Origin of the sequence: Lysinibacillus sphaericus (assembly GCF_005217585.1) — a bacterium.
Taxonomy (GTDB): Bacteria; Bacillota; Bacilli; order Bacillales_A; family Planococcaceae; genus Lysinibacillus; species Lysinibacillus sphaericus.
Map to the genome: position 1 here is coordinate 691,912 of NZ_SZPT01000002.1, position 57,671 is coordinate 749,582.

54 protein-coding genes and 1 other RNA gene (2 of these 55 only partly in view) are annotated in these 57,671 nt (G+C 38.0%); 15 read left to right on the forward strand and 40 right to left on the reverse strand.

The genetic code is table 11. From position 1 onward, the window contains the following. A protein-coding gene (locus FC748_RS09020; protein WP_238600186.1) for a squalene/phytoene synthase family protein crosses the window boundary here: on the forward strand, positions 1 to 139 show its final stretch. The gene continues 683 nt to the left of window position 1, outside the view; the window shows 139 of its 822 coding nt (coding positions 684-822); its start codon lies beyond the left edge, outside the window; its stop codon occupies positions 137 to 139. Between the two features lie 96 nt (positions 140 to 235). Here FC748_RS09020 and FC748_RS09025 read toward each other — a convergent pair whose 3' ends face one another. Continuing rightward, complete coding sequence (locus FC748_RS09025) at positions 236 to 724, reverse strand: metal-dependent hydrolase (protein ID WP_024363418.1); 489 nt, start codon at positions 722 to 724, stop codon at positions 236 to 238. Positions 725 to 941: 217 nt separating this feature from the next. On the opposite strand from FC748_RS09025, the gene FC748_RS09030 reads away from it, so the two are divergent. After that, positions 942 to 2,189, forward strand: coding sequence for a ferredoxin reductase family protein (locus FC748_RS09030; protein ID WP_108030496.1), 1,248 nt, complete (start codon positions 942 to 944; stop codon positions 2,187 to 2,189). A 59-nt stretch (positions 2,190 to 2,248) separates the two neighbouring features. Here the strand turns inward: FC748_RS09030 and FC748_RS09035 are convergent, their stop codons facing one another. Then, positions 2,249 to 3,454, reverse strand: a complete 1,206-nt coding sequence (locus FC748_RS09035) for an MFS transporter (RefSeq protein WP_108030495.1) — start codon at positions 3,452 to 3,454, stop codon at positions 2,249 to 2,251. A 449-nt stretch (positions 3,455 to 3,903) separates the two neighbouring features. Between FC748_RS09035 and FC748_RS09040 the strand changes: the two genes are divergently transcribed. Both FC748_RS09040 and FC748_RS09045 read left to right on the forward strand, forming a co-directional pair. Then, the gene (locus FC748_RS09040) at positions 3,904 to 4,392 is read left to right on the forward strand and encodes a hypothetical protein (RefSeq protein ID WP_108030494.1); all 489 of its coding nucleotides are present in this window, start codon (positions 3,904 to 3,906) and stop codon (positions 4,390 to 4,392) included. A gap of 206 nt (positions 4,393 to 4,598) precedes the next feature. Next, positions 4,599 to 5,771 carry a pyridoxal-phosphate-dependent aminotransferase family protein gene (locus FC748_RS09045; RefSeq protein ID WP_024363414.1) on the forward strand — a complete coding sequence of 391 codons (1,173 nt, stop codon included), beginning with the start codon at positions 4,599 to 4,601 and terminating at the stop codon, positions 5,769 to 5,771. Positions 5,772 to 5,859: 88 nt separating this feature from the next. On the opposite strand, the gene FC748_RS09050 is transcribed toward FC748_RS09045, so the two are convergent. The 3 genes from FC748_RS09050 to FC748_RS09060 form a co-directional block, all read right to left on the reverse strand. Further along, positions 5,860 to 6,561 carry a YwqG family protein gene (locus FC748_RS09050; protein ID WP_108030493.1) on the reverse strand — a complete coding sequence of 234 codons (702 nt, stop codon included), beginning with the start codon at positions 6,559 to 6,561 and terminating at the stop codon, positions 5,860 to 5,862. Positions 6,562 to 6,714: 153 nt separating this feature from the next. Further along, positions 6,715 to 8,037, reverse strand: a complete 1,323-nt coding sequence (locus tag FC748_RS09055; RefSeq protein ID WP_108030492.1) for a D-serine ammonia-lyase — start codon at positions 8,035 to 8,037, stop codon at positions 6,715 to 6,717. After that, positions 8,027 to 8,500, reverse strand: a complete 474-nt coding sequence (locus tag FC748_RS09060) for a YaiI/YqxD family protein (RefSeq protein WP_024363411.1) — start codon at positions 8,498 to 8,500, stop codon at positions 8,027 to 8,029. The genes FC748_RS09055 and FC748_RS09060 overlap by 11 nt, the downstream gene beginning before the upstream one ends. A gap of 187 nt (positions 8,501 to 8,687) precedes the next feature. On the opposite strand from FC748_RS09060, the gene gdhA reads away from it, so the two are divergent. The 3 genes from gdhA to FC748_RS09075 all read left to right on the forward strand — a co-directional run bounded on the left by gdhA (position 8,688) and on the right by FC748_RS09075 (position 11,810). After that, positions 8,688 to 10,061, forward strand: a complete 1,374-nt coding sequence (gene gdhA, locus FC748_RS09065) for an NADP-specific glutamate dehydrogenase (protein ID WP_024363410.1) — start codon at positions 8,688 to 8,690, stop codon at positions 10,059 to 10,061. 235 nt (positions 10,062 to 10,296) lie between these two features. Further along, a complete protein-coding gene (locus FC748_RS09070; protein WP_025219181.1) occupies positions 10,297 to 10,983 on the forward strand; it encodes a phosphoribosylaminoimidazolesuccinocarboxamide synthase in 687 nt (228 codons plus the stop codon). Positions 10,984 to 11,156: 173 nt separating this feature from the next. After that, complete coding sequence (locus FC748_RS09075; RefSeq protein WP_108030491.1) at positions 11,157 to 11,810, forward strand: Yip1 family protein; 654 nt, start codon at positions 11,157 to 11,159, stop codon at positions 11,808 to 11,810. A 60-nt stretch (positions 11,811 to 11,870) separates the two neighbouring features. Here FC748_RS09075 and FC748_RS09080 read toward each other — a convergent pair whose 3' ends face one another. The 4 genes from FC748_RS09080 to FC748_RS09095 all read right to left on the reverse strand — a co-directional run bounded on the left by FC748_RS09080 (position 11,871) and on the right by FC748_RS09095 (position 19,033). Then, positions 11,871 to 13,073, reverse strand: coding sequence for an NAD(P)-dependent malic enzyme (locus tag FC748_RS09080; RefSeq protein ID WP_024363407.1), 1,203 nt, complete (start codon positions 13,071 to 13,073; stop codon positions 11,871 to 11,873). Positions 13,074 to 13,615: 542 nt separating this feature from the next. Continuing rightward, positions 13,616 to 14,440: an MBL fold metallo-hydrolase gene (locus tag FC748_RS09085; protein WP_024363406.1), complete on the reverse strand. Its 825-nt coding sequence runs from the start codon at positions 14,438 to 14,440 to the stop codon at positions 13,616 to 13,618. Positions 14,441 to 14,601: 161 nt separating this feature from the next. Continuing rightward, positions 14,602 to 15,411, reverse strand: coding sequence for a sulfurtransferase (locus FC748_RS09090; protein WP_108030490.1), 810 nt, complete (start codon positions 15,409 to 15,411; stop codon positions 14,602 to 14,604). 10 nt (positions 15,412 to 15,421) lie between these two features. Next, positions 15,422 to 19,033: a dynamin family protein gene (locus FC748_RS09095; RefSeq protein ID WP_108030489.1), complete on the reverse strand. Its 3,612-nt coding sequence runs from the start codon at positions 19,031 to 19,033 to the stop codon at positions 15,422 to 15,424. Between the two features lie 354 nt (positions 19,034 to 19,387). On the opposite strand from FC748_RS09095, the gene FC748_RS09100 reads away from it, so the two are divergent. Both FC748_RS09100 and FC748_RS09105 read left to right on the forward strand, forming a co-directional pair. Then, on the forward strand, positions 19,388 to 19,813 hold the full coding sequence (locus FC748_RS09100; protein ID WP_108030488.1) for a DUF4183 domain-containing protein: 426 nt from the start codon (positions 19,388 to 19,390) through the stop codon (positions 19,811 to 19,813). 19 nt (positions 19,814 to 19,832) lie between these two features. Further along, entirely contained in the window at positions 19,833 to 20,159 is a 327-nt protein-coding gene (locus FC748_RS09105) for a DUF4183 domain-containing protein (RefSeq protein ID WP_233433801.1), read from the forward strand. A gap of 94 nt (positions 20,160 to 20,253) precedes the next feature. Here the strand turns inward: FC748_RS09105 and FC748_RS09110 are convergent, their stop codons facing one another. The 6 genes from FC748_RS09110 to FC748_RS09135 all read right to left on the reverse strand — a co-directional run bounded on the left by FC748_RS09110 (position 20,254) and on the right by FC748_RS09135 (position 24,351). Next, on the reverse strand, positions 20,254 to 20,988 hold the full coding sequence (locus FC748_RS09110; protein ID WP_024363401.1) for a 5-oxoprolinase subunit PxpA: 735 nt from the start codon (positions 20,986 to 20,988) through the stop codon (positions 20,254 to 20,256). After that, positions 20,978 to 21,850, reverse strand: coding sequence for a 5-oxoprolinase subunit C family protein (locus FC748_RS09115; RefSeq protein ID WP_108030487.1), 873 nt, complete (start codon positions 21,848 to 21,850; stop codon positions 20,978 to 20,980). The genes FC748_RS09110 and FC748_RS09115 overlap by 11 nt, the downstream gene beginning before the upstream one ends. Then, the gene (gene pxpB / locus FC748_RS09120) at positions 21,847 to 22,548 is read right to left on the reverse strand and encodes a 5-oxoprolinase subunit PxpB (protein WP_108030486.1); all 702 of its coding nucleotides are present in this window, start codon (positions 22,546 to 22,548) and stop codon (positions 21,847 to 21,849) included. Before pxpB ends, FC748_RS09115 begins: the two co-directional genes overlap by 4 nt. Continuing rightward, positions 22,532 to 23,146, reverse strand: a complete 615-nt coding sequence (locus FC748_RS09125) for a pyroglutamyl-peptidase I (RefSeq protein WP_025219172.1) — start codon at positions 23,144 to 23,146, stop codon at positions 22,532 to 22,534. The genes pxpB and FC748_RS09125 overlap by 17 nt, the downstream gene beginning before the upstream one ends. A gap of 328 nt (positions 23,147 to 23,474) precedes the next feature. Then, positions 23,475 to 24,002: a hypothetical protein gene (locus FC748_RS09130; RefSeq protein ID WP_025219171.1), complete on the reverse strand. Its 528-nt coding sequence runs from the start codon at positions 24,000 to 24,002 to the stop codon at positions 23,475 to 23,477. Between the two features lie 19 nt (positions 24,003 to 24,021). Further along, positions 24,022 to 24,351: an immunity protein CdiI family protein gene (locus tag FC748_RS09135; protein WP_108030485.1), complete on the reverse strand. Its 330-nt coding sequence runs from the start codon at positions 24,349 to 24,351 to the stop codon at positions 24,022 to 24,024. A gap of 399 nt (positions 24,352 to 24,750) precedes the next feature. On the opposite strand from FC748_RS09135, the gene FC748_RS09140 reads away from it, so the two are divergent. The 4 genes from FC748_RS09140 to FC748_RS09150 all read left to right on the forward strand — a co-directional run bounded on the left by FC748_RS09140 (position 24,751) and on the right by FC748_RS09150 (position 27,782). Further along, a complete protein-coding gene (locus FC748_RS09140; RefSeq protein ID WP_024363397.1) occupies positions 24,751 to 25,218 on the forward strand; it encodes a chemotaxis protein CheX in 468 nt (155 codons plus the stop codon). Positions 25,219 to 25,456: 238 nt separating this feature from the next. Next, the gene (locus tag FC748_RS22415) at positions 25,457 to 25,579 is read left to right on the forward strand and encodes a hypothetical protein (protein ID WP_255313800.1); all 123 of its coding nucleotides are present in this window, start codon (positions 25,457 to 25,459) and stop codon (positions 25,577 to 25,579) included. 69 nt (positions 25,580 to 25,648) lie between these two features. Next, positions 25,649 to 26,140 carry a cupredoxin domain-containing protein gene (locus FC748_RS09145; protein ID WP_024363396.1) on the forward strand — a complete coding sequence of 164 codons (492 nt, stop codon included), beginning with the start codon at positions 25,649 to 25,651 and terminating at the stop codon, positions 26,138 to 26,140. Next, entirely contained in the window at positions 26,127 to 27,782 is a 1,656-nt protein-coding gene (locus tag FC748_RS09150) for a b(o/a)3-type cytochrome-c oxidase subunit 1 (protein ID WP_108030484.1), read from the forward strand. The genes FC748_RS09145 and FC748_RS09150 overlap by 14 nt, the downstream gene beginning before the upstream one ends. 49 nt (positions 27,783 to 27,831) lie before the next feature. On the opposite strand, the gene FC748_RS09155 is transcribed toward FC748_RS09150, so the two are convergent. The 25 genes from FC748_RS09155 to FC748_RS09275 all read right to left on the reverse strand — a co-directional run bounded on the left by FC748_RS09155 (position 27,832) and on the right by FC748_RS09275 (position 56,443). Next, positions 27,832 to 29,328 carry a carboxypeptidase M32 gene (locus FC748_RS09155; RefSeq protein WP_108030483.1) on the reverse strand — a complete coding sequence of 499 codons (1,497 nt, stop codon included), beginning with the start codon at positions 29,326 to 29,328 and terminating at the stop codon, positions 27,832 to 27,834. 339 nt (positions 29,329 to 29,667) lie between these two features. Then, positions 29,668 to 30,612 carry a malate dehydrogenase gene (gene mdh, locus FC748_RS09160; protein ID WP_024363392.1) on the reverse strand — a complete coding sequence of 315 codons (945 nt, stop codon included), beginning with the start codon at positions 30,610 to 30,612 and terminating at the stop codon, positions 29,668 to 29,670. 11 nt (positions 30,613 to 30,623) lie between these two features. Further along, positions 30,624 to 30,971 carry a BMC domain-containing protein gene (locus FC748_RS09165; protein ID WP_108030482.1) on the reverse strand — a complete coding sequence of 116 codons (348 nt, stop codon included), beginning with the start codon at positions 30,969 to 30,971 and terminating at the stop codon, positions 30,624 to 30,626. Next, positions 30,964 to 31,248 (reverse strand): EutN/CcmL family microcompartment protein, encoded by a 285-nt coding sequence (locus FC748_RS09170; RefSeq protein WP_108030481.1) that lies wholly within the window; start codon positions 31,246 to 31,248, stop codon positions 30,964 to 30,966. Before FC748_RS09170 ends, FC748_RS09165 begins: the two co-directional genes overlap by 8 nt. Positions 31,249 to 31,284: 36 nt before the next feature. Then, the gene (locus FC748_RS09175) at positions 31,285 to 32,154 is read right to left on the reverse strand and encodes a phosphate propanoyltransferase (protein ID WP_025219166.1); all 870 of its coding nucleotides are present in this window, start codon (positions 32,152 to 32,154) and stop codon (positions 31,285 to 31,287) included. A 12-nt stretch (positions 32,155 to 32,166) separates the two neighbouring features. Further along, positions 32,167 to 32,757 (reverse strand): phosphate propanoyltransferase, encoded by a 591-nt coding sequence (locus FC748_RS09180; protein ID WP_036205335.1) that lies wholly within the window; start codon positions 32,755 to 32,757, stop codon positions 32,167 to 32,169. Positions 32,758 to 32,857: 100 nt separating this feature from the next. Further along, entirely contained in the window at positions 32,858 to 33,136 is a 279-nt protein-coding gene (locus FC748_RS09185; protein WP_024363388.1) for a BMC domain-containing protein, read from the reverse strand. A gap of 15 nt (positions 33,137 to 33,151) precedes the next feature. Continuing rightward, entirely contained in the window at positions 33,152 to 34,642 is a 1,491-nt protein-coding gene (locus FC748_RS09190) for an aldehyde dehydrogenase family protein (RefSeq protein WP_024363387.1), read from the reverse strand. Positions 34,643 to 34,657: 15 nt separating this feature from the next. Beyond that, entirely contained in the window at positions 34,658 to 35,308 is a 651-nt protein-coding gene (gene eutL / locus FC748_RS09195) for an ethanolamine utilization microcompartment protein EutL (RefSeq protein ID WP_024363386.1), read from the reverse strand. 12 nt (positions 35,309 to 35,320) lie between these two features. Next, entirely contained in the window at positions 35,321 to 36,328 is a 1,008-nt protein-coding gene (gene eutC, locus FC748_RS09200; RefSeq protein WP_025219165.1) for an ethanolamine ammonia-lyase subunit EutC, read from the reverse strand. A 9-nt stretch (positions 36,329 to 36,337) separates the two neighbouring features. After that, positions 36,338 to 37,708, reverse strand: coding sequence for an ethanolamine ammonia-lyase subunit EutB (locus tag FC748_RS09205; protein ID WP_029747306.1), 1,371 nt, complete (start codon positions 37,706 to 37,708; stop codon positions 36,338 to 36,340). A 5-nt stretch (positions 37,709 to 37,713) separates the two neighbouring features. Continuing rightward, positions 37,714 to 39,135 (reverse strand): ethanolamine ammonia-lyase reactivating factor EutA, encoded by a 1,422-nt coding sequence (locus FC748_RS09210; protein WP_024363383.1) that lies wholly within the window; start codon positions 39,133 to 39,135, stop codon positions 37,714 to 37,716. Positions 39,136 to 39,155: 20 nt separating this feature from the next. Then, on the reverse strand, positions 39,156 to 39,653 hold the full coding sequence (locus FC748_RS09215; RefSeq protein ID WP_024363382.1) for a EutP/PduV family microcompartment system protein: 498 nt from the start codon (positions 39,651 to 39,653) through the stop codon (positions 39,156 to 39,158). Positions 39,654 to 39,663: 10 nt separating this feature from the next. Further along, positions 39,664 to 40,005, reverse strand: a complete 342-nt coding sequence (eutS, locus tag FC748_RS09220) for an ethanolamine utilization microcompartment protein EutS (protein WP_024363381.1) — start codon at positions 40,003 to 40,005, stop codon at positions 39,664 to 39,666. 19 nt (positions 40,006 to 40,024) lie between these two features. Then, positions 40,025 to 41,269 carry an ethanolamine utilization protein EutH gene (eutH, locus tag FC748_RS09225; protein WP_024363380.1) on the reverse strand — a complete coding sequence of 415 codons (1,245 nt, stop codon included), beginning with the start codon at positions 41,267 to 41,269 and terminating at the stop codon, positions 40,025 to 40,027. 84 nt (positions 41,270 to 41,353) lie between these two features. Next, positions 41,354 to 41,932: an ANTAR domain-containing response regulator gene (locus tag FC748_RS09230; RefSeq protein ID WP_024363379.1), complete on the reverse strand. Its 579-nt coding sequence runs from the start codon at positions 41,930 to 41,932 to the stop codon at positions 41,354 to 41,356. Further along, complete coding sequence (locus tag FC748_RS09235; protein ID WP_024363378.1) at positions 41,925 to 43,331, reverse strand: histidine kinase N-terminal domain-containing protein; 1,407 nt, start codon at positions 43,329 to 43,331, stop codon at positions 41,925 to 41,927. The genes FC748_RS09230 and FC748_RS09235 overlap by 8 nt, the downstream gene beginning before the upstream one ends. A gap of 279 nt (positions 43,332 to 43,610) precedes the next feature. Continuing rightward, positions 43,611 to 45,518, reverse strand: a complete 1,908-nt coding sequence (locus tag FC748_RS09240; RefSeq protein WP_108030480.1) for an ATP-dependent DNA helicase — start codon at positions 45,516 to 45,518, stop codon at positions 43,611 to 43,613. 84 nt (positions 45,519 to 45,602) lie between these two features. Beyond that, positions 45,603 to 46,739 (reverse strand): THUMP domain-containing class I SAM-dependent RNA methyltransferase, encoded by a 1,137-nt coding sequence (locus tag FC748_RS09245; protein ID WP_024363376.1) that lies wholly within the window; start codon positions 46,737 to 46,739, stop codon positions 45,603 to 45,605. 3 nt (positions 46,740 to 46,742) lie between these two features. Further along, positions 46,743 to 48,482: a sensor domain-containing protein gene (locus tag FC748_RS09250; RefSeq protein WP_024363375.1), complete on the reverse strand. Its 1,740-nt coding sequence runs from the start codon at positions 48,480 to 48,482 to the stop codon at positions 46,743 to 46,745. Between the two features lie 280 nt (positions 48,483 to 48,762). Then, positions 48,763 to 49,141: RNase P RNA component class B (gene rnpB, locus FC748_RS09255), an RNA gene on the reverse strand. A 59-nt stretch (positions 49,142 to 49,200) separates the two neighbouring features. Continuing rightward, complete coding sequence (gene gpsB / locus FC748_RS09260) at positions 49,201 to 49,500, reverse strand: cell division regulator GpsB (RefSeq protein ID WP_024363374.1); 300 nt, start codon at positions 49,498 to 49,500, stop codon at positions 49,201 to 49,203. Between the two features lie 121 nt (positions 49,501 to 49,621). After that, positions 49,622 to 50,869: a ribonuclease H-like domain-containing protein gene (locus tag FC748_RS09265; RefSeq protein ID WP_108030479.1), complete on the reverse strand. Its 1,248-nt coding sequence runs from the start codon at positions 50,867 to 50,869 to the stop codon at positions 49,622 to 49,624. Positions 50,870 to 51,379: 510 nt separating this feature from the next. Continuing rightward, positions 51,380 to 54,901 carry an InlB B-repeat-containing protein gene (locus tag FC748_RS09270; protein WP_108030478.1) on the reverse strand — a complete coding sequence of 1,174 codons (3,522 nt, stop codon included), beginning with the start codon at positions 54,899 to 54,901 and terminating at the stop codon, positions 51,380 to 51,382. 522 nt (positions 54,902 to 55,423) lie between these two features. Further along, positions 55,424 to 56,443 carry a zinc-binding alcohol dehydrogenase family protein gene (locus FC748_RS09275; protein ID WP_024363371.1) on the reverse strand — a complete coding sequence of 340 codons (1,020 nt, stop codon included), beginning with the start codon at positions 56,441 to 56,443 and terminating at the stop codon, positions 55,424 to 55,426. Positions 56,444 to 56,595: 152 nt separating this feature from the next. Between FC748_RS09275 and FC748_RS09280 the strand changes: the two genes are divergently transcribed. Continuing rightward, positions 56,596 to 56,958: a winged helix-turn-helix transcriptional regulator gene (locus FC748_RS09280; RefSeq protein ID WP_108030477.1), complete on the forward strand. Its 363-nt coding sequence runs from the start codon at positions 56,596 to 56,598 to the stop codon at positions 56,956 to 56,958. Between the two features lie 451 nt (positions 56,959 to 57,409). Next, positions 57,410 to 57,671, forward strand: the 5' end (the start) of a protein-coding gene (locus FC748_RS09285; protein WP_024363370.1) for a methyl-accepting chemotaxis protein. The gene runs 1,427 nt beyond the window's last position; the window shows 262 of its 1,689 coding nt (coding positions 1-262); its start codon is at positions 57,410 to 57,412; its stop codon lies off the right edge, out of view.

Sequence of the window (57,671 nt, forward strand, 5' to 3'; positions counted from 1 at the left end):
TAATAAGCGTACCATTCTATTGTTCTGCCGACTCCCACTTGCGCTAGCGCACAAAACATTAAAAGCGATGCAAGAAGGTCGTGAAAAAATGACACGCGCAGAAGTGGAGCAAACAGTAGAAGAAGTGCAAGGAGAATAGAGGTGCCTGACACCCAAACAATTCAAACAATTCACTTCAATTTATAAAAATGCATAGGCCCTTGTCTTAAGTAAGCTTAAGACAAGGGCTTTGCTTTTATATTTCGCTGATAAATCGACTAATCAGCTCATAGCTCAAGTATAGCGAAAGTACAGATAATAATGTAAATACAATCTTTTCTACTTTTCCACCTGTTCTTGTTGTTAGTGGAAAACGAACCGACATGTTGAACGGAAAGAAAAGCTTCACTCCCTGTTTCGTTCCCATATCCAATATAATGTGACTCGACATCCCTATTAAAAGTCCCGCAACAATCGACGGATATGGAATAATTGTCTGTAACAATAGCGCGACAAGAACCACAAACAATAAACTATGTGTAAAAGAGCGATGTCCAAATAGCTTGTTTACCATTTTTGAAATAAGAGGAAAGGTTCTCCCGATTTTACTTCCTCCGTGGCAAATATCTGGAAGTAATGCACCAAGTACACCCGCTCCTACTAATACAAATGGATTATCATTCGAAATTTGTGCAAAAGCAAGGCTTGCTGTGATGCCTCCAACAATATGTGTATTCCCTTGCATGATATCTACCTCACTTTTTATGTATTAAACATGTTACTTTTCTACTGTACCATATTCCTCATTAAAATAGAACATACATTCCAAACATACGTTTTTATTTTACAACGTTCTATCTTTTTAAAATTTTATTACACGAACATCAAAATATCAGAAATAATTCAGTAACTTAGTGTATATCTAGTATGTCGAGAGAGAAAAATGATTACTGGAGGTTAATATGAAATCGTATAAAGGAATGCTATTTATTTTAATAACAATGTGTGGCAGCGGCTTACTATGGTATTTTGCCACTCCGATTGAAACGATACATGTGTTAAATAAGCTTAGTCACATCGTCGGCGGATTGTCGATTACTGGATTTTTTCTAGTATTTTTATTAGCAACACGAGTGAAAATTCTTGAAAAATGGTTTCACGGCTTAGAATATGTTTATATGTACCATAAATATTTGGCGATTTTGTCATTAGGGTTGGTCATTCTACACAGTCAATTACAGGATTTGGTCCCTCATGGAGACCAAGCTATTGAAACGCCGCTAAGTGAATTTGCAAAAGAACTTGGAGAGCTGGCGCAAAATGGCTTTATCGGACTTATAGTGATAGCATTATTTGCTAAATTTCTAAAATATGAGCATTGGCGCTATATCCACCGCCTATTGCTAATTCCTTATGCATTAGGTCTTTACCATGCATACTTCTCAAGTAGATATGATTTATTTCAACCGACACCTTTAGGGATATTTACGGCCATTACTGCTATTGTCGGGACTATGTCCGCTCTGTACATGCTGACAATGTATCAGGACATGCGCTTTAAACATACGGGTAAAGTTTCAGGCATTCGGAAATTAGGTGACAGTGCTGTTGAATTAGAATTAACTTTAGATCGCAAACTGAGTTATCAAAATGGCCAATATATCTTTTTAAAAATTTTCCAAACGGGGCTAGAAAAAGCGCCACATCCCTTCTCTATTTCAGGTGGAGATGGGCAAAAAATATATGTAACGATTAAAGCACTTGGAGATTTTACTAAAAAGGTCAATGCACTGATACAATTAGATTCAAAAGTAGCCGTTGAAGGCCCCTATGGTCATCTAGACTTTGACAAAGGTTATCAGCAGCAAATTTGGATAGCAGGCGGTGTAGGTATTACACCTTTTTTATCTTATTTACAATCTAATCCTACCGATCGAGACATTGAATTATTTTACACTTACCGTGGGCACAACGATGCGATTCACAAAGATCTTTTGCAAAAATATGCAGAAAACAATAAACATTTCAAAGTGAATTTTATTGATACGACTACTATGGACAGGCTGACATTTGATGATGTTTCAGTGCCAGCCCATACGAGTATCTTTATGTGTGGGCCTGAAAAAATGGTAAAACGTTTTACAAAACAGTTTAAACAATCTAGCACTAACGATATCGATGTCAACTTTGAAGCTTTTAAATTTAAATAATAGCCTTATTTCCAAATAAAAGAGGCTTACATCCCATAGAAGAGATGTAAGCCTCTTTATTATTGATTCATTTTGATTACAAACAACTGCCTATTTTTACCGATTAGGATACTTACTATTGCTAGTAATAGACCCGAAATCATAAATACTATTCTTATGCCGAATACATCTGCTATTATGCCCATTACTAAAGAGGCAATGCCAAATCCCCCCGTTAAGATAGCGCTTAAAGCCGTATAAACAGCAGATAATTCCTTTCTTGAAACACTTGTTTGAATAACGGTATGTTGTGGGATGCTCTTTATTTGCCCAAAAAGCCCCACACAAAAAGTTAAAAATAATGCAATGTTTGGCATGCTGTTGACACTAAATAAAATAGTGGCACAACACGTAAATAATGATCCAATCACCATCACTTGCGCTATGTTCTTTTCAATGGATGCGCTATATTTCACACAATAAATGCTGCCCACTATTAATCCCACAAAATATATGCCATTGATAAAGCCCCACCACCGCTTGTCAACATGCAAAGCATCATGGACAAATACCAATATAATGGCTGCAATCCATACCGTACCCGCAATGGTTTCAAGAATATCAATCCATACGATTTGACGTAACAAAGGGGTATTCCACAATGTTTTCCAGCCCTTAACAACCTGATCTATTTTCCCTTGTTGTTCGAGTGATTGCTGGTCTACATTTTCTAATAAAGATAATACAAAACTCGCTATAGCAAACAAACACCCCACAACCCAAATAAGTTGCTGAGAGCTGAGAACAAGTAAAAATAGGCTCCCTACAAACCACATAATGGATTGAATAAATTGCGTGACTCCTTCATCTATGCCATTTGCTTTCAATAATTGTTCATCCTTCACATAATGAGGAACCAATGTCTGTCTTATTGGGTTGGCACAGCCATCAAGAAATGCAATCATACTGATGACAATAAACAACAGGTAAAAATTTGTTGTGGAGATGCTAACTAACAATAGCCCTAAAGCAAATAATAAACACGTTTTTCCGATTTGCGAACCTGCCATTAACCACTTTAAATTTACCTTCTCGAACAAAAGCGGCGTCAATATACTGGACACAAACATCGATGTTGCAATCGTAAATGGCACAAAGGATGCGGCAATAGCTGATCCCGTTAAAAGATAAATGATATGAATAACACTTACGATATATAAAACGTCACCTATATTGGCAAGTGACTGCCCTACAAGTAATAACCAAAAATTTCTACTCAATTTCATAAACTATCCCCCATTTTTCAAGAAAATAAATTCATTGAAATGGGCGATTTTAAATTGGACGATTCATGAAACTTGCCTCCCCCATTTTTAACGAAATACCATTCATTAAAATGAGCGATTTTTAAATTGGACGATTCATACAAACGGTCTCCTTCTGCTAGAAGATAAATCAGGGGGATTTAGATTTATCAAATTTTTATAGTGAATAACTTATTTTTCTATATTTTTATTTTCCATACAATAAAACTTGCTTACAATTATACCGATATTTATAAAAAATAGTTGTTTTTTTATTTACTTACAGAGCATGTTGAACTGGATGATATCATAAAGTGATTTAATGTTCCCTAAAGTAATTAGTCCATTTTTATAGGACTATTACGATATTTCTTGGGAAATGATGTGGATTTTATGTGCTTAAATAAACGTATTGAAAGGGGAGAGTTTTAATGAATTATTATGATCCGTATTATAGTGATTATGATGCAGTCTTTGGTGGTTTCATGGTGGTTTTCTTTTTCGTATTATTGGGCATGTTAATTGTTGGGTACGTTGTGAATGCACTTATTTATTTTATGGCTTCGAAAACAAACGGTTTTAGCGATGTAGCTTATATAGCATGGATTCCAATTATCAATATTTATAGTTTATTTCTACTTACCGCCAATGGTGATGATGATGCGACAATCCGTGCAGCAGCGAAAAAAACAACATTCATTTATGCAGCATTATTTATCATTTCGTTCGTCCCATTAGTTGGATTTATTGCTTCACTTGTTATGTTCGGCTATTGGGTTTACTACACATATCGTCTTCTATTCCGCTGGACTGGTGAGTCTGGAAAAGCCGTTCTCTACATTATTTTATCTATTATTACATGTGGCTTATTCTATGCTATCTACGGCTTAATGCGTATGAAACGACCATTTATCGTATAGTTGTAGTGTAAAGAGCCTCTTTAAATCCCTTTTCGTCCAGCAAGACGGAAAGCGGATTTTTTTGTACTTATACGTTGTCGTTTCTGTTCATTCCCCTCCTATTTCCAATATTTTTTCCAAAATGAAGCCAGCGTTCCCGATGAATATGCTATATTATAGTTAGAAAATTTAGAATTTATAATTTTTAAACAAAGGGGATTTTATTTATGTATGAAAATATTTTAAGACATCCAGGACCTACACCGATTCCTAAAAAAGTGCAACTTGCGATGAACCGAGATATCTTCAGCCATCGAAGCAATGAATTTGTTGAGCTATATCGTGAAACGACAGAGCTAGTGAAAGCTGTTTTCGGCACGAAGCAGGACATATTATTGCTTCCATCTGGTGGCACAGCAGCACTAGAGGCTGCTGCTGTCAATACCGTTAATGCGGGCGATGATGTTGTTGTCATTACCGTAGGAGCTTTTGGAGATTATTTCGTTTCAATTTGCGAAAAATATGGCTTTAACGTACATAAGCTAGCAAAACAATGGGGACAAGCATGCACAGCTGAAGAGTTGCGTACTTTTTTACAACCTCTACAGCATATTAAAGCTGTTTTTATTACGTACAACGAAACGTCAACAGGTATTTTAAATCCCATTGCAGCGTTAGCACAAGTCGTGCGTGAAGAAAGCGATGCGTTAGTTATCGTTGATGGCGTAAGCTGTATTGGTGGAGCTCCTGCTGAGATGGATGCGTGGGGAATTGATATCCTCGTAACAGGCTCGCAAAAGGCGATGATGCTTCCACCTGGGCTTTCTCTCGTTAGCGTTAGTGACAGAGCTTGGAAAGTTATCGAAGAAAATACTATGCCATCTTATTACTTAAATTTATTGAGCTATCGTGATTGGGCTCACAAAGGGATGACACCAAATACCCCTACCATCACACTTATTTATGGATTACGTGAAGTATGTAAACTCATTGAAGAAGAAGGTGGCTTTGCTCACACTGTTGCACGCCATGAATTGATGAAAAATATGGTGCGCAGTGCAATGAAAGCTCTTCACATGGAATTATTGACAACGGATGAGTTCGCTTCACCAACGATTACTGCTATCATGGCGCCAAAAGGTATTGCATTAAATGCGTTTTTACATCACCTTAAACAACACTATCATTTAGATTTTGCTGGTGGTCTTGGGCCTTTACAAGGGGAAATTTTTAGATTTGGGCATATGGGCTACTGCTTCCCTAGCGATATTTTACAAGCCGTTTCTTTAATGGAAGCGGCATTGCAAGACTTTGCCTATGACTTTGAGCCAGGTGCAGGTGTCAGCGCAGCACATAAAGTGTTTTTAGCCGCACAGGCGAATACGATTACAAGCCCCTAATTAGCTGACCTATGAGCTTGCACAAAAGAGAAAAAATGTTAGATTGACTAAAGTCGTTCTAACATTTTTTCTTATCTAGACAATTTTCTTACAGACTATAAAGATAATAATAAAGTTGAGTAAAATCCTTTGCAATTAACGAATCTCGTTCTATAAAAAATTGTAATGTACCCGAGTCTGCTATCATAGCATATGTTTTTTTGGCATTACCTTCCATATCTAATTGAAATAGTAACTCAGCATTGCTATTTTTTTCATCAAAGCTATTTTTATCCATAAATGCATAGCCACCTATTTTCGTTCCACTACCATCTGTTTCATCAAAGTACTTTGAATAAGCAGGATTCTCTATTGGTAAGTCATAATGAACGGAGCGAGGATCCGTATACGGAACTAGCTCTTGAAGTAATGTTGCCTTCAATGCATAAGGACCCCCAAAAATAATCGGTTCACATAGCTCATACTCCATTTCTTCATCTGAAAATGGCTCGATATCATGAGAGGGATCAAAGTCCGAATAATACCGACAATAATAGCCATCCTTGTCAACACCATAATCTTCATCCGCCAACACAAAAAACTGTAGAAGCCCTTGCTGTGGATAATCTTTTAGCTTAGGTAGCTTTGTAAAATTAAGCTGTGCTATAAACATATATGGTATGCCACTACTATGTACTGGGAAATCATCACCTAATTTACAATACGGTCTTCCACCTAATTTACTATCCGTATAAGTAACTGACTCCTCTACTGCTTGTAAAATAATCGCCTGCTTTAATGAATCCTTCAATAACGTTCAATCCTTTCCTATTAACTAAAAATAATTTCCTAATTAACATCCTGCAAAATAAAAAGACACATACCACTCTAACAGAGCATATCTGTCTTTTTATTGACTTTACTCATCATTTTATCATTAACTGTTTTTCATTATTTATTTTTGCTACATGTTCACCTTCGCCATGTACTCTTCTCGCATCTCTTGTGGTACCATACTTCCCCCTGTTGCCCAGACAAGATGTGTAGCTTGTTCCATTTTATCCTGTAAATGATGCTTTTCTATATAGTTTTGTCCGTTCTTTAGCAAATGAATGGGACCAAACATTCCCGCATGTGCAGAAGGCTCTAATAATACCCCTTCACTTTCCATTGCCAAAGCAAGGGACATAAACAATTCTTCATCTTTTACAGTATAGCAACCGCTAATATACGATTCCATCACTTTTCCTACAAATTTAGAAGCACGCCCTACAGCAAGACCGTCTGCTTCTGTTTGATTGTCCAAGCCAATATCCTCTACACTGATTTCATCATGTAAGCCTGTCATAAGCCCAATCATCATACAAGGTGAGGCAGTTGGCTCTGCAAAGAAGATATGAACATACTCCCCGAATATTTCACGTAAACCGTATGCAACCCCTCCAGGTCCACCCCCTACCCCACATGGTAAATAAACGAACAATGGATGTGCTTTGTCCACTTGAATGTTTGTCTTTTCTAACTGGACTTTTAGGCGTTTTGCTGCTACTGCATAGCCAGCAAATAAATCTTTTGAATTTTCATCATCAATAAAATGACACATTGGATTTTGTGAAGCCTCCAGACGCCCCTGTTCTACAGCAACACTATAGTCTGCTTTATATTCAATAACCGTTGCACCTTTTTCTCTTAGCAACGCTTTCTTCCACTCTTTTGCGTCACTAGACATATGTACAACGACATTGAACCCTAATTTTTTAGCCATTATGCCGATACTGAGCCCTAAATTACCAGTTGAACCTACGGCAATCGTATACTGCTGAAAAAACGTCCGTAGTTCTTCAGTGGCGAACACCGCATAATCATCTTCTATTGTTAACATACCATTAGCAATTGCCAAACGCTCTGCATGCTTTAAAACTTCATAGATTCCACCACGAGCTTTGATGGAGCCAGAGATAGGCAACGTGTGATCACATTTTAAAACGAATTTACCTGGAATGGATAGTGCGAACATTCTCTCGAGTGCCTTCTTCATTTGTGCAATTTGTTGAATAGGCGATTCAATCAGCCCTTTACTGTGTAATAGTTCAGGATAAGCAATAGTTAAATAGGAAGAAAAGCGTTGCAGCGTTTCTTCCGCATCTTTAACCTCCTCGTTAGAAAAGAGTGTTGTTTTTGCCTTTTTCATCCATTTTGTATTCTCCCAAAATACAGTCTCCCGATTTTTTATCGTTTCTAATAGTGGATATTGGTGAAATAATTCGTGTTTTAGGTCATTTTCCATCTGCTGATTCCTCCATTTTTTGCGCTAAAATTGCTCGTTCACAAATTTGTCGAAATTTCATTTCGAACAGCATATTATTTTCTTTCGTTCTTTTTTTAGGTCCCTTGGTTCGTCCTCCAGCACGTCTAATTTTCTGCCCAACATGGCGCATATCGAGCAAACGTTCGATATTTTCATTAGACATTTCCCTGCCATTTTGATCGATTGGATAACCTCCACGTGCCAACACCATGGCCGCTAAACCGTAATCCTGTGTAATAACAATATCATGTTTTGAAAGCGCATTCACTAGCGTGAAATCAACCGAATCTGGACCCTTTGGTACAATAATTGTTATTACATTATCACGTTCAATACGGTGTGATGTATCGCAAAACAAGATAGTTTCAATCTCAAACTCAGATGATATAGATAGCGCTAAATCCACGACTGGACAGGCATCAGCATCAATTAATACCTTCACAATAAGGCATCATTCCCTTCTCATTATTAGATAAATCAAGTACCTTGATATTATTTTAATATAATATTTTCTTGACCCTGTTTGCTCATTTTTTCACAAACTTATCCAACTTGGAAAAAGTATTTTATTGAATAGTGTGAAAAATAGATATACGATACACCTATCAACCAATTTGGAGGTTTTCATAATGACAACAACAACTTTAAGCAATGAACAATTAGCACAAGAATACGTTGACGGCGTGTTCGAGCAACTAAAACAACAAAATAGCCATCAAGCGGAGTTTTTACAAGCAGCTGAAGAAATTTTCCTTTCATTAGTGCCTGTATTTGCACAACACCCTGAATATATTAAAGCAAATATTCTTTCTCGTATCGTTGAGCCAGATCGCATCATTTCATTCCGTGTCGCTTGGCAAGATGATAACAACCAAGTACAAGTGAACCGTGGTTACCGCGTTCAATACAGCAATGTAATGGGTCCTTACAAAGGTGGACTTCGTTTCCACCCTTCTGTAAACGAATCAATTATTAAGTTTTTAGGTTTTGAGCAAATCTTTAAAAACGCTTTAACTGGGCAACCAATCGGTGGTGGTAAAGGTGGATCTAACTTTAATCCAAAAGGTAAATCCGATTCAGAAATCATGCGCTTCTGCCAAGCATTCATGACTGAATTATACCGTCATATTGGGCCAGATGTCGATGTTCCTGCTGGTGATATCGGTGTAGGTGCTCGTGAAGTGGGTTATCTATGGGGTCAATACAAACGTTTAACAAAAGCAAATGAATCTGGCGTATTAACAGGTAAAACTCCTGGTTATGGTGGTTCATTAGCTCGTAAAGAAGCAACTGGTTACGGTACAGTATACTTTGTAGAAGAAATGTTAAAAGATGCAAATGATTCTTTTGAAGGTAAAACAGTTGTCGTTTCTGGTTCTGGTAATGTATCGACTTATGCAATTGAAAAAGCTCAAGCTTATGGTGCAAAAGTAGTTGCGTGCTCTGACTCTTCAGGCTATATCTATGATCCAGAAGGTTTAGATCTTGATGCCGTTAAAGAAATTAAAGAAGTAAAAGGTGACCGTATATCAACTTACGTTAATTATCGTCCAAATGCTACATTTACAGAAGGTTGTACAGGAATTTGGTCAATTCCATGTGATATCGCGCTTCCATGTGCTACACAAAACGAAATCAATGGCGACGCTGCTCGTACATTAATCTCAAACGGTGTAAAAGCAATTGGTGAAGGTGCTAACATGCCATCTGACCTTGAAGCAATTAACGAATTTTTAAATGCTGGCGTATTATTTGGTCCTGCTAAAGCAGCAAATGCTGGTGGTGTTGCTGTATCTGCACTAGAAATGGCACAAGATTCAAGCCGTGTATTCTGGTCATTTGAAGAAGTAGATGCGAAGTTACACCAAATTATGAAAAATATCTATGCAGATAGTAAAGCTGCTGCTGATAAATACGGTTACCCAGGCAACTTAGTTGTTGGAGCAAACATCGCTGGCTTTATTAAAGTTGCTGATGGTATGCTATCTGAAGGCGTATATTAATAAAATCCTTTTACAATTTATTCTAGCATCTAGTAACTAGAATCTATTGATAAAATTTAGAATCTTCTTAATTTCACTTAAGATGATAACGAACATTCGTTATCATCTTATTTTTTTGTAGAATATAGGTGAAAAAATAAGTATAACAAAGATTAAAACGAACATTATTTATATTATATATTTAAAACATTCGTGTTATAATTATTGTGTACTATGAAATATTGGAGGGTTTTTTGTGGAATTATTGTATACAGGTAAAACGAAAAATGTGTTCAAATTAGAAGATGGTCATTATTTATTAAAATTTAAAGATGATGTAACTGGTGAAAATGGCGTATTTGATCCGGGCGCAAATACTGTTGGTTTAACAATTGATGGTGCAGGTCTTGCAGGTCTTCGCCTAACTTCTTATTTCTACTCAAAACTAAACGAACAAGGTGTCCCTACTCACTACGTAGACGCAAACTTCGATGATGCTACAATGACTGTAAAGCCCGCAACTGTTTTTGGAAAAGGGTTAGAAGTCATTTGCCGATTCAAAGCTGTCGGTTCTTTCCTACGTCGCTATGGTGCTTACGTACAAGAAGGACAACCTTTAGACTCTTTCGTAGAAGTAACAATCAAAGATGATGATCGTCTAGATCCTCCAATTTCTGAAGATGCTTTAGCGATGTTAAACCTGTTAACACATGAAGAATATGCTATTTTAAAACAACGCACAATTGAAATTTCTAAATTCGTTGGTGCAGAGCTGGCGAAAAAAGGCTTAACACTATACGATATTAAATTAGAATTCGGCCGTGACGCACAAACAAATGAAATATTATTAATTGATGAAATCTCTGGCGGCAATATGCGCGCTTACAAAGGTGAACAATATATTGAGCCATTAGAGCTTGAAAAAATTATGTTAGCTGACTAATCACGGATTCCCCTTCATGCAACCAATGCATTGAGGGGGTTTTTTAGTGTGTAGTAGTAATATTTTTTACATTCAATCCAAAATTTCCAATCTAACAAATTTTTTTGAAACCTTTTACCACTTCACTCGTATATTGAATAGAAACATATATTATCATCTTTGGAGGTACTTTAATGGAAAACTATAATGAAACACCGCAACAAGAAAGGTCTAAAGTGAATCCGTTTCTGTCTACTTGGATGCATCCAAAGCAAACTGCTCGCTATATGATTGATGCCAAATCAATCGGTTATGCAATTCTTGTTATGTCCATTGCCTATATTGGAGCTATGCTTACTGGTCTTATAGATAGTAATTTTTTACTTGATGTATCCCCTTGGATTATCGTGCTATTCTGTGTGATTTTAGCACCGATTTCAGCAATTATTGGTACAGCTTTTTCTACCCTAATTTTGTGGTTAGTCGGTAAATTATTTAAAGGTAGTGCAACGTTTTCTGAAATGTTTAAAGGATTGAGCTTAGCGGGTGTACCATTTATTGCGCTTATTCCATTCTACTTAATATGGCTATTTACATCACCTGAGTCTTTAATGGATGCTAACTACATGGAATCAGCCCCTTGGATTTTTTGGCCGTCAATACTTATGACAGCTGTTACTAGCATTTGGTCTATGGTTATTACAGTTGGTGTTGTAGCAGAAGCACATCGATTTTCAAATTGGAAGGCATTCTTTACAGTTCTTATTCCTTCAATTGTTGGTGTAGTCATACTATTTATCCTTCTTATTATCATATTCATCGGAATAATCGGTATCAGTATGATTTAAAAAAATCTCCCCTCTCAAATTATTGAGAGCGGGAGATTTTTTGGACCATAACAATTTACATTATACCGAAAGGACGGTTTGTTGCTGGAATAACTCAGATACACCAGATGCAACGGCTGCTCCACTAACTGCACGTGAAACAATTTCAACAACACGCTCATCTAATGATTTAGGCACGATATATTCCTCAGTTAATTCTTCATCACTCACAAGAGAAGCAATCGCCTCTACTGCTGCTAACTTCATATCTTCGTTAATATCTGTTGCGCGGACATCTAATGCTCCGCGGAAAATTCCTGGGAAAGCTAGGACATTATTAATTTGATTTGGATAGTCAGAACGACCAGTCCCCATAATACGAACACCCCATGCTTTCGCATTTTCATACGTAATTTCTGGATTTGGATTCGCAAGTGCAAAGACAACTGGATTTTCATTCATTGATGCAATATGTGCCTCTGTTAGTAAATTCGCAACAGATACGCCAATAAAGACATCGGCACCTACGAGAGCATCATCCAACGTACCATGTAATTTTTCCGGATTTGTTAAATGCGCAACCGCATCTTTAATCGGGTTCATACCTTCCGCACGGCCTTCATAAATAATTCCTTTTGTATCACACATATAAATATTTTTATAGCCCATTTGTACAAGGATACGTAAAATGGCAATACCAGCCGCACCAGCTCCGTTAATGACTACTTTCATCGTCGCTACGTCCTTCTTCACAATACGATTTGCGTTTATCATCCCAGCACCTACAACAATTGCCGTACCATGCTGATCATCATGAAACACCGGAATATCACATTCTTGACGTAGTCGATCTTCAATCTCAAAGCAACGTGGTGCAGAAATATCTTCCAAATTAACACCACCGAATGTTGGCGCAAGCGCCTTCACAATGCTGACGATTTCATCCGTACTTTTTGTATCTAAACATAGTGGAAAAGCGTCAACATTGGCAAAACGCTTTAATAAAATTGCTTTACCTTCCATTACAGGTAGTGCTGCTTTCGGCCCAATATCCCCTAGCCCTAACACCGCAGTACCATCAGATACAATAGCCACCATATTGCCCTTCATTGTATAGTCATAGACAAGCGATGGATTTTTTTCAATTTCAATACAAGGTGCCGCTACACCAGGCGAATACGCAAGGCTAAGATCATAAGAGTCTTGCACAGGTACTTTTGAAATCACCTCTAATTTCCCACTATATTGTGCATGCATATCTAACGCTTTTTTCATAATATCCATTCAATCCGCCCCTTTTTCTTCTGTTTTATTGTATGTCAGTATCATAATACTTTGTGAAATCGTAGTCAATGAAAAAACTATAAAAAGCAGTATTTTCTTTATTAAATCAATATTCTCTATCATTTATAACGTTTTATTGTATTGTTATTAATTTCACAATCAATTATTTTAATATAATAAATAACCTTTTTCAGCTTTTAAAAAACGTAGTTATAACAGCAATCAACCTGTTCAGTTTTTCACATAGTATTTTACTGCAGTAAATGAGAAAAATTTCACAAACTCATGTAAGCGCATCCATTGTTACATCTAAATCCGCCACATTTTATTCACATTTTTTCACAAACTTTTTTAACAACAGAAAAAAGAGTCCTTACGGTAGGACTCTCAGAACGAGGACAAACTCATATTAAAAAGGAAAATACTTGCCAAGTAGTGCAGTTTACCCGCGGATTGAGCTAAAATATCCGCGAAGTAGAGTGCTTTACCCGCGGAAAGAGCTAAAATACCCGCGAAGTAGCACGCTTTACCCGCGATGTATTTTAAGACTCTTGCTTAAATTGCTTAGTAAAAGCGGTAATAATATGTTTGGATGACCATTGCTCCCCCGACACCTTGGTGATTGGGTACTCTCGGCGAAAAATGGCTTTCGTTATGGCATCGTCTGTGTAGCCTTGGGAATAGAGCTTTCGCACCTCTCCCTCCAAGTCCTCTAAATAAGCAATTTTTTCGCTTATTTTCGCCCGACCATCCGCAAGAAAACCTGCATGGCAACAATAGACCTGCTCAAAGTCAAAATGTAATAGTTTCTTTAACGATGCCAGAGTATGTACGATGTTTTCCTCATCGAGCACAACCTTTGTCTTCGTTTGAATATATAAATCTCCTGTAAACATGGCACCTGTTGCCCGATTGTAAAACGACAGATGATCTGTTGTATGTCCTGGTGTCGTAATAATGTCCCAAGTGGCAGATTTCGTTTCAAGTGTGTCTCCAAATGGCTGTGCAATAAATGCTGGTCGCTGTCCCCAGAGCGCCTGACGATAGAATGGATAGTTTCCGTCTTCCGCACAATTCGCAATGGACTCACGATGAACGTAAATCGGGATCTTTTGTTGTTGCTGAATCCAAGCAGCATTGCCCGAATGGTCTTCATGTGCATGAGTCAACGCAACTTGTTCAACCGACAGCTCGCGAAAAAAAGATTGAAACTCCTCTGCAAGCGAATTAGAACCTGTATCAATCAGGAGTCCATCCACATAAAAGCTATAGACACTCATTCCTATACCTTGAACAGCTACTTTACCATGTGCACATTGCACGTTACCATGTTGTTCGATTTCAATACTTTTCTCTAATTTATACATATGTTTCCCCCTTCCCCTTTGTAAAAAAAGTGTAGCATAAAATGAATGATGAGTCATTTTTAGCGTAAATTTCCATTTGAAGCCCCATGAGCGATCTATTTTAATCTGGCCAAGTATTTCTGAAGAAAAAAACGCCCACCAAGGTGAGCGTCTTCTCCTAATTATTCATTTGTTCCAGTTTCTACATCGTATGCTGTAATCCAATCACTATAGCTTCCTGTATAGAGCTGAATATTTTCATAACCTTCATCTGCAAGTACTGCGTAGAGCGGTGATGCTGTGACACCACTGCCACAATAAACCACTATCTGTTCATCTTGTGCAACCTTCGCACGAAGCGCATCATTAGCTTGCAGTGTTCCTTCAACTTTTAACTGCTCCCAATCAAAGTTTTTAGCAGTTGGGATATGACCCGCCACTTTATCAAGCGGTTCAACTTCACCACGGTAACGGGCAGCAGCTCGTGCATCTAATAGCGTTGCTGACTGTTCTCCATCAACAATTGCCTTAACTACTTCACGTGGCGCATACAGATGATCTTGCCAATTCAAATCAAGCGTTGTCGGCGCATATTTCACAATATCCTTTGTGAACGTCACTTTTTCTTCCAATGCCGTCGCTCCACCATTGACAATGACCACATTTGGGAAACCTGCATAGGTTAACATCCACCAAGCGCGCGGTGCAAACGGTGATGCTCCTTGGTCATAAACGACAATTTGATCTTCGTAGCGCAGACCTAATTCTTGAAAGACAGACGTAAGCTTTTCCTTACTCGGCATCGGATGTCGGCCGTTTTCGCTTTCCATATCCGATAAATCCTGCTCTAAATCAACATACACCGCTCCTGGTGCATGACCTGCCTCAAATGCTTGCTTTCCAAATTGTTTGTTTTGTAAATCATAGCGAGCATCTACAAAACGGACACCGTCAACTTGAATTTCCTCAACTGTTTTGAACACTTTTCCCATGTGCATCACCTCATGCGTATTGTAGTTGTGCGTAAATTGATTTCCACGAAGCTAATCGACTTTCCTCTTGTAACACAAGTCGTTCAGTTGCAATTTGCTCTAGTGCTTGATGGTAAATATGCAAGCGTAATCTTTCCGCTTCTTCACCTATATAGGCAATGGCCCAAGTCATGAGTGCTACTTTTTGTCCATCTAAATAATTTTGAGCATCTGGCTTTGTTAATGCTTCTAACGCTTCACTTAGCTTGACTTTTTCATTTTTCTCAAAAAATGCTTTTTGATTGCGGAAATGCGATTTCACACTTGCATATTTTGTAACATCTGCAAATGGACCTTCAAATGCTAATAAATCTGGCTCAGATGATTCAAAGGCTAAAAACGAGAAGCTACGGTTCATTTCTTTCAGCTCACGGACTTCATCTTTAAAACGAAGTTGCATTTTCTTACTAATAAATTGGGATAAGCGGAAGTTTGTAACACGCATTTCCTGTGTAAAATCAAATCGTAAGCTTTGCAAGACTTCTTTCAACGCATGCTCTAATGCTTGCTGTGCAGGCATAGCCGCAAAGGTTGAAGGGTTATAACCTTCTTTAAAGAATTCAGGGTAGCGATAAAAGACGCGTTGTAAAACATAATACAATAATTCATCTAGTTCCTGTTTTGTTTCACTTTCCATCATGCTTGTATTTAACGCATTAAACTTCGATTTAATGTGCTGTTCAAGCGTAGTCAACTCAGCTAAACGCTCATCTTTACGTTTTAAGTTTTCCTCTGTTTGAGCAATTAAATCACCTAAACGTTGCTCTGTTTTGTCCACTTCTTCTGCAAGTGCCTGCACCGCTAATGCACTTAACTCATCATTTAAAAATGTATGGAAAGCATCCTCGAACGGAGGCATGCCCGATGCAAATGAAGCACCCTCTACTTTTTCTTTTAATGCCATTAAGCTAGATACCCCATATAAACGTGGGAAACGAATACCAAAGCGTTGTAATTCTGAACGAACATAACCTTTTACATCTTCTTGTTCTTCTTCTGTCGTCGCCAAATCAATCGCATTAACGATAAAGAACATTTTATCAAGTTCAAAGGCATCCTTTACACGACCTAATTGAATTAAAAACTCTCGATCCGCTTTAGCAAATGCGTGGTTATAGTACGTAATAAATAAAATGGCATCCGCATTACGAATATATTCAAAGGCAACCCCTGTGTGACGCGCATTGATGGAATCTGCCCCCGGTGTATCGACAAGCGTTACACCCATACGCGTTAACGGACTATCATAATAAAAGTCAATATTATCGACAAAGCATGATTTATTTTCTTGTGCTACAAATTTTTCAAACTCTTCACGCTCTACACGTAACACTTGTCCAAGTTCCGTTTTAAATGTTGGATAGCCTTCTTTATATGCACGAATAAATGATTTATGCACATTTAATCGTTCATCAGTAAGCTGTACCGCTAGTCCTTCATCTGCACGGTTAAATGCTTCATCTAAAGACGAAACCGTTAAACCAATCGCCGCATAAGAACCTTGGATATCCTCAAGCATTTGTGCTGCCGTTTTTAACTGAACATCTGCTGTTTCGTGAGGATGCTCTGGTGTCACCGGACGAATTTTATTAATAGCCGCTGTTGTAGGATTAGGTGATACTGGTAACACTTTTGCACCCATTAGGGCATTCGAGAAGGAAGATTTCCCTGCACTAAACGCACCGAATAATGCAATCGTAAAGTCCTTTTTCTGTAATCGCTCTACTTTGTTTTCTAAATAGCTTGCTACTTCTGCAAAACCTTGGACCTCTTTCACCGCATTGGCTGTATGAAGTGCCCGTTTTATAACACCTTCAATAGGTAGACTAGATGTACTCACTGCATGTTGCGTTTCCTCTTGCTGAATAATCTCTTCTTTTGGTTTGAGCATCGACTCGTCAAATAATCGGATATCTGCTAAATCCTGCTCAAACGCTTTTTCCCAAAGTGTGAGTTGATCATTCGCTTCTTTTCGAATTTCATTGCTTGCTTGATGCATAACACCTGCACTATATTGCTGATAACTTTCGATTTCTAGTACAGCTTGAATGGCATCTACTTTTGCCTGCATACCAGCCATTTTCAACTTAGATGGTGCTGCCGTTTCAGTTGCAACAGTTTGTAATGTTGTTGCTTGGGCATCCTTCCACACATCTGCTTCCTGTATAAAATAACGTTTCGTTGCTTCTGCAACACGGTTGGCAAAATTAAGAACAGCCTCTCCTGTTAATATAGCACCAACTTGTACTTGCTGTTCAATTAACGAAAATGGTAAATCAAATACATAAGCATCCACTGCTTGCGCACGTTCCTCACTTAACGCCCCGACATCTTTTAATGCCTTTTTCATTAACCCTTTTAAATGACCCGTAATTTGAGCGTGTACAACTGTTTGATAGGCACTGTATGCTTCTTCTTTACGACGATTACGCTCTTCCTCAGTTTTCTTTTTCGCTGAAAATAAACCGCCTACTTTAAACCCTTCCTGCTTACTTTCTAAATAAAGACGCAATTTATCTCGCACATCGGCCGGCATAATGGCTGCATTGGCAAGTAACTCTTTACGTTCTTCCTCAAATGTTTCATTCCAAGCTTCCACTGAGAATAATTCTACTTGACGATTTAACTTATTATATTGCTCTAAAATATCCTGATGATGTGCCCAATCATCGGCACTTAAAATATCTTCATCAATATCTAAACGATCTTGCTTTTCTTCCATTAAGAAGTTGTCATGCTCACTTTGCAATAAACGTAGCGTATTGGTCGCTGTCTGTACAAGCTGATCTTGCCAATCGTTCATGCTATCCATCACAATTTTTTTCACTGTTTCAAAATCATTATTTGGATGCTCTGGCTCTCGTAAAGATGTGAAAAAGACGCCTTTTGGCACAACGCCCCATGCTGAAAATGAATTGTGAACAGTCGCTTTAAAGTCTTCAAAGCTTAATTCATTTTCCTTATGCTTATCAATCATATTAACGATTAAATATACATTCGGATTATATTTCATTAATTGTTTTGTAAATTGAAAGTTCAACTCCGATTGAACATGATTATAGTCCATTGTATAGAATACAATATCTGCAATATGAAGCGCTGATTCTGTAGACATACGGTGTGCGTCATCTGTCGAGTCAACACCAGGTGTATCCATCACTGTTACGCCAAGAGGTAATGTAGAAGCGCTATGACCAATTTCAATTTGTGATACAAGATCTCCATTTTTGCTGAGTTCTTTAACGGTTTTAAAATCATATCCCGCTTCAAACTTAACAGGTTTTTCATTATGCATATAAACGACGGCGAAATCTTCTTCTGACTTATGCACCTTCACAATATTTGCACTTGTCGGTATCGGGCTTGACGCAAGTAAATTCTCACCAGATAAGGCATTAATCATACTTGATTTACCAGCAGAGAAATGGCCAGCAAAACCGATGACATATTCTTTCTGTTGTAATTTACGTGCAAATAGCGAGGTTTTATCCATACGCTCTGTATCACCATTATGCTGATAGATTATGTATTGTAATGAAGCTTGCTTTAAAAGCCCCTCTAGTTGTTGGTCAAATTCTTTCATAAAACTGTAACCCCTTTATCCTTTTAATTATTCACAATTAGTATTCTACCTTATTAGATATGCAAAGTATAACACTAATTTACTTTGAAAAGCATATATATCAAGGTTTCAGACGTAATATTCGTCAACATAGTCATGTTTATCCAAAATGAAGTAGCATGATCCTTGTAGAAAATCTACTATTTTTATCTGCAAAATGGATAGTTAACTAAGCAATTCTTCTTTTTTTTCATATTTTAGATAAGAGTGAAGGTTAAAAAACGGTTACAAAATAACAATTTGAGGTTCAGCACTAAACAAATCTGATACAACTATAGGGGCATAAAGATCAAAATAAAAGGAGTGATTATATAAATGGTAAAGCAAAAACATTGTTTTCAGATTACACCGTTATGCGATTGTGAAAATCAATTTAGATGGCCTCGTATTATAGCTCGTGATGTCCCTATTCCCCAACCCCCTTCCATCATTGTTCCTGAAGGGATGGTTATTCCTAGAGTAAATAGATATTTCTATATAGTAACATCCGATATTCAATTGACAAATGGGGCCACTTTAGCAGCGAATCTATTTTCTGATGACAACGGCGTAAATGTACCAGAATTTATTATCACCTATCCAAATGGCTATGTAAATCTCTATATTAACGCCGTTATGCAGGAAGGTGGCATTTATTCCGTAACACCAAATGCACTCATCTTAAATGCTGATAACGCAACTATTTATAGAGGAACACCCATTATTATTGAATCTCTCGGCTTTTTTAACGAAACTCACTAGCACTATTGAAAGGAGGTGAATGCACGTGGCACTTTCCATTATTAATATTAATGTCAATGTTTCAGGCACATCCACGAAATTTTTTAATATTTTAGCAACACCACTTGCCATTACAGATGGTACAACACTTGCTGCAACAACGTTTTTGACTGACAGTGGTACTGCAGCAACTGCTTTCCCAGTCGTAATTAATGGCTACTATAATTTATATATCAATGGTGTGCTTCAAGAAGGTGATGCCTATACAGTTTCCGCAACAGAAATAACATTTAACACTGTGACAGCGACTATCTCGGCAGGCACTCCAATTATTATTGAAGCTGTAGAATTAGTGACAACTATTTAATAGCATTAGAAGAAGTATTTTGCTATTAAATCGAGTCATTCAATGTATTTTTTAATTGGATGGACGCTCTTTTATTGAGCATCCATCCATTTTGTTATCCTATTTGTTTTCTTAACGCAAAAATCTTCTTTGCAAAAGTCAATGCATGTGGGCCATCTCCATGTATACATAATGTTTGGGCAGAAAGTTGTATTTTCTTTTGTTGGACAGACATCACTTCATTGGCAGTTAAAATACCTTTGACATGCACAAGCATTTCTTCTTCTGTTTGAATTAATGCATTCGGCTCTTCTCTACTTACCAATGTCCCATCGTCATTGTAATGACGATCCGAAAAAACTTCCTCATAGACGCGTAAGCCCTTTTCCTTCGCAATATGCACGATTTTGCTACCTGCTAAACAATATAAAACATACGCTGGGTTTAAATCATATACCGCATTGACAACGGCTGTTGCTTTTTCTATATCATTGGCACTTTGATTATACAGTGCGCCATGTGGCTTCACATGATGAAGAATGCCTTTTTCTACCGAGACAAATGCTTGCAAAGCACCAACTTGATAGACCATCATATTATAAATTTCTTCCGCACTAACATCCATATTTCGACGCCCAAATCCTTGAAGATCAGGATAGCCTGGATGTGCTCCAATACGAATATTTTTACGAATAGCATTTTGTACAGTCCTATGCATGATTGTATGATTCCCTGCATGATACCCACAGGCTATATTAATTGACGTTACATAGTCTAAAATTTCGTCATCTTTGTCGAGTGTCAAAACATCCATACCTTCGCCCATATCACAATTAATATCAATTGGCATACGATTCCTCCGTTAGTACAAATCTTATTGTGTTAAACATACGCATTTGGGCAACTTTATGTAAATCATCTTCATGGATGGTAGCAATGATTGGATAGCCGCCGACTGTTTGGGCATCGGCCATTAAAACAATAGGCTGACCGCTTTGTGGCACTTGAATTGTCCCAAATTGGGTCGCTTCTGAAAGTATATCTTTCCTCGTTTTCAAATCGAGGACGTTCCCTTTTAAATAATAGCCCATACGATTCCCGCCAGAAAATTGATAGGAGCTAGCTAAAAATTGTTGGCTACTTTCTTCTGTAAATAATTGAAAATGAGGCCCTTTAAAAACCCTTACTGTAATAGCCGTATGAAAATAAGGGCGGTAAGGTGCATAAAGCCCTCTTGTCCATGATAATGGCGTTGCATGTTGCCCATACAACACACTGCCCACACATGGAGTACTATCTACCATTGGTAAGCTGGCTTTACTACCAAGTACAAGGTCTGTTTGAAATCCACCTTTAGGTGTGAGATAAACAATGGAGCCGTTCTTTACGCTTTTAATAGATAAAATATCTCCCTTAAATAATTGAAAGGTTTTCCACATTTCAATGGGACGTCCATTTAATAAACACAGACAAGGTGCACCAGTCAATACATAAGTTCCATCATTTAACGCTTGAAATTCAAAACCACCTATAAACATTTCAAACGACGTTTGGTCCACTGTCGCATTATCTACAATAGTATGTGCAACTTGAAATGATACTTTGTCCATTGGCCCTGATCGAGGGACCCCAAATGCTCGGTAGCCCTCCCTCCCTTGATCTTGTATGCTACCATAAACACCTTGTTTTTTAACAATAAGAAGTGGCTTCAATTGCTACACTCCTTTACTTTTATTTCTAAAAACGCCTGTTTGGTTATTTCGTAAAATTGTACTTGACCTCCAAGAGTAAAGAGAAAAGGGGCTTTCCTATGAATATCAAATAATGTGAAAGGTGTCTTACCGATAATATTCCATCCCCCTGGTGAATCGAGGGGATATATCCCAGTTTGTAACCCGCCAATACCGACCGATCCTGCGGACACAAGCGGACGTGGTTTTGTTAAACGTGGGACAAATAATTGGCTATGTAAGTCCCCTAAATAAGGAAATCCAGGTAAAAAGCCGATTAAATAGACACTATATACTTTATCCATATGCAATTTTTTTATTGCCTCAAATGGCAAAGCTGTAACATCCATCACACGGTGCATATCCAAAGCATATTCCTCATCATAACAAATTGGTATTTGTAATGGTTGGCTTGTTACTTCACCAACCTGGGCGTTCCTTTGCATTGTAAGCCATTGTTCTTGTAAGAAGGCTATATCTACTTGGTGTTTCACATATGCTGTAACCGTATGATAACTAGCAACACTTTCAATAAGATTGGTATGTAGCATTTTTTTCAAAAAGCGGTTAAACTGTTGGACTAGCTGAAAATTTTCTTGCGAAATGGCTTCATCGAAGGCAAAACGGATAGTGTATTGACTAATCCACATTGTATGAGGGAACTCAATGATTTGTTTCACGAATGGTTTCCTCGATACAAAGCTTAATGCACGTCATTAAATCTTGCATATTCCAACCTGGTATTTTGCCGTGCTGAATCGCTAATTCAAAAGATGCCGGAATATGAATAAAGCCAGCACGAATCCCTGTATGTTGCTTAGCATAAGCTAGCCCTTCATACATAATATTATTGCATAGATAGGTACCTGCCGTATTTGAAATTTCTGCAGGATAACCTTCTTTACATAATCGATCAACCATTTTCCGAATAGGTAAATTGGTTATATAGGCATCCTGCCCCCCATCATCAATGCTTTCATCAACAGGCACATAGCCATTGTTATCAGGCTCTCCATCTTTCACATTAATCGCTATGCGCTCTGGTGTGATCTTAAATCGTCCACCAGCTAACCCTAAGGACATAATAATTTCAGGCTGTATTTCCCCAATATATCGCTTTAACTGCTGCGCGGATTGCTGAAAATCAACGGATAGCGTCCGTCCAACAATTTCATAGCCGTCCATTATACTCCCGTTTAAACTTTCTACAATTTGCATCGTAGGATTGATTGTGTAATCTAAAAATGGGACAAAGCCCGTTAATAGTATTTTTTTCATATTCTTCACCTAATTTCAATCGGACATTGCTTTATCGCAAGCCCTTTTCATTTTTTTAATGAATACTGCAAAGTCGGTTCTCCAATTCCCCGAAATCTATAACCTGCAACCTGCTTCAATTTTATCAAACATTAAAAATAAATGCCCTTGATGGCTATTAAATTATGCTATTATTCTAAATTTTTTGTCCTATACTATTAAACTTTAGATGTTTCTTATCCAAGTTGAAATCCGAACTATAAAATTCATAAATAAAAGAGTATGACACAAGTCATACTCTCAGATTTCAGAAAATAGAATTTCATAGATTTTAGTAATGGATTGTCGTTCACCAATTTTTGTGTATCCATACTTCTTTAGGAGCTATTTGCTTATAAGAAGTCACTACTACATCTCCAGCTTTATCTAGTACTAAAGTAGTTTGCGTTGGAGAATGATAAAGAATTTTCGCTCCGGTATTTTTATCTACATATTTTGTTCCATATGCCATTGCGGATGCAAAATGCCTCTCAGTTATACCTCTTTGAGCAGCTCTTTCAGCTGCATGCTTAGAAATTTTCTTTACAGCCTGTTTTCCTACCCATTTGGCAACTAATCTTACTACGACTCCAATAACAATAGGAACAAATGGAAGAGCCCTTGCTTCAATTTGAGGCTCTTCTAAATTATTGTCAGAACCTCCATTATCATCTGAATCATCCAGATAAATTGCCCAATCAAAACCTTCAACACCCTCGTGGTAATCAACTATGTAATCATCTTCAAAAACTTCATCATCTTTTGCATAACTTACAGTTGTCCCAATAGTAGCAAATAAAAGAGTAAAAACCATTAAATGAACAAGTACTTTTTTCATTTAGAGTATTCCTTTCTATTTAATTACTATTCAAAAACATTGAAGAAGGTTGAAAAACAATTTTTTTATTTTTTATTTCACTCATCACTTTTTCCGTTAATCTTAGTCCTATTTCATTATGTTGTTTTTCTAGATTCTCACCTCCAACAATTAAGCTATCAGAGTCCACATTTATCCATGCTCCATAATCATTTATCCATGATCTTAACTGTATCTTTAAGGAATCAGAAATCTCCATTTTATCCATATCCAAATTAAAGCCACAAACCTTACACCATAATGGATCAGCACCAATATCTGCTTCCACTTTTATTTGCACAAGTTCCTTGCAATTACATAATGAACCCATAAATTCCACTCCCGAAAAATTGTGCATCAAATATATTATCTAAAGATTCAAGAGTATGACACAAGTCATACTCTTGAATTAAATATTAATGTACTGTAAAAACGATTGAAAATCAGTACCACAAACTATAGTACTATTAATTTAAATGTGCAGTCGCCTGCTTCATCACGTATTTCCCTACTCCAATATAAATAGCTACTGTTGCTCCAATGAAAACGAATGTCATTGCTGACCGCTCCTTTTCTTCTTATTATGTACACTATAGCACAAATTCGTTGATTTTGAAAATCATTCTCATTAATATAATATAAATTTCATCCGATTTCGTCAAGACATACTTTCATCTTACCCTTTCAGCATGGTAAGATGTAGAAAAGTCGGAAAAAGGATGCGGTAATGATGAGTAATTCGAAGTACTTTCAAACTATTTTAAACGGGACAATCCATGCATTAAAAACAATCCTACCTATGGACATCCAAGTGAAAGCGCCAAGTATTATTTCTGAGCCCTTTCAACAACAGCAAATGGGTGTATTAATTGGCCTAATTGGAGATGTAAAGGGACGTGTAATTATAGATTCCTCCCCTGAAGTATTTAGCGGTATCGGCAGTACAATGTTTGGTATGCCATTAGAAGGAGAAATGCTAGAATCCTTCACTGGTGAATTTGGCAATATGATTGCAGGTAATTTATGTACAGCAGTAGGACAGGAAAATTTAGAAATTGATATTACACCACCTACTGTTATGGTTGGTAACACAAAACTTTATGGTTTTGAAAAAGCATTTGTTCTACCAGTTACGATTCCCAACATTGGTGCACTTACGGTATTATTGACGATTGAAGAAGAAGTCATAACAAGTTAACTGTGGCTCTTTCAAACGATACATTCTATGTAACTACAGCTAGTATTTATGAATACGCTTTGTTATACGCATAAAAAGGAGTTGGCTCATATTAGAGCCAACTCCTTTTGCATTTCAATATTTCACATTTTTTTCACACATTCTACTTAGATGTGTGATTTTTTTCACATCAAATTGAATTGGATAGTAATATTATGACTTTAAGAAAGCTACTATGAAAGCTTAGGAGGGAGTAAAAATGGCTAATAATAAAAAACCAGAAGATAATCTAAAAGGTTCACTTTATGGCGTGTTCGGAGTAGGCTTTATCATTATTTTAATTTGGATATACTGCTTCAATTTATTTATGGACCGCTTTTAATTTCCTTAGTAAAAGGCACTATTTCATTAACATGATGTAAGTAATACAACAGAGGAGGACAACAGAGATATGCATATACATAAATATGAGAAGTACTGGTTGGTATTTGGCGTAGCTACGTTAGTTGCATTTCTTATTATTCTTGGTATCGGTGCATTCCATCAAGGCTCACATCCAAACAGTAATAAGAAAACCATCGATTATGAAAAAGTAAAAGAAATTGCACCATTTACAAATCCAGGTGTACACAAAGTGGAAGGAAAGGATTGGGATTATGAGGTGGTTATTTTAGCATCTGCTTTCTTTTACAATCCACCTGAAATTGAAGTACCACTTGGTTCAAAAGTAAAATTTATCGCAACAAGTGAAGACGTGATTCATGGGTTTGAAATTGCAGGCACTAATATTAACATGATGCTTGAACCTGGATATATTTCTGAATATGTAGCTGAAATCAATCAAACTGGTGAATTTTTAATAGTATGTAATGAATACTGCGGTACAGGACATACGCTTATGCATTCTATGCTGAAGGTGGTGGATCCAAATGAGTCTAAATAACGCTATGACAAAGGTGGATCGTCGTGATGCGAAACTAGCCCTTGCCCATGTTTATGTGGCATTTATCGCATTATTATTAGGTGGTCTCGCCGGTTTATTACAAGTATTTGTACGTTCAGGTCAATTCAAATTGCCAGCTGGTATTGGTTATTATCAAGTATTAACAGTTCATGGTGTCTTACTCGGTCTTATTTTAACAACGTTCTTTATATTCGGTTTTCAAATCGCAGGTGTTAGTCGTACATCTGGTACTTTTACAGATAAACAACGCTTGCTTGGATGGATTGGTTTTTGGTTCATGACGATCGGTACAGTTGCAGCTGCAGTCATGGTGTTATTAAATAAAGCAACTGTCCTTTATACATTTTACGCACCATTGCAAGCGCACTGGATTTTTTATCTCGGTTTAACACTCGTAGTTGTTGGCTCTTGGATTGGTTCGGCAGGACAAATATTGCGCTATGTTCAGTGGCGCAAAGAACATAAAGGCCAAACGTCTCCCCTACTATCTTTTATGGTAGTAGTCAATAATTTACTGTGGTTCGTTGCTTCTTTAGGCGTAGCCGTTTCTGTTTTATTCCAACTATTACCGTGGTCACTTGGTCTTATTGAACGCGTAGATGTATTACTTTCTCGTACACTTTTCTGGTATTTCGGCCATGCGCTCGTTTACTTCTGGTTATTGCCAGCCTATATGGTGTGGTATGTAGTCATTCCTAAAGTCATTGGCGGAAAAGTTTTCTCTGACTCATTGGCTCGCTTATCATTCATGCTGTTTTTAATTTTCTCAGTACCTGTTGGTTTACATCACCAATTAACAGAGCCTGGTATTGATACAACATGGAAATTTATTCAAGTAGTATTAACAATGGCAGTTGTTGTGCCTTCCTTAATGACCGCATTCTCTTTATTTGCAACGTTTGAATTACGTGGTCGTGAGCTTGGTGGTAAAGGACTTTTCGGCTGGTTTAAAAAATTACCTTGGAAAGATGCACGTTTTATCGTTCCATTTATCGGTATGCTTGCTTTCATTCCTGGTGGTGCCGGTGGTATTGTCAATGCATCTTACCAGATGAACCAACTTATTCATAATACTATTTGGGTTCCAGGGCACTTCCATTTAACATTTGCAAGTGCAGTTGTTTTAACGTATTTTGGAGCAGCATTTTGGTTAATCCCTCATTTAACAGGTCGTAAACTGACAAAGTCATTAAATTCACTTGGTATTGTTTCTGGCGTGCTATGGGCAGTAGGTATGACGATCATGTCAACAGCCATGCATATTGCAGGATTACTTGGTGCTCCACGCCGCTCTGACTATTCAGAATATGGCGGTGCACAACAAGCATATGATTGGATTCCCTATCAGATTGCGCAAGCGGTTGGTGGTACTATTTTATTTATTGCGATTTTAGTTATTACGTATGTCGTGATTAAGCTCGCTTGGTTTGCACCAAAAGGCGAAGAGGAATTCCCAATTGCTTCAATCCATGAAAGCAGTGGTCCAACACCACCTATGCTTGAAAACTTTAAAGTATGGCTGGTCATTTTAGTAGCGTTAATAATTTTTGCTTACACAATTCCAATCTTTGATATTATTTCAAATTCACCAGCAGGCTCAAAAGGCTTTAAGCTCTGGTAAAATATTTTAAAAACAAGCGATTTCTCATTGGAGAGAAATCGCTTGTTTTTTAGAGCTGATACAATTTTGTATATTTTTCTTGTAAATAGTTTGCAAGATACTTGGCATTTAAGCCTTCTCCTGTCGCCTCTTGTAGTAGCTCGAACGGCTTTTTCAGCGCACCGTATTGATGGACTTTGTCTGTTAGCCATTCGCGAATTGGCAGAAGCTCCCCTTTTGACAGTAAGTCATCAAAATTTGGAAGATCTTGATCCATCGCATGCTTCCATTGTGCCGCATAAATCATTCCTAATGCGTAGGATGGGAAGTAACCAAACATGCCCCCTGCCCAGTGTACGTCTTGTAAAACGCCCTTCGCATCATTGTCAGGTCGGATGCCTAAATATTCCTCATACTTCGCATTCCACACTTCTGGAAGGTCTTTTGCTTGTAGATCCCCATTGAACAAATCACGTTCAATTTCGTAACGAATCATAATATGCAGTGGATATGTTAGCTCATCTGCTTCAATACGAATTAGTGATGGCTCTACCATATTAATAGCACGAAGAAAATCATTTAACGGAACATCTCCAAACTGTGCTGGTGAATGCTTTTGCAGGCGTTCATAGTTGTGCTCCCAAAACTTTTCATTTCGACCAACCAGATTTTCATAGAATAGTGACTGCGATTCATGGATGCCTGTCGATGTCCCAGTTGCTAATAGTGTACCGGCAAGCTTGGCATCAATATTTTGCTCATACATCGCATGCCCACATTCATGAATCGTGCCAAAGATAGCAGAACGGAAATCATGCTCATCATATTTCGTTGTAATACGTGCATCGCCATGATTAATGCCAATCATAAATGGATGGACACTTTCATCTAAGCGACCTGCGTCAAAATCATAGCCAAGCTGCGTTAGCATCTCTAATGACAATGCTCGCTGTGCCTCTTTCGGAAATTGTTTAAATAACATCGTTGTATCTGGCTTATTTGGAGAAGCTGCGATTTTTTGGACAAGCGCCACAATCGTTTCACGTAATTCGCCAAATACTTGATCTAACACCTCCGTCGTCATATCTGGTTCATATAAATCAAGTAACGTATTGTATGTAGAACCGTTTTTAACGCCCCAATATTGTATAAATTTCTTTTGCCATTCAATGATTTGCTCTAGATAAGGTAAAAATTGCGCAAAATCATTTGTCGCTTTTGCTTCTTCCCAAACTGTTTCCGCTTTCGCTTGTAAAATAACATATTCTTTATATTCTTCAGCGGGAATTTTCTTATTTTGATCGTAATTTTTGCGTACTTCCTCGACTAAACGGCGTGTTACATAGTCCAGTTCTGTGTTTTGTGCCTCTAAAGCCGTCAGTAGTTCCCCTAATTGCTCACTCGTTTGCATGTCAAACAAGGAGGCCGATAATGTGCCAACTACTTCTGAACGCTGCGCTACCCCTTTCTTAGGTGCACCAGTACGCATATCCCAATAGATTACCCCCAATGCTTCCTGATAGTGCTGCATTTTTTTCACATAGTCTGTAAATTGCTGTACAGTCATATCCAATCATCCTCCTTTTTTACGTTACTAGTTTAGCATATTTCCGAAAATTTTGTATATTCGAGTGCCAGTCACCAAAACAATTTTGATAATTCAGAGTTTTAACACTACCATTATGCAATCTTCTGTGGAATGCACATCTCTCATGTCTTATCAGCGATTGCACAAATTATCATCAGTAATCTTTAGGCTTAAAAGCAAAGAACTCCCTTCTATTTGAAGGGAGCATTTATTTTAAAATGGGGGTTTCAACTAGTTTTATGCTCGGTTTCCAATCAAACATATTGTAAAGCAGACATATAACGTTGGGGAAACGCTATTTGTCTTCAAACATACTAGTTAAATGTTTTGGCAAATTTGTAATACTTGCTTAACGGCTTGTGCTGATTGATTGAGCGCCGTTTGTTCTTCCTGTGTAAGGTGCAATTCAATAACCGATTCAATGCCATTACCGCCTAAAATCGTCGGTACACCTAAAAATAATTCATGGTAGCCGTACTCTCCTTCTAACAGGGCAATGGAAGGAATAATTTTTCGTTGATCTTTCATAATTATTTCCACCATGTGCGCACAAGCAGCAGCTGGCGCATAGTAAGCACTACCATTGCCCAATAAGCCTACAATTTCACCGCCGCCTTTACGTGTACGTTCGACGATTTGTTGTAGTCTATCTTGGGGAATAAGCTTTTCTAACGGGATGCCTCCTGCATAAGAATAACGGATTAATGGCACCATTTCATCACCATGTCCACCTAATACAAATCCCGATACATCTTCGGGTGCAATTTGTAACTCTTGTGCTACAAATGCATTAAAGCGTGCGGTATCTAATACGCCAGATTGCCCGATAATACGATTTTTAGGAAATCCTGTTTCTTTATAACATACATATGTCATCGCATCTACTGGATTGCTTAATACAAGAACAATGCTATCAGGTGCATAGTGTTTAATTTGTCTCGAAACTTGTTGAATAATTTTCGCATTTGTCGTCACTAAATCATCTCTGCTCATCCCAGGTTTACGTGGAATACCGGCTGTAATAATAACGATAGATGCGCCTGCAATATCTTCATAATTACTTGTTCCTTGGATCGACACATTAAATTTTTCAATCGGCCCTGTTTGTAATAAATCCAGTGCTTTCCCTTTTGTTGGATTCTCAGCTTCTGGAATATCTAGCAACACAACATCGCCTAATTCCTTTTGTGCGAGGAATAAACTCAATGTTGCACCCGTGTGACCGGCTCCAATAACAGCAATTTTATTTTTGCGAAATGCCATTATGCTTCACCTCAATTGTCCGTAGTGGCTGCTTCTGTTGTTTTTTTAGCACGTGCCGGTGTTGAGACCGGTTTTTTCTTTGGCGTCTCTGGTCCTTTAATCATATTGAAAACATCTTCGTCTGGTCTAGGAATGACGTGTGCGCCTAATAATTCTCCAACGCGTTTTGCCGCCTCTTTACCAGCTTCGACTGCTGCTTGAACTGAGCCAACATCGCCTGTTACGACGACTGTTACAATACCACCATCGACAAATTCTTGTTTAACAATCGTGACATCAGATGCTTTAATCATCGCATCCGCAGCCTCATAAGACCCCACTAATCCCTTTGTTTCAATCATGCCAATTGCGCTACTCATTGTTTTCACCTCGCATTACATCTGTAGAGTCTATAATTCCGATTACAACTGCATCAATAGGGAGGGGATTGTCCTTCATAATATAACGGGAAGACCCTCCACTCGTAATCAGTACATCATCACCAATCCCTGCACCGATGCGATCAGCTGCTACTATTTCCGTACGAATTGGCTGTTGGTTGGAATCAATTGGTTGGATAATTAATAGTTTTAAGCCATTTAACCCTTCTTCCTTACGTGTTGCCCATACGCTGCCAATCACTCTTCCCATCTGCATAAACTCACCCTCTTTAGGTTGTCTGGATAATACTTATTATTCAGAGCGAATCGTTATTTTTTTATTCAGCTCTCGTATTTTGTCATAAGCTAATGCTGTCACGATGGTTCTTTTTGGCACGACAATTTCTTGAGCTTCGATTTCCAGTACATCTACCTGTGAAAGTAACTTTTTTTCAAAGTGATAGATAGATTGTTTTGCAGGCGCTTGCTTTGCGACTAGTGGCATTTCCTTTACAGTCAAAGGTTCCATCACTTGTCCATTAACAATTTCTGCAAAAGCACCTTGCTGAATTAAGCCTGCATTTGCTTCATCCGTATCAATATGCATTTCCAAACGATAGCGCTCAGATACACGAATCATCACATTGGATAAAATAATCGGTCGTAGTCCTTGCACTTTGATTTGTACCGACTGCCCATCTACTACTTGAAATCTTTCGCTATCGGCAGGAGACATATGAATATGCGCTTGTGCAATAATAAGACCTTCTGGCAAAACAACACTACCTTTTGGACCAATTAACGTCACAGGGCTAGAGTCTTTAATATCCCCAGAGATTCTTAATGGCGGCTTGACGCCGAGTTTCATCGCATCTGTCCAACTCACTTCTACTTGTGTTAACGTTCGGGCTGGACCTAATATGCGAACTCTTTCAATAGAACCTTTTGGTCCTGCAATGACGACCGTTTCTTCAGCAGCAAATTGTCCTGGCTGCGAAAGCTCAAACTTCGGCGTTAATTGATAGTTTTCTCCAAAAAGCTGCTCCACTTCTGCCTGTGCAAGATGTGCATGTCGCGCGGATACGCCGATTGGAATTTTACCGTCATCTGGGCGGGAAGGCTGATTTTTTAATACTTGCTGTAAAACTTCTTCGACGATTTTTTGCACTAATTGTTCTTGCATCAAACCTCCTCCTTACGAACATGATTTCACAATTCTTCCTTGTGCTTGTTGTGCAATAAAGCCCGCATTGGCCTCATCTGTATCAATATGCATTTCTAAGCTAAAATCATTCGAGACACGTACTACTACAGCACGAAATGTTACAGGTCTTTCACTGTCAACTTCTACAGAAACGATTTCATTATTGTGTACTTCCAATGCTTTCGCATCTTCTTCTGTCATATGAATATGGGCCTGTGCTATAATGACTCCTTGCTCGATCAACACTTCTCGTTGTTGATAGATAAGTTTAATACTAGCTGAATTTTCGATATCTCCCGATTGTCTTAGGGGAGGGTTTAAACCTAGTTTCATCGCATCTGTTCGACTTATTTCCACTTGCGTTGCTGCCCTTACAGGTCCTAATACACGCACATTGTGAATGACTCCTTTTGGTCCCTCAATGGAGACACGCTCTTTTGCTGCAAACTGTCCTGGTTGCGAAAGGTCAAAATCCTTTGTCAACGTTGCGTTTGGACCAAATAGTGCTTGTAAATCTTTTTCACTTACATGTATATGACGGGCTGAAATGGCAACTGGAAATGCTTGTGATTTTATATTCAAGTTAGCCACCTCTAAATCTAGTAATTGATTTTTTTACTGTTGATAGTAGGCATTCATCACATCAAATTGACAAGCGATGAATGCCTCTTCAGTCGTGTAATTAAGCTTCTGCTTTTGGTAAAATTAATTCTAATTCGTTATGAGGGCGTGGAATTACATGCACAGATAGCAATTCTCCAACACGTTGAGCTGCTGCTGCACCTGCATCCGTTGCTGCTTTTACTGCACCTACATCGCCACGAACCAAAACAGTAACAATTCCGCCACCAACATGGACTTTCCCTACTAAATTGACACTTGCCGCTTTTACCATTGCATCCGCTGCTTCAATTGCTCCTACAAGACCTTTTGTTTCTACCATTCCTAATGCTGTACTCATTTGTCATTCCTCCAATTATTTAGTTTGTAATGTAATTTGCTTTAAAACTTGATCAACAATTTGTTGCACCACTTTTGTATCCAATGATGGTGCTTGTGCCTTTATATTTTCTACCACCGGATGTAAATCAAATTCCGGAGCTGGCACCTCTACATCTTTCATGCCATAAGCCATGCGCTTAATATTTAATAAATGTCTAGCTGTAATGTTATCGGACGTAATATTACCACCAAATGTCCCACAACCTAATGTAAAGGATGGTGCTAATCCAGTCGTACCACCAACCGCACCAATTGAAGATAGCGTGTTCACAACAATACGCGACACTGGTAAATCAAGCGAAAACTGCTCTGCTAGCGCTGTATTTTCCGTATGAATAGAACAAGAATGTCCCCGTCCTCCAATATTCAGTAGATCAATCATTACTTGTTTGGCCTCTGTGCTATCCTCTACTGTGTAGAAAGCAAATATTGGTGATAGCTTTTCTAGTGAAAATGGAATGTTTTTTCCAATCATTGTCTCCAACCCAACAAGTACTTTCGTCTCTTCTGGCACCATAATGCCGATAGAATGTGCTAAACTCACCGCTGATTTTCCAACAATTTGTGGATTCACTTTGCCAGGAACAGGAGATATTAACTTTTCCATCTTTAATTTTTCTTCAGCATTCAATATATAAGCATGCTGTTTCTTTAATTCTGCTAAAACTTGTTCAGCTATCACTTTATCCACAATAATGGCCTGCTCTGTCGCACAAATGGTGCCATTATCAAAGGATTTACTTTGCACTAGCTGACGTGCGGCTTTTTGAATATTGGCTGATTTTTCGATGTAAGCTGGTACATTGCCAGGACCTACCCCATAAGCTGGTTTTCCAGAGCTATATGCCGCTTTGACTAACGCCCCACCGCCCGTTGCTAAAATTAAGTGAATCTGTGGATGTTTCATTAATTGTTGTGTCGCTTCCATTGAAGACATTGTTAAACATTGTAACAACCCTTCTGGCGCACCAGCATTTTCTGCCGCAACTCTACAAATATCTAAAGCTTCCTTTGTACATTTAACGGCATATGGATGCGGGCTTAACACAAGGCCATTTCTCGTTTTTAAAGAAATAAGCGTTTTAAAAATGGCTGTAGATGTAGGATTTGTTGTTGGCACAATTCCTGCGATAACGCCAAATGGACTAGCAATCTCTGTTACTTTCTTTAGTCGATCTGTGCCAATCACGCCAACTGTCTTTAAATCTTTAATATCTTCATATACATCTCTAGACGCTACTTCATTTTTCATTTTTTTATGATTTTGGATACCCATCCCTGTTTCTTCGACAGCCATTTTGCCTAATCGTTCTGCCTCTTTAAATGCGGCATCCGCAACAGCCTTCACAATACTATCCACTTGTTGTTGGGAATATTGCATATAGGCCGCTTGTGCTGCATTTGCTTGACTAACAGCGTCTCTCATTTCCTGAATGGCTAATAAGTCTTTATCTAATGTCGCCATAAAGCCGCCTCCTTTCTAAATAACCGGATTTCTCGCAACATGTTCAATTGCTTCTCTAAATGCATCTGCAGCAGCTTGGCAGGAAGACTGACTGCCGCTAACTATGCCACCACCAAAGTTGGTTTCGGAAGGTGGTCCAAAAAATAGTTTTAGCTCTACATCTGCTGCCTTTAAAGCGGCATCTAAACCGACAACCGCCTCAAGTGGTGGTGCGATTAAATAAGCGAGCGCAGTGCCAATCTTAACGTCTGCTAACTGTGCTAAATAGCTGCCACAGCTTGCCACAGTATGCGCAAAAAGTGCATGGTTTTCATTATTATTAATGGCTTCGAAATACGTATCAAATTGCACCTTTTGCTCAATTGCCTCCAGCCCACTGCGAATTTCATCTGGGGAGCTACCCGCTATAATGCCAATCATTTCACCAGATAATGGTCCTGACGCATGAGCCGCTCCTGCATAGAAGCTTTTTGCATAAACCACTTCCACATCTGCTTTTTTTGTCGCTTCATCTAAAGCCACATATCCGACATCATCAATGGTTAGTGTGACTAGCCCAATGCTATGCTGATTTGGCTTCAACGCAAGCTGTGCTGCCAAGTCTCTATTCACTCTAGGAATCATCTGCATAGCCAAAATATCAGCCATAATTTTATGAGGATGCATTGCTTGTTCCCCCTAACCTTCTTTTGCGACAAGGTTTACGCCACTTGCCTTGTATTGCAATATTTTTTGCACGACAGTTCCTAAATAAGCTCCTGCCTCTAATGGAGGAATACCACCTTTATGAATGTTGGAAATGACCATTCGATCTGCTTCAACCGTACCTATTCTCGGCTGATAACATAAATACGCACTCATCGACTCTGCTGACACTAGACCAGGACGTTCACCAATTAAGTAAACAATGACCTCTGCTTGCAATAGCTCGCCAATTTCATCCATAAGCGCTACACGCCCTTTATCGATGTAAAAAGTAGTGCCTATTTCAATATTTAAATTGGTAAGACTTTGTTGTAATGCTAAATATACATCTTGGACATTTTCTTCAATCGCACTCGCACTTAAGCCGTTGGAAATAATAATTTGCACGGTTGGGCGTGCTTTACATGTTGATTGAATAAGTGTCTTCGCTTCATCAGATAAGCGGCGACCTAAATCAGGTCTCGTAATGTATTCTTCTTTATCCGTTACTTTTGTTGTTACTTGGAAGACATTCAGTTTTTGTAATAGTGCTTCTGTCACTTCTCCATACACTGCATCTACTGCAGCAGCATGATCGAGTCGGAATTTCAACCAAGTTTTTGTTTTTGGTCTTGTCCCCGCTCTACCAACACCAATTCTTGCAGGTGTATGCTTTTTAGCTGCTTGCACACTTTCTGATACATTATGCTCTTCAAATTGAAAAGCCTTCGCCGTTTCTACAGTTGTGGAAACATCATAATTAGTAGTATTTTGCGAATAATCCTTTGTTGAAGCTGTTTGGTAAAGCTTAATTAACGATTGATCTGATGTTGCCTGTGGACTTGATAGTTCTTCTGTATGCTTAGCCGCACTATCATAAAATTTAATTAATGGTTGTTTTTGTTCTTCAGCTGGTGGAGCTGTTTCTGAAGAAGTGCCCGATGTATTGGTCATTTTCTCCATCACAAGCTGTGTAATCATGGATACTAGCTGTTCATTCAATGGTCTCACCTACCTTTCAAATATCGATAAATCGCCAGCTCTAGCTGAAAGACGACCATTTTCGTAAATGCCCATTTTTTCTAACCAAGCTAAATATTCAGGTGCTGGTGTTTTACCAAATGTTTGGAGTAATGTTGCAACATCATGGAAGCTCATAGACTGATAGTTCAGCATAATATCGTCTCCCATCGGTGCCGCAATAATAAAGTTGACACCAGCTGCAGTTAGTAACACACTTAAATCTTCCACATCATTTTGGTCAGCCTTAATATGATTGGTGTAACAAATATCCACGCCCATAGGAATGCCGTGCATTTTACCCATAAAATGATCTTCTAACCCTGCCCGAATGACTTGCTTGTTGTTATATAAATATTCAGGGCCAATAAAGCCAACAACTGTGTTGACTATGTACGGATTAAAATGTCTAGCAAATCCATAGTTGCGTGATTCGAGTGTTACTTGGTCTATGCCCATATGTGCTTCAGCCGAGAGCTCGGAACCTTGCCCAGTTTCAAAGTAAAATAAATTTGGGCCCGTTCCCGTTCCCTGTTTCTTCACGAGTTCCTCTGCTTCTCGAATTAAGTCAGCAGAAATGCCAAACGAACGGTTTGCAATTTCTGTCCCTGCAATACTTTGGAAAATCATATCGGCAGGAGCTCCTTGCTTAATGGCTTTCATTTGTGTTGTAATATGAGCCAATACACAGTTCTGCGTTGGAATCGACCAATCAGTAATAAATTCTTTTGTCGCCTGTAACACCTTTTTAACGCTTTCGACCGAATCATCTACTGGGTTAATGCCGATAACTGCATCACCGATTCCATAGGACAATCCCTCTTTTAATGAGGCAATAATGCCATCGATATTGTCTGTTGGATGGTTCGGCTGTAGTCTTGAAGAAAGCGTACCCTTTTGCCCTATCGTAATATTGCAAGTTGATAAGATTTCTACTTTATTGGCTGCATGAACAAGATCTAAGTTAGACATCAATTTCGTAACGGCTGCAATTACTTCTGAATTCATGCCTTTACTTAAACGTTTTAACTCTCGATCACCTGTATCATTCGATAAAATGTATTCTCGAAGCTGTTCAATACTCCAGTTTTTTATTTCGCCATATATTTGTTCATTAATATCGCCTTCAATAATGCGTGTCACTTCATCATTTTCAGGTGGAACTAGCGGATTCTCGCGTATATCCTTGACTAACAATTCACTTAAAACAGCTTTTGCTGCAATTCGTTGTTGGACAGATTCAGCAGCAATCCCTGCTAGCTGATCTCCTGATTTTTCCTCATTGGCCTTAGCCATCACATCTTTTAATGACTGAAAATTATATTTTTCTCCACCAAATATCACCGATAGATTCACGTTCATCCTCCTTACTTTGAGTGGAAAGCAAGTGTTTTCACTACAATGGGGACAACACCAGAAGGTAGCACTTCCCCAATGTCAATGTAATCGCCTGTTTCTACTTTAATTTGATCAATGCATAGTATAGGAACTGTTGGATTAATGGCTTGTAGCGTTTGCCCTATGACCTTTGCATAATCTGATTGAATGACTATGATAATTGGTATGTCCTTGGAGCTTCTTGTTCCTAAGTATCGTAAAATGGCCTCGCACAATGCATGGACATCTTCAAAACTTAAATACGGTAACTCACTAAAATAAAGTGCAAAGGGTGCGCGGTGATCATCCAGTGAAAAAAGTGCATCTGCTCTGTCCACTGCTGTCTTCACGATTTGATCAAACGCTTTCGTTGCTACACCTGAGCAATTAAATACAGGAATATTTTTTAACGGTAATACATCCGCATCAACTTGAATCGTTGCACCACTAATTTCGGTTGTTTGGGTTCCTGCTCCAGTTACTGTAGCGCGAGCAGTTTCCTGCGGCTGTAGCCATAAAAACGCTTGAAGTTGCTCATGTTGTAAAAGCATGTTCGCTAGTTTTTCACCAATATCATCATATTGGCGCTGCGAACAATCATGATCATAAATGCAAGAAGCTACACCACCTGAAAAAACGATTGCATCCACAGGCTTATGCCAATTTGGTAAATGTCCTAACAATAATGGATGTTGTGCATCTTGTAGTTGTCCGCTTAACGTGTTAGCTAAAAAGTCCGCCATTTCTTGAATAAGTTGTGCAACGCGCACGTCTTCTGCAGAGTCACCTACTTGTAATGGATTAGACCAATGCTTCATTAATTGCTTTATAGGAGGTGAGATAGAATAGACTTTGCCATGCTGAAATTCGATTAATCTACCGCCAACATGTAAGGTGCATGTGCCGATCACTTCACCGAACTGCATCACTGCAATATTTGCCGTACCGCCACCAATATCTATATTGGCAATTACTTTAGCTGTGTTTTTGGACTGTTGCACAGTCCCCGCCCCTTTTGCAGCAATAATCCCTTCTAAATCCGGACCAGCAGTGGCAACTAAAAACTGTCCAGCTGCATCTGCAAGGGTATGGACAACCTCCCTAGCATTTTCTTTCGTAGCAGATTCACCTGTAATAATAATGGCGCCTGTTGAAATATCCGCTGGTGAAATTTGAGCCAATTGATATTGCTGAAATATAAATTTTTCTATTTGTTCCATATCAATAATGTCTTTCGTAACAAAAGGTGTTTTAATAATAGGACTTTGATGCAACACCGTTTTTTCAATAATTTCTATTCGTGGCACATGGGTCACACCAGCAACATTTTTCAACAGAAAACTACTGACAACCATCTTTGTTGTACTTGTCCCAATATCAATGCCTGCACTATAAATTTTTTCTGTCTTCAACCTATACCTCCTCTATGCCACTATGGGCAATATATGAGATAGGGACTATCACGGTCCTTGACAAACTGGCGAATTTCTTCGTCTGACCGCAGTTGAATAAGTGGTGCAATCAACTCAATGCCCTGCTTTTGCCATGCTGATGTTTTCACAATTGGACCGTGCGTCATCACATTTTTTAACAATGCTGTTGCTCTTTCTACATCTGCAAGGGGTGCATCAATTTTGGTAATGACACCAATTTGAATTTTGGGTATACCCAAGCTAAACTGCGGAGGAAAAACACTCCTTGATGACGTGGCATCTTGCAAATAAATCACATGTGTTACTTCAAGTGATGTTGCCATAATATTCCTGTAGTACATTGGATTTTCTATATATTCTCCAGGTGTATCAACAATCCAGTCATCAAATACGAGTGCTTGAGTTTTAATAGCTTGTCCATCTTTGCCTAATAACGCATTCATTAGCGTTGATTTACCAGCTTGCACACCACCTATTATCATTACTCGATTTTTCATTTGACACATCCTATGACTTCGTTATTTTAGATGGCGTATAACCGAGCATTTCCGATAAAAAACGATTAATCTCCAACATCGCCATTTCTACTTCAGATACACTGCCAACAATAACGAGACTACCTGTAAAACGGTCTAAAAAACCTAGTTTTACATTGGCTGCCTTTGTTGCTAAATCCCCAGCAATAATAACTGTTTCGCTCGGTGTACAAGTCATAATGCCGAGCGCACCTGCTTCTTGTATACCAAGTTTTTGAAACATATCTGGATCAGGATTTGCAATAAGATGACTCAATGTTAGTTGCTTACCCGGCACAAACTCCTGAATAAAACGTTTCTTTTCCTCACTCACATTTCATCACCTCTTTCTATCAAGACTTTTGATCTGTTAAATATTCTCCCTCTTTAATAATGCCTGCCTTACGATCCTCTTGTTCTAGTTTTAATGCGGTCGGTACTGATAGCTTGTAAGCTAAAATAATGGCAAGCACCCCTGCTAACAGCTTCCCTGCTATAACAGGCAATATAATGGTTGGTTGGAAATTAGCCGTAAAAGATAAATGGTCGCCTAACAGGAATGCTGAACAAACCCCGAAAGCAATGTTGATTACTTTATCTTTTGGTGGCATCTGACGAACAAGTGTAAACATGGCCAAAATATTAGCACTTGTCGCTAAAATCCCTGCGCTTCCTACTGAAGAAAGACCTAATTTCTTCCCTGCTGTTTCAAGCGGTTTAGAAGCATATTTTCTTATTAAGTACACCATTGGGAATGCACCCGCTAACATAATACCGATATAACCGGCCGTTTCTAATGCACGGAATTGGTCTACACTATCTGCCATGATGGGATCAAAGCCCCATGCCCCAAAAATCTTAGTAAAAATGCCTGTGAAAATTTCGACAATAGAGAATACAAGCACAAGCTTAATACCTGCATCCATCACACGACCGAAAATCATAAACCCTTTGATCATGCCATTCGGGATAAGCTTTAGCCCTAACGCAATTAAGATAACAAAAATAAATAACGGTAATAAATTAAGTAATATTTGTAAAATAGAAATGGCAAACACATAGGTTGGTGCAGATGTTGTACTAATCACTTCACGAACCTCTGTGTTAAACATCACAATCATAATCGACGAAATAAATGCACCAATCGGAATCGTTAATACGCCTGCCATAATGCCTAATGCCATATACTTATGATCACGCTTGTCTAACATCGCAAGCCCCATTGGAATCGAGAATACAATGGTTGCACCTGACATAAAACCAACGACAAGCGCCATCACCCATCCTTCATACGACTCTTTTAAAGCATTTGCTAATTGATATCCCCCCATGTCCGACGCTAAAATTGCTGTAGCTGCAATTGCTGGGTCAGCTCCAATCAATTCAAAAATCGGACTAATAAAATGACTAATAAACCACGTTAAGTAAGGTATAGCTGCCATGATTCCTGCCGCTGGTACAAAAATATGACCTACTGTATGGAGTCCATTCATAAATTCTTTACCAATTCCATACTCTGCATCTCGAATCGCTCCGATTGCACCTAAAACTGCACAAATCATAATAATATAAACGATGATCGTTCCTATCATTGCCATCCTACTTATCCCCCCTTTGATTTTGATAAATATATATAAAAAAAAGACGCATTAAAGAAAAATTCTCTTTAAAGCGTCTTTGCTTCATCTATTTACTTGTAATGTATTTATAATTCGTTTTGCAATTGTTACCATTTCCTGTTGACTTTGCATACTCTCATTGCGAATTTTTTTATATGCCTCGTCTTCACTAAGATTTTCTACTTGCATCAGTAAACCTTTCGCTCGTTCGATGACTTTTCGCTTTTCTATCTCGCTTTGCTTATGCAATAATTCTCCGTTTAAACGGTTAAATTTATCGATTTGATGAAACGCCACTTCCAACGCTGGTAGGACATTTTTCTCAGAAAACGGTTTCATAACATACCCTAAAATATTATCCTGTTTCATGTATAATAACAATTCTTTTTCACTATAAGCAGATATAAAAAGCACTGGTATACCGAGCTGCTGTTCAATAATTTTACTCGCCTTTAGTCCATCTAGCTTCGGCATTTTGATGTCCATTAGTATCAGCTGAGGCTTATGTGTATAAGCTAGTTCAATCGCAGATTCGCCATTATTTGCCTGTGCTACTACTTCGTAACCATTATCTTCTAGCATAAACTTCAAATCAATTGCAATAAGTGATTCATCTTCGACAATCATAACTTTCCTAGTCATTTAGGATAAATACCTCCTCACTTACAGGAAACTGAATTTGAGTATGTGTACCTTGTTCACTAGGGATAATTGTAAATGTGCCAGCTAAATCATATTCAACAAGTCTTGTAATAATCTCCATTCCAAAAGATGCCTTCACCTCTTGCATCCCAACGCCGTTGTCGGAAATATGAAGTGAAATAGAAGATGCATCCTGAAGAAATTTTATATCAATTGTTCCTTCCTCACGATCAATAAAAGCATACTTTAAAGCATTTTGTAATAACTCACAAATAATTAATGCGAGTGAAACCGCCTTTTTAGAATGACAATATAGCTGTAGTTCATCGTGATGGAAGATTAATTGAATGGCTGCTGTATGAGAAGTGCCAACCATTTTATACCCTATTTTTTTAGACAAAGCGATAACATCCACTTTTTCTTCCGCATTATCCTCATTTTCTAAAATAAGTTCGTAAACAGAAGAAATACTATAAATGCGATTTAATGCTTCCTGAAAAGCACTTGCATTTGAAGCCGCTAGGTCATTGCGCATTTGCAGTCGCAATAGGCTTGTAACCGTTTGTAAATTATTTTTTACACGATGATGAATTTCCCGTATAGCAAATGTTTTCATCATCAGTTCATTTTCTTTCAGCTTTAGCTCTGTTAGATCATGAATAATAAGCAGTGTCACTTTATCATTTTGACTGCGGATAGGAATTTTTTTCACAATAAAAGATTTACGATCAATTGTAATTTCTAAGAAAAAGACATCATCGCCTTTATCATAGACCTCTTGTAAAAAAGGTAATATTTTATCCAAAGCAACATTATCGAAATTTTCTAGTCCTGAAAGTTCCGTTATAAATCGGTATCCTGCAGGATTGCTATAAATGACCTTATTTTCATGATTTGTCAGAATAATTGACTCTACTAATAAATCAGACACAACTGGAATTGGCTGCGCGTTGGGTTCGACAATATGCTCAATTAATGCAAAAGGCATATTTTGAAAATCATCCTTTGGTGCAGTTTGCATCTTAACCTTTTTTTCTTGAATCAACACGGCGATAACCTGTCCATCATCATTAAAGAGGGGGACAACGTTTTGTTCTACAGTTAGACCTTCCTGTGTGATTGCTCTCGAAATGGATGATCTTTCTTTATGTTTAAAAGCTGCAAATACTGCTGGCTCGAAGCTTTCAAAGACAAATTTTCCAATCACTGATTTTTCATATAAACCAATTTCTTTTGTAGGGAATGCCTCTGCTACAACAATTGCATGTGGTAAATTTTCCATCATACAATCTATGAACATATAGCAATCTGTCAACTCAGCATAATAAGATAGTGTAGTTTCAATTTCTACTAACTTCTCGATATCCTTACCTGATAAGCTTGTATATTTACTACACAACGATTGAATGCTCGACAGGTCCACCCCCTATCATAGAATACTCAACAGTGATTGTGACTATTCCTTTAAATTTCTTGTCATCATTATAAACCTTTTGCAAAATTATTTTCAAGAAGAAAAATTTTTATATTTAATAAAATTCATTGCATTACAAAGAACTATATAGTTTAAAACAGAAATATTCAACACTTTTTTCGACAATCTCTAAAAGCGGCACAATAATTATTATTTTAAAATAGCAAAAAGGCAAGTTTACGCCAATGGTAAACTTGCCTTTTTTTACTTTATTTCTGGTGTCACTGCTAAAATATTTTCAAATGTTTTCTGCTGTTTCGCTTCTTCCTCATTTAACAATATATGAATATCGCCATGATCATTCGATGTGCGAATTAATCGTCCCATTCCTTGTTGCAAACGCAATTGCATAAATGGTAACTCTACTTCTTCATACGGATTTTCAGCAAACGTCCGTTTCGCGTCAAATAATGGATCATGTGGTGGGAAAGGTAAGTCATATATTATCACACGTGTTAGCGCCTCTTCTGGCAAATCTAAACCTTCCCATAAATGGTACGAACATAGTGTTTTTACTGTACCTTCTTGGAAATCACGAACAATAGCTGATAGTTCACGATCTCCTTCAAACGCCACATACATTCGCTCCATTAGTGGTAATTCTGCTTTAAAGTTTAACATCGCTTGTTTTGATTTGAATAATATTAATGTTTTCTCACCGTCTCGTAACAATTGTTGGACACGGGCTGTTTTATTATTTTGAGATAGCTCATGTAAATAAATTCTCATCACTGCTTCGTAATCAAACGGTGATGGAACTGAGAAAGATTGGTAATTATGGATACCAAGACTATAAGCAATATAGGAGAAATCCTTATTGACGGATAATGTTGCAGAAGAAAATACGATTGGAAGCTTTTTTGAGAATAACTTTTCTTCTAAAACTTCTGTAATCAGTCGTGGCATAATAACTAATGTTTCTTCACCATCTGTTTCCTCTAACCAATCAACAGCATCGCCTTGTGCAGTAAAAATGCGAAGTGACGCTTGATATTGCTCTAAATATTCCTCTGCCATATTTAACTCATACTCTGGAATCATATACATTTCTGATTCAAAAACAAATTCTTCTAGTAGTACATCTACATCGGCAATCAATTGTTTACCATACTTTAAAAGTGTCGCAGATTTATTAATACGCTTCCGTTCTTCCTCAGACGCCACAATATCATCACGCAACTGATCGAAAAATAGTTCGTGATCGTCTTGCAATTTTTCCATTGCATACAAAGTTCGTTCACGTACTCCATCTACCATTAAACGCTCTAACAGAGGAACAATCGTCGTTGCCTGCACCTTATATGTCATTGCTCTTTGCGCCGCATATTCCAATAAATGCCCCTCATCTAGCACCATCATTGATACTTCGGGAAGTAACGCTAACTGCCCTTCACGTTCACGGGACTCTTTCGTTGCTAAATGCTCCATTAAAAAGTCTTGCGAGCAAATAATTAAATCCGTTGATTTACGATAATGTGCACGATGTAATGTTTGACCACAGCGATTACGCAAATCACATACTGAACATTGCATAATCGCATTATAATTCACTTTATGCCAATCTTCATCACTAACCGTTGGATAATCACTGCGATCACCATATGGTTGCACTGCAATCATCGAGCCTTGTGCATAGACACCATCGGGAATTGAAAAAGCAATATCATCGATCCACTCATCCGTTTCGACTTTTTCTGCTTCTTCGAAACGCTTTAAGCATAAATATTGATCACGTGATTTTGCTAAACGGACATCAATTTCTAAACCGAGTGTTTTTTGTAATTTATAAATATCGCCGCCCTCTTTCACGAGCTGGTCGATTAATGTTTCATCTGCACAGGCAATTAGCGCTGGTTTACCTGTATAGCGTGCATAGGATACAGCCGGCAGTAAATAGGCAATCGTTTTTCCTGTTCCTACTCCAGCTTCAGCAAATAACACATTTTTTTCTTTTAACGCCTGTTCAATTTGATAGGCCATGAAAATTTGCTCATCACGGCATTCAAATCCTTTTTCTGGTAATTCATCATAAAGGACATCGCCCATCCAGTCACCTAATGACTCGAAAAACGAGCGATCCTTCGTTAATGCAAATGGTAAAGATTTACGCAATTGACGTTCCCCCTCATACAATCTGTTCCTATTATACGCGACGAAACGGAAGATAAGAAAAAATCTTATCTTCCGTTATTCTAGTTAGTCTCTCTTGGACTTTTGTCCCCAATATTGATAATAATTTGTTTCAATAAAACCATTGAATAATTTACGTTTTTTCGTTGTTTGACGACCGTATAATTCTTCGAAGTTTTTCATGGAGGATAGCATATATACCGACCAAGTTGGGTAGTTTTTCATGACTTGTCCTAAATCACGAATGACTTGCTCTACAACTTCTACATCGCCGATACGCTCTCCATATGGAGGGTTCCCAATCATTACACCATCTGTTAGCTGTGTTGTAAAATCACGAGCTTGCATTTGTTTAAACGTAATAATATCCCCAAAACCTGCTTCTAGCGCGTTTTCTTGTGCAATACTTACCATGCGATGGTCAATATCTGATCCAAAAATTTCAAGTGGTTGGTCATAGTTGGCTATACTATCCGCTTCATCTCGCACAGCATCCCAAATTTTCGCTTTCATCCACGGCCAACTTTCCGAAATAAATTCTCGATTATAGCCTGGTGCGATATTTTGTCCATACATTGCTGCTTCTAGGGCAATTGTACCTGAACCACAAAATGGATCGACAAACGGACGGTTCGGATTCCATTTAGAAATCTGAACAAGTGCAGCGGCTAATGTTTCTTTTAGCGGTGCTTCCCCTTGCGCTTGTCGGTAGCCACGCTTATGTAAGCCAGCGCCAGAAGTATCAATAGTAAGTGTAGCCACATCTTTTAAGATTGAAACTTCAATTTTGTATGTTGCACCTGATTCATCTAAAAAACCAAGGCGTTTGTAGTGTTGCTTCATGCGTTCTACGATTGCTTTTTTGGTAATCGCTTGACAATCTGGCACACTAAATAATTTAGACTTTACTGATTTCCCTGAAACAGGAAAAGATGCATCCACCGGTAAATATTTTTCCCATGGTAGTGCCTTTACACTTTCAAACAATTGTTCAAAAGACTTTGCAGGAAATTGTCCTACAACAATTTTCACTCGATCTGCTACACGTAACCATAAGTTGGCACGAGCAATGGCCGTTTCATCACCCTCAAAATAAACTTTGCCATTTTCGACTGTCGTTTTATAACCGAGTGCCTGTACTTCTTGTGCTACAATCGCTTCTAAGCCCATTGCAGCTGTTGCGACTAATTTATAGTTTGCCATACATTATTTCCTTCCTTGATGTTCAATTTCCCAATACTCAATATACTCCAGCAATTCGGGAAGTGGTAACGGTTTGCTGTAATAATAGCCTTGGATAATATCACAGTTCATTTTCCGTAGTATATCCACTTGTTGCGCTTGTTCTACACCTTCTGCTACAACTTTCATTTTTAGACGATGTGACATTTGAATAATAGCATCTACAACTGCCTGTTTTTCATCAAGCGAGCAAATATGCTGAATAAAACTACGGTCGATTTTTAAACAGTCGAGTGGGAATCGAACTAAATAGCTCAATGATGAATAGCCTGTACCAAAGTCATCAATAGAGATTTTAAAGCCAAGCTGCTTTAGACGGACAAGCTTGCTTACCGTTTCCGTTGCACTATTCATGACAGTGCGTTCTGTAACCTCTATTTCAAAATTATTGGCAGAGGTGTTATAACGTTCTAATATTGTTTGAATGGACTCTAAAAAGTTTTGCTGTTTAAAATGAATGCTCGAAATATTGATAGCAATCGGTATTTTGCGACCAAATTGTTGTAACTTAGCTGCAGCTTCACATGCTTTCTCAATAATTACTTCACTTAAAGGAATGATAAGGCCCGTTTCTTCCGCATAAGGAATAAATTCAGCAGGCGATACAAAGCCAAGTCGCTCATTATTCCAGCGAACAAGCGCCTCTAGTCCTTGTATATGTTCGTTTTCCAACATAATTTTAGGTTGGAAATGCAACTCAAATTCACGATTTTCAATCGCTCTACGCAATTCAGAATCTAACAAAAGAACGCGTTGCGTGTCTGTTTGTAATTCATCAAAATAAAACGAATAGCCGTTAAGACCATTCTTTTTGGAATAGGTCATCGCCTTATCTGCACAAGTAATAAGTTGCTCGGATGTTTCGCCATCAGCCGGATACATACTTACGCCAATGCTTGTTGAAACAAAAATTTCTTGTCCATTAATGTTCATTGGCTGTTCCATTATAGCAATAATTTGCTCTGCAAATTTTGCTGCTTCGCGAACATTTTTTACATTCGTCAATGTGACGATAAATTCATCTCCACCGTATCTTGCAATGATATCTTTGTTTTTGAGCAATGTTTGAATACGTCTTGCTGCTTCTATCAGAATCGTATCTCCCACCGCATGCCCTAAAGTATCATTTATTTGTTTAAATCTGTCCAAATCCAAGAAATAGACAGCATGCTGTACTGAATGAGAAATAGTAGAAGACGATTCCAGTAAGCTATCCATTCTCTCAATATAAGCAAATCGATTCGATACATCTGTTAATGAATCCGTTAACAAACGTTTTTCTAGTTCATTTTCTACTATTTTTCTTTCAGATAAATCTGAGAAAATGCCACAATAGTTAGTAATTTCTCCACTATCATTCGTTATGCTAACAATTGTTAACCATTCAGGATACACATCTCCTGTTTTACGACGATTCCAAATTTCCCCTTGCCATATTCCTTCTTGTCGTATCTTTTCCCACATTGTCAAATAGAATGATAACTCATGTACACCTGACTGCAATACCGCGGGCGTTTTTCCTATCACTTCATCGCGTTTATAGCCTGTAACGAATTCAAATGCTGGATTAACCATCTCTATTTTTTTATGTTTATCCGTAATCATAATGCCTTCAGATACATTTTCAAAAATTTTCTTCAGTAAGGAAGTGGGGTATTTAGAAATCGAATTAATCTTATCCAGATTAGTAATTACTCCGCCCATATTTCCGCTCCATCCTATTTATCGATACTACCCTTATTTTTAGAAAAGCGCGTTCCTACTCATTTAGTAGGTATGTATGTCGCGTTCATACGATAACGGTGATGTTATAACTTCGAAGCGTATCGACAAAGGCACAATCCATGGTATTCATATTACCTCAGGCCTATATCGCGTATGACTAGACATCGTTAAGTAACAGTTACTTCTTTTATTAGTTCAAAAGAAAAGCTCTCCACCGAATTGGAGAGCGCTTGTTATTTCGTAGATAAGCATCAAAAAATTCAATAAGCCATGTTTTGTTCCCGAGTACTCAAACAGCTTACGCCTCGTACGACCGGGTAGTAATCATCTATCTACAGAGCGAACTCTGTCCCTCTATCCGTTCAATTCCTTCAAGAGAGTGCCCCTACCATAATTTGGGTTTCTCACTCGTGGGGTTTACCTCGTTCCACCTTGTATGTTTCCAAACAAGCTTCGTCACTGTGGCACTTTCAGGAAGTGTCGACCATATCCAATAGACTTAGGTCTTCCTTCCGCCGTCAGCTTTAAGCTGCCTTACCTTATTTTTTCAGTAAGCACGAACACTACGGCCATCGCAGAACCGTGTGAGCATGGACTTTCCTCTACGACGTCTAGCGCCGCAGCGATTACTCGAATTTCATGATGATACGAAGATTATACTAGACTTTTATGATAAATACAATGTAAATGATAAAAATTATTCGTAAAGTTTACTACCAAATACATGTTTTTCTAAATTTGAAAGACGTTTTAGAATATCAAAGTTGGTTGTACCCGCTGCGGATGCGGCTGGTTGTGGTTGTCTCTTTGGTGTATTCTCGATTTCTTCTTTTAGTTGTCTATTCTCTTCTCTTAATTGAGCAACTACTTTTTCAAACGATTCATAATCTTGAATAATTTCATCAAGAAAAGAATCGACCTCTTCTACATTATAGCCTTTAAAATTTTTCTTAAATTCCTTTTCAAGAATCATTTTTGAAGTTAATTTAATGTCCATACACATCGCCCTTCCTCGCACTACATACACGAATTCATTATAGCATATTTCATAACATTATATCGTCTGCAAACATTAATTGTAAGGCTAAACTTGTCGTTTCTTGCGCTTCCCCGGGAAATTATTGCTTATTTCCTAATCTGTGCAATCTCTTTTCCCAAGAAATTTCCCATTTTTGTTTTTGTTCCATTCGCCAATCCTCAGTCGAAGTAATCAGTTGTATGCCTTCTAATGTATAAACAAGGGCCTGTTTCATATCTTTTAAGTGATGCTCATAGATTATGGCTAGTTGTTCTAGTGCCTGCAACTTTTTTCGTGGCTCTATAAAATGGAGTGAAGCAACGAAGGCATCAACAGCTTTGCTATACTGCTTATTTTTTTTAAGTTGCATAGCAAGATAAAATTGGGCATTTCCCGCTTCACGCGCATCAAATTGAGCTGTTACCTTTTCTAAAACGTTAACACTTTGTGGACGTTTCTTTAAATCAGCATACCATTTCCCAATATTCGTGTAAGTATTGGCTGATTCATCACTCGATTGTTCAAATAATAAGTAAGTGGAATGAACATACAAGGTAATGAGCGACAACAAATCCCACTCGTTATGAACAAGTACCTTCATAAGTGCATCTGGCACACCACTTTTCACAGCATCTAAGTAAATAATTGGCGCTAAGTGTCCTGGGATATCCCCAACGCGTGAGAAACCAAGCTTTTCTTCTTCTACTGATTTTAGTTTCAACCGCTCCATATCATTTTTCCATAATCGCTTCGAGCTATGCAATAAATCGATTTGGCGCTGGGTACGAAGTTTAGGTAAAACTTTTTGGTTGAGTGTCCAACGTGTTTCTAGCTGTGGCCAGTCAAAGCTTTTGCCATTATACGTAATAATTGTCGCTGTTTTTTGCCAAAGCCTTGACTCAAACAGCAAGGCTGCTTCATGTGCTGGATCAGCTAAGACATATTGTGTTAATACAAAATCGTGTTTGGTCACTTCTAAAAAACCAAGAAGAAAAATTTGTGTTCCAACACCCTTTAATCCTGTTGTTTCTGTATCAAAAAACAGGACATTTTCGTCCACATCTAATGCATAAGGATGATCAAAATCAGCGGATTGCCATTTAATTAGCGCGTCAAAAAATGACTGTAATGGATAATGACCGTGCTGATAATGGAAAGGATAATGTACTTGTCGCTTAAAAACAATACCAAACTCATTATCGATACGCGTAAGACCAGCTTTCTCCCACTGATTCACATAGTTTGGTATAACCGGCTTTTGATACGTTGATTGCTCATTGGCAACTGGTTGTTGCACCTTTTTTCCGAGCATTTTTTTCATTTGTAGTATTTTATTTTCGTAAGACATCGACTTCACTCATTTTCTACCTGTAAGATTTTTTAATATTGTTAGCAAGCTATCAATTAAGGTGGAAAGCCTGTTGCCAAAGCAAACTTATTACAATATGTTCCACTGAATAACCTTATCGATTACCTAGAATCTTATGCTACATATATCATACCAAATCTAGACGACTAAAAGGCTCATCGCGCTATTCTGTACCTATCATTGCCTCAATTTGTTAGTCAAAAAAGGTGTACGATAATCACGTTACTTTTAGATATGGTGAATAAAGCCAATGTTATCATACGTACCAAAATGAATTTTAATGAATTGTTATGCACCGATTGTTTGCATATGAATATCTTCATTTACAAAGTTTAAATTGTTTAAATAATGAATATTCCAACTAAAAACGCTTTTATGCCACTATTTCCCTCAATAAACAGGTCCTCTAAAACTATCATATTAAATCTTAATCATTAGTAAAGCACATCTTCTCACTTATGTAAAAAGTGAAAAGATGTGCTTTTTCGATTAGCGATTCATTGCTCGGTACATCAATGCAACAAATTGTGCACGTGTCAGAGGATCATTCGGTTTAAAATAGCCATCATCCCCTAATGCAATTCCTTCTTGTTGTAAGGTCGCTATATAGTTGTAACTCCAATGTGTCGGTGGCACATCTTTAAAATGGCTTATACCATTGGGTGTTAGCTGTAACGCTTCTACAAGCACTTTAGCCATTTGTGCACGTGTCAGAAAGGCATCTGGATGAAATTCTCCATTTGAACCATCGACAATCCCTGCCTGATATAATTTCGTAATAGCTTCATAATATGGATGACTCGGCAAAACATCCTTAAATGATACCGTCTCACGTATTGCTTCTAGCTCAAAAGCACGCGTAAACATAACGGCAATATGCTGACGTTTAATATAATCATTCGGACGAAATGTTTTATCGGGATAGCCAGTAATAATTCCTTTTCTCGTCATATCCTGAATCATCTCCCAAGCCCAATGCGTTTTCGGAACATCAGAGAAAATAATGTCTTGCGCCTCCGTCTCTGGTTTTGATGGCTCAGTATGTGGCGTTTCCACAGGATTACTTGGTTCATTTGATGGCGTTTTTGGATTCTCTGGAACGGACGGCGTTGTTGGTGTCGAAGATTGACCATCACTACCAGATGAACTATTTACAAACCATTTTGCATAGAGCGCTGTATCTTTTGTCACCACATCTATTAGGAAATCCCATTGTGTTGTCAAAGTATCGCTCTTATACCAGCCCGCAAACGTATGACCTACCTTTGTTGGTGCTGCCGGTTTCGTTATTTTTTTATCATATGTTATAGTGACGGGCGCTACGGTAGTTCCACCATTTGTGTTAAAGGTCACCGTATAACTATTGATTGCCCACTTACCATACAAGGTTGTATCCTCTGTCACTGTTTCAGTCGCAAAATCCCACTTGTTAGTTAACGTCGCATCTTTGTACCAACCGGCAAATGTATAACCTGTTTTTGTTGGCGCTGTTGGCGCTGTTGCTTTTTCGCCATATGTTGCTAAGATTGGGGCTACCGCTGTACCCCCATTTGTATGAAACGTCATCGTATAGCTATTTGCGTCCCATTTCCCATACAGGGTTGTATCCTCTGTCACTGTTTCGGTCGCAAAATCCCACTCGGTAGTCAACGTTGCATCTTTGTACCAACCGGCAAATGTATAACCTGTTTTTGTTGGCGCTGTTGGCGCTGTTGCTTTTTCGCCATATGTTGCTAAGATTGGGGCTACCGTTGTACCCCCATTTGTATGAAACGTCATCGTATAGCTATTTGCGTCCCATTTCCCATACAGGGTTGTATCCTCTGTCACTGATTCGGTCGCAAAATCCCACTTGTTAGTTAACGTCGCATCTTTGTACCAACCGGCAAATGTATAACCTGTTTTTGTTGGCGCTGTTGGCGCTGTTGCTTTTTCGCCATATGTTGCTAAGATTGGGGCTACCGCTGTACCCCCATTTGTATGAAACGTCATCGTATAGCTATTTGCGTCCCATTTCCCATACAGGGTTGTATCCTCTGTCACTGTTTCGGCCGCAAAATCCCACTCAGAAGTCAACGTTGCATCCTTGTACCAACCGGCAAATGTATAACCTGTTTTCGTTGGCGTTGTTGGTGCATTGATTTTCTCGTCATAAGAGATTGTTAAGTCTCCTACTGGACTACCACCGGTTGCATCAAAGCTGACCGTTAATTGTTTTGGCAAAAGTGTAACACCTGAGCTTGTTATCTGACCGAGTCCTGTTGCGTCGAATGACAACTGTGCGCCAGAAACATTCGCTGAATTCACTGATCCTAAATCAGAAAAGCTGACGATTCCAGCATTTGCTTTCGCTGTTAACGTCCCTGTTAATGTCCATGCGCCTGCGTCTTTTTTCGCCACAGTAATAATTTTAGTATAATCATTGACACTGACATTTTCATAAGCATCATAAAGTGTCACTACAGGTTGTTGACTAAATAATCCTCCATTCATTGTGGGGGCTTTAAGTGCTGTCGTCACCTTCATGCTAGCCGCACTTCCCGCAACTGGTGTAATCGTTACCGAATTGCTACTAGCTGTGTTTACACCTAACACGCTAAACTCAATTGACTGTGTCGTTGCTGCATTCAATTTCAAATTCGCTGTAGCTATTCCGTTCGTGAAGCCTATAGCGACTACTTGACTTGATGAAGTCAATGGCTCTCCATTTACATTCCCAAACGACCCATTGGGTGCTTGGTTGTAGCCCAAAATCGTAACGTTTTTAATGCCATTAAAGGTTGTATCTATATCTCCCAGTGCATTTTTTACAGATAACGTAATCATATTATTGGAACCTACTGTTGGCGTATTCGATGCCACCGAAGCGACCACCGTTTGCGCAGGTTTTGGAATGAATTGCACACTGGTCGTGGCGGCAATGGCATTGCCATTAACAGTTGCACTGAGTATACTCGTACCAACAGTGCTAGGAGCGGTTAGAGTCGCTGTATAGGTACCATTGTTATGAGTTGTGACGGTACCAATTATCCCTAGAGTTGACAATATACTTACTGTCGCTCCACCAGTTGTAACATCATTTCCTTGCGCATCTTTCAACTTCACGGTTACAGTCGTCTGGCTTGTTCCGTCCGCGAGCAGCGAACTATCGTTAACAGTAACGGTGCTCTTTGCTAATGATGGTGGACCAGAGACAAATTGCACGCTAGCCGTTGTTGGTATCGTTCTTCCACCGACACTTGCATTGATGCTACCAGTACCAATTGTCGTCGGGGCAGTTAGAGTAGCCGTATAGCTACCATTGTTATGATCCGTCACAGCACTAACCGTTCCTACTGATGACGCAATCGTTACCGTCTCCCCACCAGTAGTAATGTTATTTCCTTGTGCATCTTTTAACTGGATGGTCACAGTCGTCTGGCTTGTCCCATCCGCTACAAGGCTAGTATTATTGATTGTCACTTGACTCTCTGCTGGGGATAGTGCGTAATCAGGAATCATATACGTTTTGAAAGTGAAATCTATTCCAAACCCTGATGAGTACCCTCTTGAATACGCATCATAGTTACTTGTAAACCACCCAAAACCAGCACTGCCACCGTTTTCAGTAGAAACAACCATTCGATACATCGTTTCCCTCGTCAAATATGGTAATATGCTTGAAAAATCAACCGATGTCCAACCCGAGCCGAATGATGCTAATTGTGCAGAGCCAAGGGGTGTCGATAAATCCCCTTCCTTGTAAATACTTACTTTTAGTGCTCCAGGTGAACCAAAACGATCCATTATGCCAATATCAATCTTGCTTAGTTGCCCAGAATAGAAAGGCGTAAATGTTTGATAGCGTGGATAATCAGAATTAACCCAAATATTACTAGAATAACTCGTCTGCTCTTGATCCAAAACATCAGAAGCAGCGGCTTTAGCACTTCCCCCAAAAAATAGAACGATACTTATTGTAACTACTAGAAGTAATACAACCGATAGCTGAAATTGCTTTTGATTGTTCATCCGTGTCCCCCACTCTTTAACCTAAAATTACCAGTTAAATATTTATCTTTTTTCTACTTTTTAATAATACTGATTTATGGCCTAATAGAAAATATTTTTTTCTGATTCATACTCAAATTTTTTGATTTTTTTATAATTGTTAAAATTGTAAAACTACACAATAAAAACATTCTACCTATGGGAATTCAAAATGAGGTATTCATCTTATGAGAAAAATATGTTAAGAATAGAGTAGAAAGCGTCCATTCGAAGTAGTCTAACTTATTTAAACAAACACCTCAGTTGATATGCGTCTTTTCTAACACACAAAAGGACTTCAAACAACATTGGTCTGAAGTCCTTATATTTGAAAAAAGATTGTTCGATATAATATATTTGTGTATTCAAGCTCCCTATTGGCGCTACTTTGACAAATTTGTATGAACAGTCAAACAATGTACGATTAAGCCCATTAGGAAGTAACAGACCATGTTGATAAGGAACTGCGGAATGCGAAGAAAGGGATGGAGCCAGTCATAACCATCATTCAAACCCCTCAACCACTACTTTCCCAATGGTTTTTCCATTTTCAAGAATTGCGTGTGCTTTTCTCAAATTTTCCGCATTAATTGGATAGAGAATTTCAGATATTGTGGTTTTTAAAATATGACTATCAATTAAAATAGCTATTCTATTTAAAAGTTTATGTTGGTTTATCATATCTTCAGTTTGATACATCGACCGAGTAAACATGAGCTCCCAAACAAACGTTACACTTTTATTTTTTAATAAAGTTAAATTAAGTGGTTCATCCGTTTCCACAATAGAACAAATCGTTCCTTGTGGAGCTATGACCTCAGCCATATTAGTCCAATAATTATTTGTGGAATTTAAACACAGAATATAGTCAACCGCTTCAATATTAAGTAAATTTAACTGTGAAACAAAGTCCTCATAGTGATTTATCGTATAGTCTACACCTAATGCTGTTGCCCAATTTTGTGACTCTTGTCTCGAAGCTGTACCTATAACAGTTAATCCAGCCCATTTAGCCAGTTGGATTGCAATAGAGCCCACTCCCCCAGCCGCACCAATAATTAAAATGGTTTTATTTTTATTATCCTTTGAAAAACTACTAATTTTCATTCTATCGAATAATGCCTCATATGCTGTAATTGAAGTCAATGGTAATGCGGCAGCTTCCGCAAAATTTAATGTCTTTGGCATATGACCTACAATTCTCTCATCAACAAGATGAAACTCACTATTACAACCTGGACGTGTTATATCTCCCGCATAATATACCTTATCGCCTGGTTTAAACAGTGTGCATAATGGCCCTACTTCTTCGACAATCCCAGCCACATCCCATCCTAAAATTTTTGGCATGTCTTCAAACTTGTCTTTCGGAGATCTCACTTTATAATCGACAGGATTCACTGAAACCGCCTTTACTCGAATTAATAAATCTCGGCCTTTCGCACTTGGCTTTTCTATTTGTAAATCTAATAAACTCTCTGGATGATCAATAGGTAAGTATTGTTGTAAACCTACAGCTTTCATTTTTTTCATAAAGAAAATTACTCCTTTATCACTTATTTTTAATCATTTCCCTTACGTCTGTTATAATAAGCTAAATGATTATTATTATGTAAGTACGCACATTTTTGTTTGATAGTATCAATTTTTATACTAATTACTTAGGAGATATTCAAATGTCAGACAGTAAATTAAATCTTTATACAGCTTGTCCAGATGCCTATGGATGTCCCGTTGAAGCAACACTTGGCGTAATCGGCGGAAAGTGGAAAGGTGTTATTTTATATCATCTTATGTCAGGAAAGAAGCGTTTCAATGAATTTAGACGCTTAATGCCCGATATTACCCAAAGAATGTTAACGTTACAACTTCGTGAATTAGAGAAGGATGGAATAATTCATAGAGAAATCTTTAAAGAAGTACCGCCTAAAGTAGAATATTCACTAACTGAGTTCGGGCGAACACTTGAACCTATAATTAAACTAATGAGAGATTGGGGAGAGCAGTACAATTTAAAAAATAATAGTATCTTAAAGTAAAAGCGTATAAATAAAAAATAACCAAGTCTACGACATATGACTTGGTTTTTGTTTTTTATTCAACTACATTCGCAATAACTTTTTAATACCCCCGTTACGTTAGTGATAACCTCCCCCAGTTGCATTTTTGAGCTACACGGTGCACCTTGTTATGTAATCCACCAGTTTCTATCTCCTCTTACACATAAAAGAAAAAACAATTCTTTTTATCCCTCACCTCTATTACCCAACTTTTTTTCTTGCAAGTATTGAAATTAAAGTGATGTTATATCGTTCATTCAATAAAATTTATTATTCACTATATATTTAATTTTTAAAATTATTAGAATATAAAAATGCCATTTCATTATTCCTTGTCTATTTTTTAACAAAAAAATAACATTTTATAACTTTATTTCTAAAATTAAAATGATAGGATTATAACATTATTAGGAATTGGAGAGGACAACTTATGTCAATACGGAACAAACTTTACGCAGGATTTGGAACTATCATTTTATTTTTACTCATTAGCTCATCATTAGCCTATTACCAAATGAACAAATTGAATAACCAGTATACATTCTTACTGGAAGATAGAGTATACAAAACTATACTAGTGAATAAGATTTTGAATGCATCCTCATCTCAAGGAAACTACATTCGATCGTATATACTAGAGCCGGATAATCCCACAACACTAGAAAAATTAGAATCTCACAAAGAATTAATAA

Coding starts and splice junctions, on each gene's coding strand:
- FC748_RS09025 (WP_024363418.1), bottom strand. CDS start 724: ATGCAAGGGAATACACATATTGTTGGAGGCATCACAGCAAGCCTTGCT.
- FC748_RS09030 (WP_108030496.1), top strand. CDS start 942: ATGAAATCGTATAAAGGAATGCTATTTATTTTAATAACAATGTGTGGC.
- FC748_RS09035 (WP_108030495.1), bottom strand. CDS start 3,454: ATGAAATTGAGTAGAAATTTTTGGTTATTACTTGTAGGGCAGTCACTT.
- FC748_RS09040 (WP_108030494.1), top strand. CDS start 3,904: ATGAATTATTATGATCCGTATTATAGTGATTATGATGCAGTCTTTGGT.
- FC748_RS09045 (WP_024363414.1), top strand. CDS start 4,599: ATGTATGAAAATATTTTAAGACATCCAGGACCTACACCGATTCCTAAA.
- FC748_RS09055 (WP_108030492.1), bottom strand. CDS start 8,037: ATGGAAAATGACCTAAAACACGAATTATTTCACCAATATCCACTATTA.
- gdhA (WP_024363410.1), top strand. CDS start 8,688: ATGACAACAACAACTTTAAGCAATGAACAATTAGCACAAGAATACGTT.
- FC748_RS09075 (WP_108030491.1), top strand. CDS start 11,157: ATGGAAAACTATAATGAAACACCGCAACAAGAAAGGTCTAAAGTGAAT.
- FC748_RS09080 (WP_024363407.1), bottom strand. CDS start 13,073: ATGGATATTATGAAAAAAGCGTTAGATATGCATGCACAATATAGTGGG.
- FC748_RS09085 (WP_024363406.1), bottom strand. CDS start 14,440: ATGTATAAATTAGAGAAAAGTATTGAAATCGAACAACATGGTAACGTG.
- FC748_RS09090 (WP_108030490.1), bottom strand. CDS start 15,411: ATGGGAAAAGTGTTCAAAACAGTTGAGGAAATTCAAGTTGACGGTGTC.
- FC748_RS09095 (WP_108030489.1), bottom strand. CDS start 19,033: ATGAAAGAATTTGACCAACAACTAGAGGGGCTTTTAAAGCAAGCTTCA.
- FC748_RS09100 (WP_108030488.1), top strand. CDS start 19,388: ATGGTAAAGCAAAAACATTGTTTTCAGATTACACCGTTATGCGATTGT.
- FC748_RS09105 (WP_233433801.1), top strand. CDS start 19,833: ATGCACGTGGCACTTTCCATTATTAATATTAATGTCAATGTTTCAGGC.
- FC748_RS09110 (WP_024363401.1), bottom strand. CDS start 20,988: ATGCCAATTGATATTAATTGTGATATGGGCGAAGGTATGGATGTTTTG.
- FC748_RS09125 (WP_025219172.1), bottom strand. CDS start 23,146: ATGAAAAAAATACTATTAACGGGCTTTGTCCCATTTTTAGATTACACA.
- FC748_RS09130 (WP_025219171.1), bottom strand. CDS start 24,002: ATGAAAAAAGTACTTGTTCATTTAATGGTTTTTACTCTTTTATTTGCT.
- FC748_RS09135 (WP_108030485.1), bottom strand. CDS start 24,351: ATGGGTTCATTATGTAATTGCAAGGAACTTGTGCAAATAAAAGTGGAA.
- FC748_RS09140 (WP_024363397.1), top strand. CDS start 24,751: ATGAGTAATTCGAAGTACTTTCAAACTATTTTAAACGGGACAATCCAT.
- FC748_RS22415 (WP_255313800.1), top strand. CDS start 25,457: ATGGCTAATAATAAAAAACCAGAAGATAATCTAAAAGGTTCACTTTAT.
- FC748_RS09145 (WP_024363396.1), top strand. CDS start 25,649: ATGCATATACATAAATATGAGAAGTACTGGTTGGTATTTGGCGTAGCT.
- FC748_RS09150 (WP_108030484.1), top strand. CDS start 26,127: ATGAGTCTAAATAACGCTATGACAAAGGTGGATCGTCGTGATGCGAAA.
- FC748_RS09155 (WP_108030483.1), bottom strand. CDS start 29,328: ATGACTGTACAGCAATTTACAGACTATGTGAAAAAAATGCAGCACTAT.
- mdh (WP_024363392.1), bottom strand. CDS start 30,612: ATGGCATTTCGCAAAAATAAAATTGCTGTTATTGGAGCCGGTCACACG.
- FC748_RS09165 (WP_108030482.1), bottom strand. CDS start 30,971: ATGAGTAGCGCAATTGGCATGATTGAAACAAAGGGATTAGTGGGGTCT.
- FC748_RS09170 (WP_108030481.1), bottom strand. CDS start 31,248: ATGCAGATGGGAAGAGTGATTGGCAGCGTATGGGCAACACGTAAGGAA.
- FC748_RS09175 (WP_025219166.1), bottom strand. CDS start 32,154: ATGCAAGAACAATTAGTGCAAAAAATCGTCGAAGAAGTTTTACAGCAA.
- FC748_RS09185 (WP_024363388.1), bottom strand. CDS start 33,136: ATGAGTACAGCATTAGGAATGGTAGAAACAAAAGGTCTTGTAGGAGCA.
- FC748_RS09190 (WP_024363387.1), bottom strand. CDS start 34,642: ATGGCGACATTAGATAAAGACTTATTAGCCATTCAGGAAATGAGAGAC.
- eutL (WP_024363386.1), bottom strand. CDS start 35,308: ATGCATCCTCATAAAATTATGGCTGATATTTTGGCTATGCAGATGATT.
- FC748_RS09205 (WP_029747306.1), bottom strand. CDS start 37,708: ATGAACGTGAATCTATCGGTGATATTTGGTGGAGAAAAATATAATTTT.
- FC748_RS09215 (WP_024363382.1), bottom strand. CDS start 39,653: ATGAAAAATCGAGTAATGATAATAGGTGGTGTGCAAGCTGGTAAATCA.
- eutH (WP_024363380.1), bottom strand. CDS start 41,269: ATGGCAATGATAGGAACGATCATCGTTTATATTATTATGATTTGTGCA.
- FC748_RS09230 (WP_024363379.1), bottom strand. CDS start 41,932: ATGACTAGGAAAGTTATGATTGTCGAAGATGAATCACTTATTGCAATT.
- FC748_RS09245 (WP_024363376.1), bottom strand. CDS start 46,739: ATGGCAAACTATAAATTAGTCGCAACAGCTGCAATGGGCTTAGAAGCG.
- FC748_RS09250 (WP_024363375.1), bottom strand. CDS start 48,482: ATGGGCGGAGTAATTACTAATCTGGATAAGATTAATTCGATTTCTAAA.
- gpsB (WP_024363374.1), bottom strand. CDS start 49,500: ATGGACATTAAATTAACTTCAAAAATGATTCTTGAAAAGGAATTTAAG.
- FC748_RS09265 (WP_108030479.1), bottom strand. CDS start 50,869: ATGTCTTACGAAAATAAAATACTACAAATGAAAAAAATGCTCGGAAAA.
- FC748_RS09270 (WP_108030478.1), bottom strand. CDS start 54,901: ATGAACAATCAAAAGCAATTTCAGCTATCGGTTGTATTACTTCTAGTA.
- FC748_RS09275 (WP_024363371.1), bottom strand. CDS start 56,443: ATGAAAGCTGTAGGTTTACAACAATACTTACCTATTGATCATCCAGAG.
- FC748_RS09280 (WP_108030477.1), top strand. CDS start 56,596: ATGTCAGACAGTAAATTAAATCTTTATACAGCTTGTCCAGATGCCTAT.